Genomic DNA, 57671 nt, shown 5'->3' with positions numbered 1-57671 from the left:
TTATGAAGAATTAAATACAGCCTTAAAAAAAGAATTTCCCTTAGATTCGGATATGCGGGAAGTAATTAAGGTACTAGAAGAATCTGGTGCTAAGTGTGAAGATAGATCTCAGGAAAAGATTATGAAAGAGGAGTTAAAAAAATATGGTCTAATATACTACTGTAAGTATGGAAGCAGAATGCTTACGTTACATTTACTAGAATCTTATACGATATGGGTTAAGGGAAATAAAGATTACCAATTATTACGTATAAGTGGTTTTAGAACAAAAGGAATAGTTATATAATAAGGAATTAAATCATAGGCGTGTAATATAAAGCTGAGCACAGATAGTCTATAAGCCGGATTCTGTATGGTATATAAAATATACGTGGTAACCATTTATCTTGGATTAATGTTACCATTAACCTCTTTGCAACCTACCCGAATAACGAAAACCGTAAACTGTTTTAAATGTTATTCCTATTTGGTTTTGCTCCTAGTTGGGTTTTCCCTGCTATTTCAGTTACCTGAAACACGGTGCGCTCTTACCGCACCTTTTCACCCTTACCTAAATAAATTTAGGCGGTATATTTTCTGTGGCACTTTCCCTAAGGTTTCCCTTGCCGGGCGTTACCCGGAACTATGTTTACGTGGAGTCCGGACTTTCCTCTCATTCTATAAAAGACAGAGCGGTTACCCGATCATCTGGCTCAGCTATATTAAATTATGGCATAAATCATTAATGAAGTAAATCAATTATGCAGGAAAAAATAAATAATCTTAATAAATAAAAAATATATTATGTTTACATGAAGGAGAAGATTTTGTTGGATATTCTTTTTCACTTCTCCATTAAGGAGAGGTCGAGGAAAGCTTTGCTTTCCGAGGGTGAGGGTTTAATAGATCTAATTATTTAATATATCCCCATCCGCGGAGAATCTATAATTTTTCATGACTTCTTCAAATAGGGAGAAGTGAAATATATATTATATTCTTGACTATTACGATGCCCATATACCCATACTTACTTAAAGATGGGTTGCTTCAAAATTAAGTTGTCGGAACCAATTTAATAGCATTTATGCAAGAAGCAGCTCTATTTTGTTACCTTTATTTTTGCTTTCTCCGGAGAGGAGTAGCGAAAGCATTAATCTAGGTTCTGTGAAGGTTTCTCAACAACTGTTTTCTTAGCACTTTTTGGCTGCAAAAAAAGCTTTTATTGCTTGAAATATATTAATATTCCTTCGAATAAAAGCTATTTTTTCGCTCAAAAATTTGCTAAAAACCATATTTTTTAGAAAACTTCACAGAACCTAATATAAATCAAAATATTTTCCTTGATACATTCCTGTGATAGGAATTATATTGCCAGTATAACTGCGTAAATTTACCTTCGCTTCTTTAAGCATTTGATTAGAAAGCTCTATACTTTTAGCCCAATCACTTTCTTTACACGAATTTCCAGGCCAATTTTCATGGTATATAACTTCTATTATACCGGATTGAATAATAGATTTGGTGCATAATGAGCATGGAATCCAAGGTACGTATAGATGGCATCCCTTAGTTGATGTACCAATTCTACTACAATTTAATATAGCATTTTCTTCTGCATGGTTGATTAAGCTATATTTGAGAGGCTTACTATAACGCTCTTTTGTATCTAGTAACCCACGTGGTAGCCCATTATATCCAGTAGATATAACTTCATGGTCTGGTCCAACAATTACAGCTCCCACTTTGCTACTAGGATCCTTACTTTTAGTAGCTACTAAATATGCCATTGTCATAAAATATGAATCCCAGTTATGTTTAGTGTGCATAGCGATTACTTATTGTGGTTAGGGTTAGTAGTGTCATGTTGTTTTATATATTCTTCTAAAGTTTCTAATTGCTTTTTCAGTAAATTAACTTGAGCATAGTATTTAGCCATACTTGTTAAACCGATCAATTTTGCCATTATCATACCAATTAAAAGCGTACATAATATTAGCAAAAATGCAGGTGTTTTAAGTTGATATTCAGAAGGAAATAAATAGAGAGTTACTGAATGCTTATTAGCAAAAGCAAAGAATATTATATATAGTACAAACAGAGAAGTTGCAATATGTTTGATCCTAGGCATTATATGATCCTTCATTTAACAGTTATGGACGTTTATTATTTAAGTAATTTATATAATTTTTTAAATCAATTTTGCATACCAGATTATCTAATGTACCTTCGATCACTAATCCAGTTTCAATTCCAGCATACATGGTATTAATTAGCTTAGCTGGAATTAGTTTATAATCAATATTATTATAATAAAGATTATAAGAACCTCTGCCTGTAAGATAACATTTATCAGCATCTATAATTAAATCATTATTCACAATAGAGCCATTATTAATTTGTATTGTTCCGGTTATATTTTGAAAATTTACTGGATTGACATTAACATTCGCACCTACTACTGTGCTTAGCATATCAGTAATAGGAGCAAATTTATCACCATTAATATATCCTTTATTGATATTAATTCTTCCATTACCCGTTAAGCTAGCTTTGAATGCATTAATGCTATAAATGAAAGCAGATAAAGTCATTTCTGCCTGTAATGTACCACTTAAAGTGTCATTAAGAGTAGTATCATTTAATTTAGTAAGGTCAAGATTATCTATTTTAAAAGAACTTGAAACATAAGGTTGATTTTTATTATTATAATATATTATCTTTCCAGAAGTGTTAGTATCTAATAACGATGCAGTAAAATTTGATAATATATTACCATTTGCAATTTCAATAGTAGAATCAAGCTTATCTATGGTAAATTGGTTTATTTGAGTATCTATAGATGATAAGTTAATAGAAATACGTGGCATCAAAGAAATACTATTGCTTGTAGGTTGGAGATTATTATTTAACGAAGGAAGAGTATAAATATTTGCTAACAAGTTTAGATTCAGGTTATTAGTTAACGCTTTAGTATTAATATATACTGTGTCATTACTAAAATTAATCTGTCCTTGGGCAGTAATTTTACTAGTTCTAACACCAAGATTGCCACCTGAAAGCAATGTTACTAAATTGAATTTTGAATCTTGGTTTACCAATAAAGATGGTGTTAGCAAATTAGTAGTAATTGTAGTATTGCAATTCACATTTAATTTATTAAAAGAAATTAATGCAAGTAATAAAGAATTATTAAATGTAGCATTAATGTTAACAGAGTTTAATATACTATTTTCATCTCCTGTAGTAAGATAAACAGTAGCATTTTCAATAATAAATTGGTTTAAATTTCCTTTAAAGCTTTGGCTTGGTATGGTTTCTTTAATAAGATTAACAATATTACTATTATCTAAGTAAGAAGGTTTTGTAGCAAGTAATTTATCTAAAAATATTATAGGTTTCTTAATTAATATATTATGTATATTGAGATTATCTAAAAATAATGACTTAAAACTCATATTTAAAGTTAGTTCTTGAAATGAAGTAATAAGATTATTATTCTCATCTGTAATATAGGCCTGGGTAGCAGTAATTGATACATTAGGAGTCAAAGACAAGATAGTATTGCCGTTAATGACTAACCGTAATTTAGTATTTTTATAGAAGGCATCTGTAATACTTTGCTTTGAAATTGGTATAGGGACAAAAGATATAATAAACACTAAGAATATTACTATAGAAGAAATAATAATAATACTCTTAGTGTTTTTATAACTGATCATAGCTCATGACTCACTATGGTTAAGAAATTTTTCTGCTTCCAGTGCGGCCATGCATCCAGTGCCAGCAGCAGTTACAGCTTGACGATATATTTTATCTTGTACATCACCAGCAGCAAATACACCATCTATATTGGTTGCAGTACTGTTAGGTTTTGTAATAATATATTTATCTTGATCAACTTCTAAAATATTCTCAAAATAAGATGTATTAGGAGTATGTCCTATAGCAATAAATATACCATCAGCCTTTAGTTCTGTAATTATACCAGTTTTAACATCCTTAATTTTAGCACCTGTAACATTTGGAGGAGAATCACTACCTATCACTTCTTCGAGAATATGGTTCCAAACTACTTGGATTTTAGGATGGTTTAAGAGCCTAGTTTGTAAGATTTTTTCAGCTCTAAAACTATCTCTTCTATGTATAATGGTTACTTTGCTTGCATGATTTGTCAAATATAAAGCTTCTTCTACAGCAGTATTGCCACCACCTATAACTAATACTTCTTTATTTTTGTAAAAAAAGCCATCACAAGTAGCACATCCAGATACTCCAAATCCTTTAAATTTGTCTTCAGATGGAAGTCCAAGCCATTTAGCTTGGGCTCCGGTACAGATTATTAAACTATCTGCAGTATAAAGAGTGCCTGAATCACCAGAGCACTGAAAAGGCCTTGTATCTAATTTAACGGCATTGATATTATCCTGAATGATACGTGTACCTACATGTTCAGCTTGTTTAATCATTTGTTCCATTAACCAAGGACCTTGGATTACGTCTGCAAATCCGGGATAATTTTCAACGTCAGTAGTAATCATTAACTGTCCACCAGCTTGCACGCCATGAATAAGAATAGGGGAAAGGTTAGCACGTGCTGCATATATAGCAGCTGTACAGCCAGCAGGTCCTGATCCTAAGATAAGAACTTTACTATGTAAGATCTTATTCATAACTATTTTCCTTAGAGATCTGTAGCATGAGAGGCTAAATAATGTGATACCCCTTCATGTGTTGCTTGCATACCTTCTTTACCTTTATTCCAGCCTGCTGGGCATACTTCCCCATGCTCTTCAGAGAATATTAAGGCATCAACCATACGTAACGCTTCATCTATATTTCTGCCTAGTGGTAGATCATTTACAACTTGGTGACGTACTATACCTTTTTTATCAATTAGGAAAGTACCTCTTAAAGCTATTGCATCGCCAGTTAATACGTCATAATCACGTGCAATTGATTTAGTTATATCAGACACTAAAGGAAATTGTACCATTCCGATGCCCCCATTTTTTATAGGTGTATTTTTCCAAGCTATATGACTAAAGTGTGAATCAATACTAATGCCTATTACCTTAGTACCTATAGCAGAAAATTCTCCTAAACGATTATCAAAAGCAATAATTTCAGATGGGCACACAAAGGTAAAGTTTAAAGGATAGAAAAATACGATGCCCATATTTTTATCCAAATATTTTGTTAAATTAAACGATTCATTAATGTCATTGTCAGCCATTATAGCCTTTGCCGTAAAATCTGGTGCTTGTTTGCCAACTAATACGCTCATTTATATGCTCCTATATTCAAACAATTATTATACTAAAATTTATGATAAAATTTATACAAACTAACCAAAATTGGTTTAAAAAATCAATTTTAAAGTAAATGTATGAGAAATTTGTATCACTTAAAACTTCCCTTATATTTTAAAATAGATATCATTAAATATATGTTGGTTGCAATAATTATCTATATTTTCTTTTAATTTTTTTGTTTATAGAAGGATTTAAAATTATAGAGGACAAAAACAATTTTATATGCTAGATAGTGGCTAGATATAGCAAAGGCAATTTAAAATAATACGAGGCGTGAGGCAGAAAGCCTAGAAATGCTATTGTAGGCAACGAACAACAAAGTAATATTTAAATTGCTGAAGCTATAAGTAGGAATTGAGGTTTAGTAATTATGATATAAGTAGTGTATAATTATCATTTTTATTAAGTACTACTTATAGTATTGTCAATGATTGAGAAAAATAGCTGGAATTTTTATCAAATAGTATTAGTATTAAATTCAGCTGTAATATAAAAAATGTTAGTATGTTGCTTAATCGCCATAAAAATAGTGTTATAAGTAGTTGGTGGTGGACGGTAGACCATTTAACTTTATTAGTATTATTTATTATTATTGCATTTAGTGCAGTAATGGTTGCTACAGCTAGTCCTGCAGTAGCTGAGCGTATAGGTGTAGAATCGTTTTATTTTGTACGCAGGCAATTATGCTATTTAGCTTTATCATTAGTTATTATTTTTATAATTTCCTGTTTATCAACTAATGTTATAAAATTGTTCTGTGTGTGTGGATTTGCTTTTTGTATACTATCCTTAATAATAGTATTATTTAATGGAATTGAAATTAAAGGAGCAAAGAGATGGCTATATATAGCAGGATTATCAGTGCAGCCATCTGAATTTGTTAAACCATTTTTTGCTGTGCTTACTGGCTGGATTTTATCATTACGATACAAATATCATAAGTTTCCTTCATTTAGATTAGCTTTATTATTATACCTGCCATTAATATTACTAATAATATCACAACCTGATTTTGGTATGGTGGTGGTAATATCATTTGTGTGGATGGGACAATTATTTTTGGCTGGATTATCACTTGCTTTTGTTATATCGTGTATTATCTTATTAATAGCGGGCTTATTGTTAGCTTATATGTTTTTACCTCATGTTGCTCATAGAATTAATAGTTTTATGGATCCTTCATCGAATAATAGTTATCAAATTAAAAAATCAATAGAGGCTTTTATTAATGGTGGATTATATGGAAAAGGGCCAGGCGAAGGTACAGTTAAGCAGTTGTTGCCTGATTCACATACTGATTTTATTTTTGCGGTAATAGGGGAAGAATTAGGAATTATTACTTGTATAATTGTGGTATTATTGTTTGGATTTATAGTTATTAGAAGTTTTATAAGATTAAGTAATGAAAATAATGTATTTGTAATTTTTGCTACAGTAGGTTTATTGATGCAGTTTGGTATACAATCTATAATAAATATAGGAGTAACCTTGCATTTGTTTCCTACCAAAGGTATGACCTTACCATTTATAAGTTATGGAGGATCTTCTATGATTGCAGTTGCGATGACAGTTGGCATGATATTGGCTATGACAAGGAGAAGATATGGTATGATAAAAATAGGTAGTAAAGAATATATTTTATAGTTTAAACAATCAGAGAGATTTTTTTTTATGAATAAAACAATAGTACTTGCTTCTGGGGGAACGGGTGGTCATATATTTCCTGCATATGCACTAGCAGAAGAATTAATTAATCAAGATTACAGAGTAATACTGATTACGGATAAAAGAAGTAAAAAATATTTAAAAGAATCCGAAAGGCTTGAATTATATTTTGTATCGGCTGCTTCAATGCGCAGAGGATATATGTGCCGTATTATGTCTATATTAAAACTAACTATAGGTACTATTACTGCTTTATTTGAATTAGCTAAAATAAAACCCGCCCTTGTAGTAGGGTTTGGGGGATATCCTTCATTTCCTACTTTAATGGCAGCAAAATTACTTAGGCTTGATGTGATAATTCATGAGCAAAATTCTGTACTTGGTAAAGTGAACAGGTATTTTTCGAGTTATGCTAAAATAATTGCTACTTCTTTTCCGGATGTAATAGCAGTGAAAGATGCTGATAAGCAAAAAGTAGTGTTTTGCGGTAATCCTATCAGAAGAAAAATGAGAGATGTAAGTAAAATACCTTATAATGCTCCTATTCCTGGTGGAAAATTATCTATACTGGTTATAGGTGGAAGCCAAGGAGCTCATATATTTACTAAGGTATTGCCAGAAGCTTTAGCAAAATTATCTATTGAAGAACGTAGTCGTATTATAATATCTCAACAATGTCGTCAAGGAGAAATTAAAGAATTAGGAACTAAATACAAGGAATTAAGTGTTAACGCAGAATTAACACTTTTTTTTAATGATATACATAAAAAATTTGCTGAGGCTCACTTGATTATATCTAGGGCAGGAGCCTCTACTGTAGCAGAATTAACGGTTACTTCTAGGCCAGCTATTTTGGTGCCTTATCCTTATGCTACATCTAATCACCAAATGTATAATGCTACTACTATTGCCGATAAGAGGGCTGGTTTCCTTATACCACAAGATGTATTTAATGCTGATACGCTTTCAGCTAAGTTAGAAGAGTTTTTAAATGATCCTACTTTATTAATAAAAGCATCTAATAATGCAGAGAAATGTTACCCAGATGCAGCAGAAAAATTATCTGAGTTAATTCAGGGGGTATTGAATAAAACTTCACATTGATTTTATATGATTAAATATGGTACTGTATCTTGTAATGTAAAACTAAAAGGTTGGATGAAATGTTGAGAGCAGTATTATTGTTAGTGATATCTACATCGTTAATTTCGTGTTCAGGAGATTTTCAACAATTTAGACGATCTTTTGGTCAATTGATTGTGTTTACAAAATCTCACACTGCTCAAGCAGAAAGGAGAGTACCGGAAGGAAATAAGAAATATTTAGCGCAAATTCAGGCTTCTACTCTTCCTCCTGTTCGGAAGGTAAAAGAGCCTATTGTTGTTTCTCCAAAGAATAAGAATACTGTGGCAACTGTTAATAAAAATAAACAGGGTATAGGAGAAAAATTTAAAAATTTATTTAAACGGTCTAAGACAAATCAAAATGCCACTATTGAAGCCAAGAAAGATATTCAGAATTTAGGTAAAACATCTTCTAGTAGTCAAATGCAACAACCTAGACCAATTAAATGTTTACCTGCAGCGGCATATAAAGAAAAGGACACAAATAAGAAAATTCTAAATAAAAATACAAAACCTACCGCAATTGAAACTAAAGGCAAGGTTAATAATGAATTTCCAAAGGTACAATCAATACCCCCTAAGCCAGTGGTATTTAAAAATCCAAAGGACATGCAAACAAAGATTTCAAATGATATTAAGACAATAAAACAAGAAGTAAAAGAGAAATTTCCGGCCAAGAAAGGTGTCAAGAAAGATGCAGTGAATAATAAGAAGTCTAATAATAAAAGTAGTACTTCTAAAATATCTGCAGGTTCTACTGTTAAATCTCAGAATAAAAAAGAAAATTCAAAGCCAACAATATTGCCTATGCCGTCTCAATCTACAAAATCTACTACTCCTAATTCTTCAGGATCTATTAATACTAAAAAAAATGTAGCGTCTCCTGTAGTTCCACCATCTGGTAATAATGCTCCACCATCTAATAATAAGGATAAAGCATTTACACCAGTAGCGCCTGTTCCGACAACTTCTAATACTATAGATAAAGGAGATTCAAAATCGAAATCTCAAGATTCACCTGCGTTACCAGTATTACTACCACCTCCGTTACCTAGTAATGTAGTTGATGCTATTAAAAATGGTAATAAAAGCTCAGATGATCCGTTTTTACCAGCTTCAAGATATAATAAATAAAGTTCTTCTGGATCGGATAAATAAACTTTTAAGATATTGTATATATTCCAAATAAATTAAACATTTGTACTTGAGTGTTTTAGCTAGCTCTTCACTCTCATACAAATATAGCTTTTTAATTTGTCATAGGGACGTCGTCACTCGGTTAGCTTAGTAGCTATGAGTACATTTCGCGCCTCGTTTCTATCCCTATTACAAATTAATTCGCTATAGTCATGGTTAAAAAAGATTTCTTTATTCTTGCGAAAGCACTGACAAAGAAAGTAGCACAATAATAAGTACCAGATAGGTCATACCCACGTATGCGGGTATCTTTACCATTATTACTGGCTACCCATTTTCATGGGTATGACAATGGTAAAGAAAATAGTGGTCATTTTATCCTTTATAGTAAAAACATTTGAATTTGCATACGGCGTCATTCGTTGCTCACCTAGCAATTAGTAGGCTTTGCTCCTCATTCCTTGTATCAAACTTCAACTGTTTTTACTATACTTCTTACCTAATGGAGAAGCGAAAGATATATTATGTTATTCACAAGCTATTCTTATTTTTTATAAAAGCTGTTAAATTATTTTTAATAAATAATTAATCTTTAATAATATATACTATAAATTCTAAAGCGTTTTATATAATAATAGTAAAAAAAATATATATATTTAACAAAATAGTAAAATATTAACTTTTACGTTCTATATTTATAATAAAAAGGTTTTAAATATAAAATTATAATATTTTAGGTTGAGGGCACAATGTCAAGTAAGGATAAGAAGACAATTTACAATAGTAAACTCTCAAAAGAAAACTCTATCAATAATGATAAGATTATGAAGAAAATTAATGCAAGCCTAGAAATACAAGATAAAAATGAAGATATACAAGTAACAAATTCTACTAAGGCTGATAAGAATGCTTCAAAAGTAGTGGGAGCAATAGAAATGACGGCTAATGAAATGATTACAAAAGTATTATCTAAAGCTTCTTTGTTACTTAATGATACAGTGCTTTCAGAAGAAGACAAAGAGGCAAAACAATTAATTATAAAGATTACCAATGAAAAAGATGAGAGAATTAGAAGGGATGCGGAAAGTAAGATAAAAGAAATAAAAGATAATATTGATAAAGCACGTTTAGCAATGGTAAATGGTAATTATTCTCTAGCGGAAAGTTATTTATCTGCAGCTATGAGTTTAATTTTAGGTAACCCAATTCTTAAAGGTTCAGCTTTAGAAACGAGGATACAGGTTGTACGTAATGAAATTACAGAAGTACAAAATGGTTATATATCTGTACAACCAACCTCTCAAATTAATTTAGGGTTTGATTCTAATCTTGCTTTATCTTCTGAGATAGAAATTGAAAAACACTTAAATCATTTAGGTAATAAACTGGATGATTATCATAAAAGTTATTATAAAGACTCTGATTATAGAAAGAGAATATATACTATACATGAAAAAATCAGTAAAGGAGAAGGTATAGAGACCCGAGAAAGTCAAGAATATTTAGAACATATTTTTGAGCATGATAATCAATATAGAAAAGAGCAAATGGCGGTTTTGAGTGAGGGTATAAATGCTTATAACGAATTAAAAAAAACGCGTCCACTTCTTGATGCCGAGGAAAAAGAATTAAAGCATTTTTCAAATCGCCTTTCTAGAATTCAGACAGATTTTAAAGTTCATGCAAAGTTTTCAGAATGGCTAGCATCAACATTAGTTAATATGAAAGATTTTGATATGGTTAAAGAGCATGTATTACAAAATAGTAATAATACTGAATATATAGAAAAACTTGCTTCTACTATAGATAAAATACAAAAAAATAAAAAACCAGAAAAAAGTGATTCAATTTTAATTGGGCATAAGGAAGGCAAAGCTATATCCGATAGTATAGTCAATTAAGTTGAGAATGGCATAGAGAAGCCATAATCAATAGCATCGCTAAGGTTATTAAAATTAGTAATGATAGGTTTGATTTTAGCTTTTAAATGAGCCCAATATTTTTCAATTGGGTTGAGATCAGGAGAGTAAGGTGGTAAGAATAAAAGTTTACAGCCTATATCTTCTATTAAATTCCTAGTTCTAGCTGACTTATGGAACGTTGCATTATCAAGTATTACAACTTGACCAAATCTTAGTTCGGGCACCAAACACTGACTAACCCACTCGTTAAAAACTTCTGTATTACATGTGCCCTTGAAACACATTGGCGCAATAATTTTCTTCCCAACCTTACCTGCAATAAAGCTTTCTCGATCATGTTTTTTACCTGAGATATCACCATAAACTTTACTTCCTCTGAGACTGTATCCCCAAGAATAGTACAAATAGCTATCAATTCCACTCTCATCAATATAAACTATATCTTCCGCTTTATAGTTTGCGATAGCTGCCAAAAATAATTGCCGTTTTGCTTCATCCCGTTCACGATAGAGTGTGGTCTTTTTTTTCGTGTGATCCCCAAAGTCTTGAATGCCAAACAGATAGCAGCTGTAGACACATTAAAAACCTTTGCAAAATCAGATAATAGCCAATTGCTGTTTTTAGACACCTCGTTTAATAATTTGATTGGATCAAGCTTCTTCCATGGCTTAGCTGCTCGTGTGGCTGCTAAATTCCCGGATTTCGATCTCGATAACCATCTATAAATTGTTCTTTCACCTATGCCAAAAATTCTTGCAGCTTCTTCTCTGGTATAACCTTTATTAACATAGTGAATTACTTTTTTACGTAAATCTAAGGAATATGCCATTGCTTCTACTGTTTTGGGTTTATGAGCTTTTTAATATATCATATATCATGTCTTTATCAACTTAATTTACTATAATTGATCATTGTAGAGATATTAACACTAAGAAGCTTTTATTAAAAAATGGGGCCAAATTAACTCAAAAAAGCTCTACAACTATAACTATTTTCTGTGATGGAAAGAAAAAAGAAGAAAGGGAACTCACAGAAATTGAGAAAAAAGAACTGAAATTTGAAGCCTTAAAATTTAAAAATGATTTTGATCTTAATTTAGATAGAACTCATAAATATTTTGCAGTAGCAATAGAGCAAGGTAATACCAAAGTAGTTAAAGGTTTACTAAAAAATTATCCCTTTTTAATAGGTAGTTTCATAGAACCAGATACCAATAACCCAACTAGACCAGAGCATATTCCTCCTCTTCATTATGCAATTTGTAGTAATCAAAAAGAAGTAGTAAAATTATTGATTGAATCTGGAGCAGACACTTATAAAAAATTTAATAAAAAGGATATAATTAAATTTTTAGAAGAAAAGAATAAATTTTTAAATATAGCCACCAAAGACAGGCTTGAAATACTTAAAATATTTATTAGAACTGGTATATTTAATCCAGAACATGACCGTATTCCTAATATTCCAGGAGCAAATACTGAAGTATTAAGCCATGTAATGTTTGAAAAAGATAATAAATTTCAAAATAATGAGTTACATAGAGCAATTTATTATCTTAATAAAGATCCAGGTGGCGGATTGCTTGCACAAGAAATGGGTAAACCATTTGAAGAAATATTACAAAGAAATAGTGACAAGTTAAATATACAAAACATAGATGGTAAAACCCCTCTTTCCATATGTGACATCCAAAAAGTAAGAAAAGAATTAGTTAGATGGGGGGCTGATATTAATCGCCTTCCAGAGCATATCAAACAAAATGACAAGGCAGAGCTCCAGGAACTAAGTACACAATATAATACAATGATTAAAGATGCTGTAAGATACATAGATAGAGAATTTAAATCCAGTAACAATAAAGAAGACTTTATTAATAAGATTAGAGAATCTATAGAGCGTTTATATTTTAAAGAAAATCACACTCATTTATCCCAGATTAACGTCAATCAAATTATCTCTGAAACAGAAAAATTATACGAAAACCTTCAAGAAAAGCAATCTATGCTCGATAAAATGCCTTTTATAGAAAAATTTATTGATAAAATCAAAGCTATTTTTGGACAAAATAGTTTAAAAATGTTTATTACAGAACTATCCGAAGAGTTTCAGGAAAATATAAAAAATACTATTAAAGAAGAAACTAAAACAAGATCTATGGCAGAAAAAATAAAAGCTCGAGAACAAAAAATCACTCCTAATTATCGGAAATTATAAAGAAAAATTCTATTTCAACCTGCACATTGAACAAGAGGCTTAGGTTCTGTGAAGTTTTCTAAAAAATATGGTTTTTAGCAAATTTTTGAGCGAAAAAATAGCTTTTATTCGAAGGAATATTAATATATTTTAAGCAATAAAAGCTTTTTTTGCAGCCAAAAAGTGCTAAGAAAACAGTTGTTGAGAAACCTTCACAGAACCTAATATCTCAATTTATATTTTTATCAAGCTGCCTGATTTTTTTTAGAAAAGTTAGGGTTTTAGGAGACCTAAAGGCAATTTAAAATAATACGAGGCACGAAGCGTAGCAATGCTTACACTACCAGACCAAAAAGAGTATATAATAGACTATCTTAAACTATTAATTTTCTGATGAGTTTATAGTTAGCGACCTTTATCAGATTTTAAATTTTGTTCCAATTTTTTGTTTGGTATAGTTTGTACAAGCGTTATTTTTGGCTCATTTCCAGTTCCGGCTGTATTAATACTAACTTCAATAGAGCGATCTTTTAATCTGTGCTCAAGATTATTCACATGTTCGCTACCAACCATAAATATGACATTTTTACCTTGTTGTACCGCTTTTTCAATTTTTTCGGCCATGTAAGCTTCTCTATTTCGATCTTGCTCGTTAATTCCGCTAACTGCTTTACTCTTAGCCATATCTATGCCTTCCACTTTAATAGAGTGTTTTTTAGCAATATTTAGTAAAAGGGCATCTTGGTAAATGGGTGAGTCTAAAATAGCTTGGTTAATAGGAATTTTGTCTTGATGAATTTCATTATATTTGATGATATTGGCTAAAAGTCTTACATCTGCCATACCTAAATTATGGCCTTCTTCTTTGCGTTCTAAATAAATAATAGTTGAGAAATCAATTTTATTTTCATTGATAAGTTGCATAATTTTTTCAGTATTAGTTTGATGATCTTTAAGATGATTATCTTCTGTGATGAGTACTACTTTTCCTTGCCCTTGCCCAATAAATTTTACCTTACCTGTGTTAGAATTTTGATCATCAATATTAGCAAATAATGCTAATTCGTGTAATTTAGCTTGTTGTTTTATGGTAAGGTTTTGTTGTAAATGATCTTGAAGATTAAATTCCTTGTCAAATACTGTGCTTTTCTCAGCATATTTTAAATTGAGATTACTAAATTCTTTATTATATTTAACATCAGAAGTACCCTTTGTAGAGCTAGTTGTTTGACTCTTCTTAGAAGTACCTATAATAGGTTCAACTAGCTTTAGCGAAAGCTCGCCAGTATCTTTAAACATAAGGTCTTGAAATTTTGCCCATTTTTCTTCTCTATTTTGGATTTCTTGTTCTGATAATGATAATAATTTTTCAAAATGGTTTCGCCGAATATTGGTAATAGATTGCTTATATTCTTCAGGTTGTTGACCGAAAAGAGATTTTAAAGACTTAGGCAAAAGTAATGCCGGTATTTCAATTGACTTATAAGTACATCCTTCTTTAGTAACATTAGGGGCCTTATTTTGAGCATTTAAAATAATGTCAAGCTGGCCTGGATTCATATTGGAGATATTTTCCATTAATTCGGTACATATAGGACCACAAGATACCAAGCCTTTTGCATCTTGCTGAAGTTTAGTAGAGGTTACGTAAATTTCTACATCAATTTTTTGTTGGAGCTTAGCAAGGGTTTCATAAAAATCTTTATGTACAGTCTCACCAGTCGGATTAACTACTAAAAGTTTGGATGTTCCTCCTCCAGCTGGCTTAATCAATAAGCCATAAATAAAATGATTTTGGCCAGCACCTGGCTCTTTGGCGATAAAAGAGATAGCGCTTAAATCTTTTTTTTCTTCTGCAATCATATTATTTAAGATACGAATATGATCCAATTGCACTTCAAATCCCTTTACAGGATTTAAATCATCAAAAAATACGTATTTTATAATACCAGAATCAGTGATTGGGTTATTTAAATCTTTTATAGTGTTAGGTGAATACCAGCTATCATATTCTAACTGAGTTAATTTTTTTTCATCAGGAGTAATAAACCTTGTAGCTGCTGAATTAAGAGTACTATCTACTTCGTTTACCATTAATGGTTTTTCTTCACTGATATGTTGTTTTTCTTTGGAAATAGATTTTTTTTCTGTAGCTGTTAAACCTTCTTCAATCATGAGGTCAGGGCTATGAGTAGGCTTAAAATCCTTATTTTCGATAGGAGAAAATGGTATTTCAAACTTGTTACTTTCTAATAGTTCTTTTGTTAATAGTTCTTCCACAATAGCTAAAGTACGAGGATTTATTTTATTACCTTCTTCTTTTACGAACACATCAAACAAGCTCAAACCTTTAATTCCAGGCACGTCTGTAAGTTTAAACTCTTTTTCATGGTTGTAAATAAATTGTAGCATCATCCCTTCTTCGACTTTTTCTTCAAGAAAGAACTTAAATTTATTTAAAATAGGGTTTTCTATAATACCTTCCCAAGCTGCCTTAACAATATGTAAATCTTTGGAGTTAGCGCCACATGTAGCCTCCATAAATATTTCAGCATTTTTCTCGCGTATCCCTTGTATAAATTGATTATATTGTTCAGCATCTTTTGTTATCCTAAAAGGTTTGTCAGGGTTATCATTCAGAGCATGTAAATTAACCAAAGCTAATACACCGTTATCTGCTTCTTTGACTAAAGAACTGTAATAGCTAGAATTGTGGCAATTAGTATCAAAAATTTCTTGAACAGTAATACCAAAATCTTTCAAAGGAGCTTCCCCAGATGGATCGGTATAATAAGCCTTAAAAGCATCTTTATCACGTTGAATACAAAAACTTATCCATTTATCAGGAGTGGCTTGATAAATGCCCATTATTTTATCTTTTTTTGAGAGGTCAAATTTAAGTAATTCTTCTCTAATATTATTTTTGTCAACTACACCTATAAAATTTTGTGGACCTACCAACATAGAACCTATGGCATTCAAATCTGATTTTTGATACCTATATTGCGGATTATTAGCCTGGTTAAAAGCATTTTTTCTGCCAGCCATCATAGCTGAAAACTCAGTATCTATATCTCTCATTGGGGAGCGTCCTAACTCCTCTTGACTATTGTCTTCACTCCAACCTGGTGAATGATAATACTGATCAACATGTTTATCGTTTGTGCCACCTTTATTACTATTTAAATTTTTAACTAACGTTTGTACACCTTTTTGTTTCTGTAACTTATGCCAGAATTTAAAATCAGTGTATACAAATACCTCATTTCCTTTTTCTACTAAACTTGGTGCCTCTTTAATATCTTGAAATCCAGCATCTTTTAGCGTTTTATTTTCATAATATAAGTAATATCCAACGTTACCGCTCTGTAAACTATCAAATGCAATAGGAGGAAAACTATCTTCATCATATAGAAAAATTGGAGCTTTGCAGGCAAATTTTAGATTATGTGCTCCTTGGGTTTGGACTGTATCTTGATATTGTTTATCAGTAATTGCAGTTTCATTTTCAATAGTTTTAATTATAGGGCCTTTATAAGTATTACATTCTTTAATGATATTGGCACAATCAGAACAACAGAGTTTTGAAATGCCTATGTAAATTGGTTTGTTAGTATTTTGTAATATTCTGGTAAATACTAGATAATCAATCATTTTTACTTCAGCATGCACTGCTTTATCTTTATCGATTTTACGGCCAGGAGAAATAATAGCATAACCTGGATTGCTTTTGTCGTGCATTAGAGAAAAGCTCTGATAAGTAATTTCTTCAAATTCTCCTGTATCAACTTTTCCTTTAAAGTCATTTTTAAAAGCTACAGTTATTGGATGGTCTTTATTTTCTTCAATAAAATTCTCTACTCTTACAAAACTACGTGCTAAATTATCTAATATTTCATAGCTTAAGGCTACAGAAGGACGGCTGGATCTTGGGTGTTGTCGAATTGTTTGGTCATAATCTTTACCTCTCCAAACTCCTCTATTATTTAATACATCTTCAGCAATATCATCAATTACTTCATTATCTAAATTACCTAGATATCCAGCATTTTCACCTCTTATTCTTGCTAAAGCCACTCTTTTGAAAAGCTTCATTCTTTCTTCTTTTAAACTTTCTTTATCCTCGGTATTAGCTGCTTTCTTATAATAATCCATTACATCTTTAATAATGCGTAATTTCTCTGTATCTCCAGTGTTGGAGTTAATGTCGTTATCTCTAATTAAAATTTTATCATTCTGAAAACATACAGCCGTACATCCTAAGGTAGTTATTTCAAGAAGCTTGGCTAAATTATTTAATACAGAATGCTCTGATGCTGTAATATAAGATTGTGATTTGATTTTTTTGAGCGATGGTTGCTTTGATTGAGAATGTGGGCGTGATCTTTTCATATTTATAATATGTTAAGTTCTTTACATATCTTATATATTATATTATTATCAAATATTTGAATAGAAGATTTTAAACTTTTAAAGTAACAAATTTGTAATAATTGTATGGATATTAATGAGCAAGGTAAGAAAGCCAATAATAACCCCTTAAAGCATGTTAGGTGGGATGAATCAACTACTGGTTTTGGTGAATCTAGTAATTCTTTTAATGTTAATACAAAGCGTCAGAAAGAATCTTTTTATCCAGGTGAAATTGTAACTAAACTAAATAATTTGTTTACTAAGAAAGATTATAAAATTGCTAACTATTATATATTAAAACATGGTAATGATAATAAAGAACAAATTCTTTCCGCAGAGAATTATGCTTTATTTAAAAGGGCAGCCCTACGTTCAGATTTTAGCACTTTACAATTCATTTATTCTAAAGTTGGAGATGAACTTACTAGAAAAATGATAAAAGATGATGAATATGCAGCACTTGAAAATTTTTTAACCAAAGAGTGCTCATCGAAAAGTGAGAAAGAAGATCAAAATAATAGAATTAATATATTTAAGTTTTTTATTCAGATAGGTGGTGAAGAAATAAAAGATAACATTGAAAAAAAATTAAATAACTTTAAAATTTCTGAAGATACTAAAAATTATTTACAAAAAGATTTTAAAGAAGCGTGCGCTGGTTTAGAAAAAGAAGCTGCAATCTCCTCATCTTCTTCAGGTAATTTTGTTGATAAATATAAGAAAAACCGTTCATCATCTCCATCTTTAGTGGAATCATCTCGACAATCTAGTAATAACTCTATAATAAGATAAAATTGTTAAAATAGATGATATCTCTTAACAATAACAATTTTCTAAAATTATAATAAAAAACTTAAATTAAGCCCTTCTATCCAAAACTTCTGCAATTTCGTACATTATATTCTGTCTTTGGTAGGGTTTTTTGATGTAGGTGACAATGCCCCTATTGTGAACTATGAAAATACTCTGCCTGAATATACAAGTCTAGTTTTTAATCTAGATAAAAAATGTATAAAATATGAATCACAGAGTTTAAACATTTGATAATACTATTTTACCAAAATGCTTATTTAACTGCATAAAATTATGTGCTTAACTAACAACTTCAATTTTGCCCCACTTTTTGATACAGACCCTTAACTGGATTTGAAATAACGATCTTTAAGTTATAATCTTTACTCAATTTCAAAAATATTTTATTAAAAATTCAACAATTTAATGGGTTTTTAATAAAATACTCATCTTAAAAGTATACCCTAAGTATACCCAGCTTAAATTAATCTTATATAACTGGTCGGAACGGCGGGATTTGAACCCACGACCCCCAGTCTGATGCGCTACCAGGCTGCGCTACGCTCCGATATAAAACCTAAGTTCCATATACCTAAGTATTAATTATTTTTATATAATATTTCAACTATTTTATCTACAATATATTGTAAATGTTCCTTTTTTATAATAAAAGGAGGCATTATATATATAATATTCTCCAAGGGACGTATTAATACACCCGCCTTAATAAAAGATGCCCGTAACATAGCAACATCAATAAAATTTGGTACAAATTCTATTACACCGATTGCCCCCTTTACCCTAACATCTACAACATTTGGCAGAGTTTTAAATGATCCTAATATCTCTTTAAGCCAATTTTCTATATTGAGAATAGCATTATCTGGGTATTTCTCCTGTTCAAAAAGATCAAGAGAAGCATTAGCAGCACTACAAGCTAAGGGATTAGCCATATATGTTGGCCCATGGTAAAATAATTTTTTTGGATCATTATCATAAAAAGCTTCAAATACCTCATTCGTACTAACTGTCGCAGCAAGCGGCATAAATCCCCCTGTGATAGCTTTACCTATACAAATAATGTCTGGAGTAATACCAGCTTCCTGACATGCAAACATTTGTCCAGTACGCCCAAAACCGGTAGCTACTTCATCGGCTATAAATATAATGTTATACTTCTTGATTATATTATATATATTACGTAAAACTTGAGGAGAATGAAATTTCATACCTCCTGCACATTGAACAAGAGGCTCAATTATTACTGCCGCTATATCTTTCTTAGATGCTATAAATTCTTCTAATAAAATCAAATCATGCTCAGTAGTAGGGATAGATCTTATATATTGTTTTGGAGTGTAATTGGTTAACATATTGGAAGATGATATAGACATTGTGCCCATAGTATCACCATGATATCCATTATCAAAACTTAAAATTTTATTTTTATTTATACCTTGATTATAATAAAATTGTACCGCCATTTTCATAGCTACTTCCACAGCTACAGAACCAGAATCAGAATAAAATACCTTTTTGAGGCCTTCTGGCAATATACTAGTCAGGCGTTTTGCAAGCTTAAAAGCTGGTTCATGCGCAAGCCCAGCAAATATAACATGAGAAAAATGCTCCATTTGCTCTATAATAGCTTGCTTAATATAAGGGTGATTATGTCCATGACACATAACCCACCACGAAGAAATGGCATCTATTAGCTTTTTACCATTTTCCAAGTGAATATACACTCCTTCTGCATGAGAAACTATAGAAGGCATAGAAGCTGTTTTCATCTGGCAATAAGGATACCAAACATGCTGCAGCCCATCATCAAACCACTGAGATTTTTGCATAACACATTTCTTAATATATCTATTTTTATAAAATCTTAAGTAAGTTTTCTACATTTAAAATTAATAACTATATAAAATCATCGAAAAACACCATATAGAAATTTTGACATATTACAAGCCTTTAGTAATACAATTTTTATCTATTCTTTTTAAAAAATTTACAACTACATCTTATCCTGCTTTAATTGTCTATTAATATAATTTTGCATTATAAGTAAATCTTCTTCTTTTAAACTAGATTCATCTAGGGGCATGATATTTTCACTATCTCTTTTCTGGATAGCAGAAAGTTTTATTGCTACAGAGGACAATTTTTCTATTGATATTATAAAGCTTTTATCTATTTGAACTGGTTTAGAATTATTATGCTCTTCATTTATTTGATCAATAATTTTTGTCACTATCTGATGTAATTTATTTATATTATTATCTATTGTTACTTCCATAAATCCCCTCATTATATAAAGAAAATAATACTAATTTAAAAATATTGTAACATATTATTTAGTCCTTATGGAAGTACCTAAGTAATATAGTCAGCGAAGTTGGAATGGTCACGTTATCGTTCGTACCCTACCTAGCATTTAGTCAGCTTCTGGTCCTCACTCCTAGTGTGATTCTCAACTTCCCTAACTATACTTAATGATAAAACTAAAATTTCAATTCTTGACAACGCTTTATGTCTTGTACATTCACTTTGCATATGTTATATCACATATAAAGCTACTAAATGATAGAATTTTAAGTAAAGGGTTCGCTTTGACTAATAATAAAATAAGTTTTTGGCATCCAGCCTCATTAGTTTCAACGTTTTTTGGTATAGGTAATATACCCATTATGCCTGGTACTTTTGGATCCTTAGCTGCTTATTTTGTACTATTATGCAAAATATTTATAATATATTCCTTAGGGACTAGAGTTTCTTCTATTGGTATTCTTTTTTCTATTTTAGCAATAGGATGGTTTATATTATTAATAATTGGCACTTATTCTGCTCATTTCTATGCTAAATACACTAATAAATCAGATCCTAAAGAAGTAGTAATTGATGAAGTTATAGGACAACTTTTAACATTGTATATAACATTGCCAATTAGTATACATGCTTTGCCTAATAATAATTATACTTCATCTGAAACGATCCAGTATATTGTAGCATTCATTTTAATTGGTCCATTTATACTATTCAGATTGTTTGATATAATAAAACCTTGGCCTATAAGATGGTTTGACCAAAACGTAAAAGGTGGTATTGGAATTATATTGGATGATATTATAGCGGCTGTAATGGCTGGTATGACATTTAATGGTTTACTGCTAATATTAATAGATAAAAAAATTATATAATAGAATTATAAATAAAATATATTACATTTTTAATATAAAATTAATTAATTTTATATTAAAGTGTATTGTATAAGACTGTTAACAGTCTTATCGTGTTACACAAAAAATAGGTTAGTAATAATTATGAAATTGATAGCGGAAAAAATTACTGGTAAATTGGGCACTATACATTTTGTAGGTATAGGCGGTATTGGAATGAGCGGTATAGCCGAAATTTTACAAAATCTTGGCTATACAGTTCAAGGCTCAGACTTAGTTGATAATTCTAATACTAAGCGCTTATTTTTAAAAGGCATTAAAATTTTTATTGGTCATACTGAAGAGAATATAAACGAAGTAGATGTGGTAGTAAAATCTTCTGCTGTTACTGACTCTAACCCTGAAATTATAGCTGCCAGAAATAAATCAATTCCGGTAATAAAAAGATCTGAAATGTTAGCTGAGTTAATGAGATTAAAAATTTCTATTGCTATTGCGGGAGCACATGGTAAAACTACAACTACTTCTTTAGTAGCAGCGATTTTTGAAGCAGCCGATCTTAGTCCAACTGTGATTAATGGTGGAATTATAAATGCTTATGGTACGAATGCTTATCTCGGGAAAGGTGATTTTTTAATCGCAGAGGCTGATGAATCAGATGCAACTTTTATAAAAATTCCTTCAACAATAGGTGTTATTACCAATATCGATAAAGAGCATTTAGATTTTTATGGCACTTTTGCGGCTGTTAAGCAAGCCTTTTTAAGTTTTATTGAAAATATTCCCTTCTATGGCTTTATGGTCTTGTGTAAGGATAATACCGAAACTGCTGAGTTAGCTGATAAAATCTTAGACCGTAAAATTTTAACATATGGTATGGAATCTAATAATTTGGATGTGCGCGCAGTTAATGTCAGAAATGAGATTAATGGTTCTGAATATGATGTAATTTTATCACCTAAATTTTATGGCACTGAAACTATTATCAAGGATATATTTTTACCTGTCGCAGGTATACATAATGTTATAAATTCATTAGCTGCAATTGCTATAGCAGCAAAACTTAAATTTAATATAGACACTATTAAAAATGGCTTTAGGAATTTTGGTGGAGTTAAAAGACGTTTTACTAAAGTTGGGGAAGTAAATAATATTACCATTGTTGATGACTATGCGCATCACCCTAAAGAGATTATTGCTACCTTAAAAACCGCTAAACATATAGCTAATAAAATTCAAGGTAAAGTTATAGCTGTTTTTCAACCACATCGTTATAGTAGATTAAGAGATTTATTTTCAGAGTTTGTAAATTGTTTTACTTATGCAGAAACATTAATTATTACTGATATATATTCTGCTGGAGAGAATCCAATTATTGGCATTAGTAAAGAAGCTTTGGCTGCTTCAATTAAGGAATCTGATTATCCTGGAGAAGTTCTCATATTAGATTCAGAAAAAAATTTAGCACAATTAATTTATTCCAAGGCTAATCCACATGATTTAGTTATTTGCCTTGGAGCTGGCAGTATAACAAATTGGGCTGCAGAACTACCAAAAGAACTTGAATTATTATATAAAAATAACGTTGCTTTAAATGCTGTCAGTTGATGCTAACAATGAAAAAACGTATTATAGTTGGTATTACTGGAGCTTCTGGCATAATTTATGGAATTTCTTTATTAAATATTCTTAAAGAAGTTTCAGATATTGAAACGCACTTAATTATTTCAAATGCCGCTAAATTAACTATGCAGTATGAAACTGACCTTAATTTAAATGAAATAAAGGATTTAGCTGATAAATGCTATAATTATAATGATATTGCTGCACCTATTGCTAGCGGATCATATAAAACTTTAGGAATGATTATTGTCCCTTGTTCTGTTAAAACTTTTTCAGAAATTGCAACTGGCGTAACTAATAGTTTACTAACACGCGCAGCTGATGTGATATTAAAAGAAAGGCGTAAATTAATATTAATGGTACGAGAAACGCCTTTACATTCTGGTCACCTGGAAACTTTACTTAAATTAAGTCAATTAGGAGCCATAATTGTACCACCTGTGCCTGCTTTTTATAATAATCCTAAAACTTTAGAAGAGTTAGTAGATTATTCTATAATACGTGCTTTGGACCTATTTGACTTAAATATACCTTCCCCAAGACGTTGGAAATCAGAAGAATAAATTAATAAACTAAGCATTTAACACGTTATTGTTTGATATTCAATTTTTCAATTTCCTGATATAATTTTACTGCAATATCTTGTTTTTTATACGTTTTAAGATGTATAAGATTAAATTTATCATTTGCTGGCATTCTTCCTTTTGTGTTTGCTCCAACTAATTTTTCATGTAATGGTCTCACCCATTTTATATTTGGATTAGAAGGTTTATATATACGCCATTGATAGCAGGGATAATCGCTTCTACCAAATTCATCTAAAGAAGGATCATTTTTGTTAAATTCAGAAAAAACATTGATTCTAAAAACTTTTAATAAATCGTATTTTGGATTTTTTGCTAAAAACCATTTTAAATTAAGCATTAAATCATAACTAATATATTCATCTGCATCTAGCTGAAAAATATACCCATCTTTTTTAGCATAACGAGTCAAATTATTTTTAAAATTAGCAAAATTTTTATCTAAGCTAAAATATATCTTTTCAAACTGAGAGTTAGAAAGTTTCATGCTATGTTTACGAATTACATCCTCTACTTTTTGATTAGTGTTACTAGAATCAATTTGTATTAAAATCTTATCTTCATCATCAATATTTGGAACTAATTGTTTAAGCCAATCTATCAAGATACTCAGACTCATAACTTACAGTAATTGCATAAGTAATAGGCATGGAAAAGGCAGTATAGGGCTGTATAACAAAAAATAAAATAAAAGCCCTAAAAAAAAGTTTCATATACTACCAAATTAAGTTAAAAAATTCCTGTTTTTATAGTAATTAAATCAAAATGCGCATTAGTTGGCATTTCAATAATAGTTGAAGAACCTATCATTCCTTTATCACTATATTTTATTTCTAAATTTTCTAAGTTTATTATTTTACTTTGATAGTTAGGATATTTTTCTTTTCCCAACGGATCTAAAATAATCTGATACTTATCATCAATGTTTTTCATAGAATAGGTTCTTATAGGAACCTTAATCAAATCAGCTTTGGGATTTTCTGAAATAAACCACTTCAAATTTAGCATTAAATCATAACTTAAATACTCATTATCATTCAATAAAAATAAAAAACCTTGTTTATCAGCATTATTAATTAAATTATTTTTTATACTAGGTAAATCCTTTACATTTTTCAAAGAAATCATTTTAAAATTATTATTAGGTATTCTATTTCTATACTTTTCAATCACTTTTTCAATAGATTCAATGCCGCTCTTTTCATTGACTTGAACTAAAATTTTATCTTCTAATTCTAGATTGGAAGATAATTGTTTTAATATTCTTTCTAAATCCTCTGCTTCATTGCTAACAATAATTCCATAAGTAATTGGTACAGCAGCATATAATGTTGTATAAGCTTGAGTAATATATACAGCAAAAATTACTAATATAAATAATGCTCTTTTAATTATATTCTACATAAAATCAGTCCTAAAATAATATGATTCTTTTGTTACTAATATATCTTATTTTTTTTTAATGCAAGTTTAAAATAATTTAGGTAATACTCTTTTATTATATATTTTTCATTTTATATAATATTTCCAATGCTTCTTTAGGGGTCAAATCATTGATATCAATAGTAGATAAGAAACTTTCTAGTTCGCTGTTTGGAGATTTATGTTGCATAAATAATGGCATTTTATCATGTAATTCAACTATGTTAGTATTATCATTTGCACTTTCAAGTAATTTTAGTATCTGTTCTGCTCGCATAATAACTAGGTTTGGTACTCCAGCTAGTTTTGCTACATATATTCCATAAGATCTACTCGCATTACCTTCTATAACTTCGTGCAAAAAAATAATCTTTTCTTGCCATTCTTTTACTTTCATTGAATAACATTTTAACGAGGATAAACTATCTACCAATTTTGTTAATTCATGATAATGGGTAGCAAATAAAGTACGGCATTTAAATTTATTATGTATGTATTCAAGACAGCTCCAAGCTATCGCTAATCCGTCATAGGTAGAGGTACCTCTACCTATTTCATCTAGTATAACTAAGGATCTAGGCGTAGCCTGGTTTAGAATAGTAGCAGTTTCAACCATTTCAACCATAAAAGTTGATTTACCAGTTGCTAAATCATCAGAAGCCCCTACTCTACTAAATATCCTATCTATCACACCAATATGCGCAAATTCAGCTGGTACAAATGAACCTATATGAGCCAAAATAGCAATTATTGCGTTTTGTCTTAAAAAAGTACTTTTACCAGCCATATTGGGGCCTGTTAACAACCATACACGTTGTTTTTCGTTTAAGTCGCAATTATTGGGCACAAAATTATTTACTGCTATATTATTCTTCAAATTTGCTTCAACAACTGGATGCCTACCGGCAATAACTTTAAATTCATAACTTTCATCAATAATAGGCCTTACATAATTAAGACTTTTAGCCAGATAAGCAAATGAAGTCATAATGTCAAGTACTGCCAGTGCATGCGATAAGCTTGCTAATTTATAAGAATGTTTACCTATTAATTCAACTAATGCATTAAAAATCTCTAATTCAAGCCGAAGCACTTGATCTTGCGCTGTAAATAATTTTGTTTCTAATTCTTTTAATTCTTCCGTAATATAGCGTACCCCAGTTGTTAAAGTTTGTTTATGAATAAACTTTTCTGCTGTTATTTTGCTTGATTGCTGTGGGCTTACTTCAATATAGTATCCTATAATATTATTATGTTCTATTTTTAAATTTCCTATACCAGTTTCACTCCTGTAGGTTTCTTTTAGCTCATTAAGATAATATTCACGCGTAGATTGCATTTCCTGTAATTCATCAATGGTTGCATTATACCCCATTTTGACAAAACCACCTTCCCTCACTAAATAAGGTACTTCATCATTAAGTGCTTCTCGTAATTCATTGATTAAAACTTCAAAACCACATAAATCATTAGATAAGCTATGCAAAGAAACTGGTAACGTTTCCTTATAATGAATTAATAAATCTGCAATAGCAAAAGATTGAATTAATCCTTCTCTAATAGTAACTAAATCCCTAGGACCACCTCTATTTAATAATAATCTTGATGATGCTCTTTCTATATCACCTACTTTTCCAAGAATATCCCGAATGTTATTACATAATAGATCATTAAATACAAAAAATTCTACTATTTCCAGACGAGAAGTTATGGTCTTTGCATTACGGAGCGGAAAAGATAAATATTGATAAAGCAAACGACTACCTATAGTTGTCTTAGTTTTATCTATTACATCAATTACGCTACCATTTTTTTGTCCTGATAAAGTGATCGTCAGTTCTAAATTACGCCTGGTAGCTGCATCAATTACCATAAATTGCTCAGATGATAATTTCTTCGGAATTGATAATTTAGGAACGTTAGATTTTTGCGTAATAGTAATATATTCAACTATAGCTCCACAAGCAGATATTTCTGCAGATGATAGATAATTAAAGCTATCTAAAGTCAGTATATTATAAAAATTCTTTAATTTTAATTCACATTTAGAATATTCAAAAAAACTTTGAACATATGAGGTTATAACTACCTTCCATTCCTGTAAAATAAGTTTAATTTCAGGAATAGACATAAATTTTTCAGAAATTAATAATTCCTTTGGATTAATTCTAGCAAGATCAGAATGCAAGCTCTCTAAATTAGTTACACAGCTACTAAATTCGCCAGTAGAGATATCGATCCAAGCAAGCGCTAATTGATTATCAATTTTTGTTAAAGATGCTAAATAATTAGATATTGTGCTATCTAAAAGATTTTCTTCGAGTATAGTTCCTGGTGTTATAATACGTATAACTTCCCGTTTAACTATTGCTTTATAACCCCTTTTTTTAGCTTGTTCTGGTGTTTCCAGCTGTTCACATATAGCAACTTTAAATCCTGCTTTAATTAGTTTATGTAAATAGAAATCACAAGCATGAAAAGGTACACCGCACATAGGAATATCATAATCCTCATGTTTACCTCTTTTAGTAAGAGCTATATCAAGCACAGAGGCAGCAGTGATTGCGTCATCAAAAAACAATTCATAAAAATCACCCATACGATAAAATAATAAACAATCTTGATGAGCTTCTTTAATACTCATATATTGTTGCATCATAGGAGTAACAGCAGATGTTTTCATATAGTCTTACATTTTTAACATTAAAAATAGATATCAGTTAATTTGTCCAGAATATTACTATAGTGTTGGTATAAAAATAGACTATACACCCTATCATCGTCCCAAATTTATGTAAAGAAAAAAGTCTAATAGTACTTGCAACTATCCAGAGAAAATACGCTCAATATTATTACATTAATATTTTTTTTATTTACTATTATAAAAAAATAGTAAATAAATATATATACTTGTTATATTAATAAAATATAAAAATCCCAGGACATATATGGTAAATCAAAATTTTTCTATGATAAATCCTCAGCATACTCAGAGATTGCTTGATGCAGCAAGTAATGGTCAATTATGGTCACTAAAACTATTGATAGAAGAAATACCAGATGCAGCAGTAAGAAAACAGATGATTCATGCTGCTCATGATGAGGCTTTTAGACTTGCAGCAAGGAATGGTCATAGAGAAGTACTACAACTATTGCTGGAACTCACACCCAATGCCGCAGACAGAGAGAGAATGATTCATGAGTATAATGATGATGCTTTTAGACTTGCAGCAAAAAATGGTCATATAAAAATCTTAGAATTATTACTTAAATCAACCCCAAATCAAGTAAAACAGAAAGAAATGATTGGTGCAAAAAATGAGGAAATATTTAAAAATGTAATTAATAAACCTATTATACAATTTCTACTTAGTTTAGTACCTGAGAAATGGGCAATGATAAAAGAGCATAAGAATTTATACTATTACTCAGGTAAGATTCTAGAAAATAGTATAGAGCTTATTCAAAAGTTTATGAATGTGAGTATTGAATTTCCTACTATGGCGATTAACACTCTATGCAGTATGCAAGTATTTGCTCAAAAGATTCATAATTTGATACTTAGTAGTAAAACAATTATAATGCTATTCCCTGAGCCAGCAATGAATAGTATTTTACACCTACTTGATGATACTAAAGATGGGTTATTAGACTATGATAGAAGATGTGTATTAAAAGCTATGACCATAATATCAAACAATAACGAATCCAAACTTGAAGTAGGTTTTGTAGATAAAATCTTGAGAGAAAAATTCCCTGAAAAGAAAAAGCCCTCCTATCCCTCAATTGAGTAATATAGTATAGTTTTGTCAGTTGGAGGATGGTAGATAGGAATGATGCACAAAGCGTAGAAATGCTATTATAGGCAACGAACAACAAAGTAATATTTAAATTGCCACAGCTATAACCGCCTCCGCAAATTCAAATCAATTTACTATAGTATATAAGTTCTCCCGTAACGACGCTCTACTTGCATATTAAAAAATTATTTTGTAATTTGCGTTAATATCTTATTAAGCGAATTTTTATCTATACTATAGTAAATTAAGTTGATAAAGACATGATATATGATATATTAAAAAGCTCATAAACCCAAAACAGTAGAAGCAATGGCATATTCCTTAGATTTACGTAAAAAAGTAATTCACTATGTTAATAAAGGTTATACCAGAGAAGAAGCTGCAAGAATTTTTGGCATAGGTGAAAGAACAATTTATAGATGGTTATCGAGATCGAAATCCGGGAATTTAGCAGCCACACGAGCAGCTAAGCCATGGAAGAAGCTTGATCCAATCAAATTATTAAACGAGGTGTCTAAAAACAGCAATTGGCTATTATCTGATTTTGCAAAGGTTTTTAATGTGTCTACAGCTGCTATCTGTTTGGCATTCAAGACTTTGGGGATCACACGAAAAAAAAGACCACACTCTATCGTGAACGGGATGAAGCAAAACGGCAATTATTTTTGGCAGCTATCGCAAACTATAAAGCGGAAGATATAGTTTATATTGATGAGAGTGGAATTGATAGCTATTTGTACTATTCTTGGGGATACAGTCTCAGAGGAAGTAAAGTTTATGGTGATATCTCAGGTAAAAAACATGATTGAGAAAGCTTTATTGCAGGTAAGGTTGGGAAGAAAATTATTGCGCCAATGTGTTTCAAGGGCACATGTAATACAGAAGTTTTTAACGAGTGGGTTAGTCAGTGTTTGGTGCCCGAACTAAGATTTGGTCAAGTTGTAATACTTGATAATGCAACGTTCCATAAGTCAGCTAGAACTAGGAATTTAATAGAAGATATAGGCTGTAAACTTTTATTCTTACCACCTTACTCTCCTGATCTCAACCCAATTGAAAAATATTGGGCTCATTTAAAAGCTAAAATCAAACCTATCATTACTAATTTTAATAACCTTAGCGATGCTATTGATTATGGCTTCTCTATGCCATTCTCAACTTAATTGACTATAATAAATAACATAGAGTTTCTAAAGTGTTAACAAACATTATAACCTTTTAATTTTATGTGATACAAATATATGTTATATATTATATTTTTATTTATTTTACAAAGAATAAAATATAATTTTCTTATTAAAAATCTTTAATATTTAGCAGTAAAAGTTATCTATAGTTTTTATAAATTTAAATTTACGAATTATAGTAAATTGATTTGAATTTGCGGAGGCGGTTATAGCTGTGGCAATTTAAATATTACTTTGTTGTCCGTTGTCTACAATAGTATTTCTACGCTTCGTGCCTCGTATTGTTTTAAATTGCTTTTGCTATAGCTCAAAGCTCTCCTACTATTAGTGGTCAACGGTGTTAAAGTATAATTTTAAAAAAAGTTTAATCACATAATAGCGGCAATTAGAAAATGCGACACTAAATAAAAAGTAAAAATTTGTAATTTCTCAGAGACTAAGGATTTTCTTGGTTGCGGGGGCCAGATTCGAACTGACGACCTTCAGGTTATGAGCCTGACGAGCTACCGGGCTGCTCCACCCCGCGGTAATAGCGAGTTACTATGTTTACTATACTAGATTATAAAAGGCAACTAGTTTTTTAAGAAAAATTACCTTTTTTCAATAGGAACAAAATCACGTTGTTTAGGGCCTATATATAATTGGCGTGGTCTACCGATTCTATATTCAGGATCTTCAATCATTTCTTTCCATTGAGCTACCCAGCCGACAGTTCGTGCTATAGCAAATAATACCGTAAACATTTGTGGTGGAATTTTCATAGCACGATAAATAATACCAGAGTAAAAATCTACATTAGGATAAAGCTTGCGTTCAATAAAATATTCATCGTTTAAAGCAATATGCTCTAACTCCATAGCTATTTCTAACATAGGATCATCAGACATACCAAGAGCACTTAAGACTTCTTGACATGTGGTTCTAAGTACTGTTGCTCGTGGATCATAATTTTTGTAAACCCGATGTCCAAAGCCCATAAGCCTAAATGGATCATTTTTATCTTTAGCTTTTTCAATATATTGATTAATTCGATCCGGAGATTGTATTTCTGCAAGCATATTAATTACTGCTTCATTAGCGCCACCATGGGCTGGGCCCCAGAGTGATGCTATACCAGCTCCTATGCAGGCAAAAGGATTAGCTCCAGAAGATCCAGCTAATCTTACTGTAGAAGTGGAGGCATTTTGTTCATGATCGGCATGTAATATAAAAATTTTATCTATTGCCTTAGATAATACAGGATTAATTTTATATTCTTCACTTGGGACAGAAAACATCATATGTAAAAAATTTGAAGCATAATCAAGCTCATTTTTGGGATAAACAAATGGTTGACCTATCGAATATTTATAAGCCATAGCGGCGAGTGTAGGCATTTTTGCAATCATTCTATAAGCTGCAAGCTCTCTTTGTGCATTATCGCTAATATCTAAACTATCATGGTAGAATGCAGATAAAGAGGCAACAGCGCCCACCATGATAGCCATAGGATGTGAGTTTCTTTGAAATCCTCTAAGTAAAAATTGTAATTGTTCATGTACAAGAGTATGATGTTTTATTTTATTACAAAAATTAACTTTCTCTTGGTTGTTAGGCAGTTCTCCATTAAGTAATAAATAAGCTACTTCCATAAAATCGCTTTTTTCAGCTAATTGTGGAGTAGGGTATCCTCTATACATCAAAATACCTTTTTCACCATCTATATAAGTCATATGTGAAGAGCAAGAGGCTGTGGACATAAATCCAGGATCATAAGTAAACATCCCTGATTGACTATATAATTTTGTAACATCTATTACATCAGGATGTTCGCTACCTTGTATAATTGGTAATTCAATTTCCTTACTATCGATAACTAATTTTACTTTTACTGGTTTATCAGAGACCATATTTTGCTCCTATAAAATTCCTACATAACTTCAATGATCTATAAATATATTTAATTTTTCATTAAATCATAAATATTATATAATATTGTATTAAACTTCACGTGTATATGATATAAATAATATATAACTAAAGATTGAGGAGTTTTCTATGGAAAAATATAGTTATCACCTAAGAATTTTGCATTGGATTATGGCGATTTTAGTAATTATTATGTTTTTTTTAGGTATAGCTATGACCAAGATGAGTGATCAAAACACTTTGAAGCCATTTTTTTATCTACTCCATGAATCTATAGGTGTTACATTTTTGATTCTGATATTGCTTCGATTAAGCATAAGAACTTTTACTAATGTACCTGTATTGCCCAATGAAGTTTCTACTATATTAAAAAAATTATCTTTGTGTACACACTATATATTATACTTATTTATGATCATTATACCGGTAGCAGGGTTTTTAGGATCAATGTTCTATGGATACCCAGTAGCGTTTTTTAATACAGAAATACCGCTATTTGTAGTACGTAATGAAAATTATGGTACATTTCTCATGAAAATACATCATACATTTCCTTATATATTTGCTCTCTTTATTTTTTTACATATAGCTGCTTTTATTAAACACCAATTTTACGACAAAATAGAAATTCTTGCCCGCATTTCTTGGAAAAAATAATAATTTATTAATAATTATTGCCATCATTTATAAATATTAATTCAAATTAATTAATCTTGATTAATTTTAGTTAATATGATAATATACGATTATAAAAAAGTGTTAATAAATGGTAGAGGTCATGAAAAATTCTCAAAAAAACTTAGTACAAAACACGCTATCACCAGTAATTTTTCAGGCATTTTTTGATGAATACAATCAAAATGCACAAGAGCGTAAAGCGTATTTACCTGTATATAATGCTTTAACATCAAATAATGTTACTGAGGCTATTAAAGTATTTATAGATAAGGTAGAATCGAAGGAAATTGAAAAAGATAAGTTGTTTTATATTTTAAGTATATTAATTGAACATTATTTGCTAGGGGAACTAGAATCTTATTTTCAAAAACATGATCCATCCAATTTTACATATAATAGTTTAAGTAAACTTAAACTTTCCCAGCATAATCTAGTAAGAGATTTTACTGCTATAATAAAAGAAGACCTAAATCATAATCACAAAGAATTAATAGATTTATGTGATAGGTATATTGAAATAGTAGACCAAGATAGAATGAAAAAGCAAGAAACAACAAAATTTTTAAATTCATCACGGGAAATAGCCGATTTACACCAAGAAATAAATCGTCTTTTAGAAATGTATGATAAAAAAAATGAAGAATATGCAGCTAATCTACAAAAATTAGAGAATATAATATCAGAACTTACAGAACAGTTAACAGAAAAAAGTCAGAAATATAAAAAACAAGCTGATCAATTGAGAAGAAAGGAGAAAGAAGTTTCTGATTTAACTACTCAAGTAGAAGAAGTTGAAAAAGCTCGTAAAAAGTTGTTTGAAGCAGATATACCTGATTTGCAGCAAAAGCTAGCACAAGAAAGGGCTATAAATGATAAATTAAAAAGAGAAGACAGAAAATTTGAACTTAAGTTTATAGATGCTGAACAAAAACTGAAATTTCTTGAAGCAAAAGCACAAAAACTCAAAGAACTTGAACAAAAGTTAATAGCTGCCAATAAAACAGCTCAAGCTTATAAGGCAGAAATAGAACCGCTTAAACTAAAGCTTGAGGAAGCTCAAAGGAAACTTACTCAAGAGCAGGAAAAAGCTAGATTAGAGCTAGAAGATAAAGAAGGCTTAATACAAGAACTTACTGATAAGCTGAAAGAAAAAGAGAAGGTCAGTATAAAATTTGAGGAACAATTACGTGCTGCAGAGTTAGAAATTAGTAGCCGTGATAGGAATATTCATGATCTCACCTCAGAGAAAGAGGACTTATTAAGAGAACTGCAGGAATTAGAAACTGCTAAGAAAACATCACAGGCAGAAATAGAGCCGCTTAAACTAAAGCTTGAAGAAACTCAAAGGAAACTTACTCAAGAGCAGGAAAAAGCTAGATTAGAGCTAGAAGATAAAGAAGGCTTAATACAAACTTACTGATAGACATACTAAAGAAAGAGAGCAATTAATTAGGGTATTAAACACTCGAAGCGAAGAATTAAATGTTCTTAAAGAGAACGTTATAACTTATCAATCTGAAATAGAAAAGTTAATGAATAAAACACAAAAAGCCGAAGAGACAGCAAATGCACTTAGGGAAGAAAATGCAGCATTAAAGAACCGAAAATATTTGATGCAACAATTTAAAACTAGTGAATATGAGAGCGGTCATGAAGCTGATAGCGAGATAGTGATAATGAATTAACTTCTGGGTTTATAAATAGAAATAAACCAAAAACTGCTAGAAAATTATCTGAAACTACTTCCTGTTATGGCGGTACTGAAACAGATTATGAGACTGAAGAGGAATCAAGTTTCCGAGGAGTACATGTTGCTAATCATGATTCTATAAAGGAGTTATTTGGAAAGGCTCAAATGGAAATTCTAAATAATAAAGATAAAACCATTGTTTCTCAATGGTTAGCAACTGAATTAGAGAAGTTAGAACCATGTAAAATGACTACCTATAATAATACTTGTTCGGAAATTCTAGAATTTAGAGATAATAATGGAAGTTGTTTACAATTAGAAGTTCAGGCTAATTCTAGTGGACAAATTCAATTTAGTATCTTACCTATGGCAAAAGGTAGTAAACCATTTTCAGGATCAATTACCGTGCAAAGAATTGATCCTAAAACAGGAGAATTGATTGACTTATATGATAATATAAGAATAGAAAATAACAAAATTGTGGAAGCGGTATATACTAATCCTAAGCCAACCGAAGAAAATAGTAGGGTGGCTAATATGATGAGTGAAGTAATTAATAAGTTTTCTCAAAAAGCTGTTAATGATAATGAGAGTGCACATAACTTTGCCTTTCACTCTATTTTATAGAATATAGTAAATTGATTTGGATTCGGGACGCAGTATAGCTCAAAGCTATCCTACTATTAGTCCTACTCTCAGACAAAAAAGTAGCAAGAAATAAAAAAGGCTAGTAAACATAATATTTTCTGCCATGATGAGGAAATATATTATGCAACTAGCCTAATCGTTATCTAAGCATTTTAACATGATAAATTCAAGATTCAATACGTTTACTGGTATAATCAAAGGAAAGCTTTACATAGAAAATAAAATCAGTAAGTAGGTTCTAACAAGTGGTATATAGAAGATAACAGTTTTCATCCGCTACTAAAAAGTATATTCCTTGTAGAGAGTTACTATTATCCCTAGATCGCACGACCTTGTAACTAGGAAAATCAATTAGAAACATTAGAAACAATTGATATTAGGTGGTTCATATAAAAAAATCTTAATCCCTATATTATATGAAATTATTTCATATAAAGATCGTTGTATAGCAACAGATTAGATTGAGATTATATAGTCAATTAAGTTGAGAATGGCATAGAGAAGCCATAATCAATAGCATCGCTAAGGTTATTAAAATTAGTAATGATAGGTTTGATTTTAGCTTTTAAATGAGCCCAATATTTTTCAATTGGGTTGAGATCAGGAGAGTAAGGTGGTAAGAATAAAAGTTTACAGCCTATATCTTCTATTAAATTCCTAGTTCTAGCTGACTTATGGAACGTTGCATTATCAAGTATTACAACTTGACCAAATCTTAGTTCGGGCACCAAACACTGACTAACCCACTCGTTAAAAACTTCTGTATTACATGTGCCCTTGAAACACATTGGCGCAATAATTTTCTTCCCAACCTTACCTGCAATAAAGCTTTCTCAATCATGTTTTTTACCTGAGATATCACCATAAACTTTACTTCCTCTGAGACTGTATCCCCAAGAATAGTACAAATAGCTATCAATTCCACTCTCATCAATATAAACTATATCTTCCGCTTTATAGTTTGCGATAGCTGCCAAAAATAATTGCCGTTTTGCTTCATCCCGTTCACGATAGAGTGTGGTCTTTTTTTTCGTGTGATCCCCAAAGTCTTGAATGCCAAACAGATAGCAGCTGTAGACACATTAAAAACCTTTGCAAAATCAGATAATAGCCAATTGCTGTTTTTAGACACCTCGTTTAATAATTTGATTGGATCAAGCTTCTTCCATGGCTTAGCTGCTCGTGTGGCTGCTAAATTCCCGGATTTCGATCTCGATAACCATCTATAAATTGTTCTTTCACCTATGCCAAAAATTCTTGCAGCTTCTTCTCTGGTATAACCTTTATTAACATAGTGAATTACTTTTTTACGTAAATCTAAGGAATATGCCATTGCTTCTACTGTTTTGGGTTTATGAGCTTTTTAATATATCATATATCATGTCTTTATCAACTTAATTTACTATAATTACTGGGTGAGCATTGATCGATGTCGTACGCAAATTCAAATGTTTTTACTATATATATTATTTTCAATTAGGGAGGTTAATATGGCTACATTTGTAGGAACACAAGTGAATTTTTATGATGCTCTAAAAGAAATGTTAGAATTAGAATACGATGCTATAGAAGCTTATAAAGCTGCTATAGAAAGATTAAAAGACAAAGAGTGTAAAGATACTTTCAAGAAATTCTTAGGCGATCATGAGCGCCATAAAGATTTTTTAACTAAAGCTTTAGAAAAAGTAGACGGACTCAAGGTTCCTAAAGGAGGCGATATGAAAGAAATTCTTACTAAAGGTAAAGTATTAATTTCTTCATTACTCGGTGACAAGTCTATTTTATCAGCTATGAAAACTAATGAAGATGATACTAATAGTGCATATGAAAGACTAAATAATTATAAGAATATTCCCATAACTTTAAAATCAGAATTAGCTAATTTCTTCAAAGATGAACAAAAACATCGTGCATGGATAGAAGAAAAAGTGGATAAGTTAGAAAAAAACAGCTAGTTTTATTCCATAATATAGAATAGCAGAAAAATATATGTTTTTTGCTATTTTATCTATGGGATAAATCTAACTATTATAGTAAATTAGGTAATTGACTGCATCAATAGGAACTTGAATAGTATGTACAGATTTATAGTAAATAAATTTATTTTTTTTATGATGCTATTTTTAAGTAATATGGCTATTGCCTCTGAAGTTTGTCATGACTTATCTTCATGCCAAAAATTGTTCCTTGTAGGTAATAAGGAGGCTGCATATAAACTAGCTATAATGTATGATTTAGGAAAAAATGTGCCAGCTGATTCTCAAGAAGCATTTAAATATTATGAAAAAGCTGCTTCGTATGGACATAAAGTAGCGCAATATCGAATGGGAGAATATTATCGTTTAGGGAATTTAGTATCTAGAGATTTTAATCAAGCTGCAAAATGGTATAAATTATCAGCTGATCAAGAACATTCTATGGCGAAAGCAATGCTATGGAAAATGACTAAATTAAAACAAATTTCTGAACAAAATCTTGCTAAAAGTGTCATGGGCAGTGGCTTTATTATTAATTCCAATTATATAATTACCAATAACCATGTAGCTAGCGAATGCACTAGTTTAACTATTGATACTAAGCAAGATAGTTTTAGAGCAACACTTGTTACGAGTGATCCATTTCAAGATTTAGCCCTTTTGAAATCAGAAAAAACACTATTATCTTACTTGCCACTTTCTGAATCTAGAAAATTAAAACAATGGGATGAATTAAAAGTTTGGGGATTTGATGGTAAAACTGGAGTATTGTCTTCACGTGCTGCAAAATTAGTTCATCCTAATAAAGAATTATCCGAAAAAATAGGGCGTATCCGTAAAATAGTTTCAAAATTAATTTTAACAAAAGCTGTTTCACCTGGTTTCAGTGGAGGACCAGTGATAAATAATTTTGGAAAAGTGGTAGGAGTAAATAGTGCTGGTATTTCATATGTTATTGAAAATACAGGTTATGACTTAGCCATTCCTCTCAAATCATTAAAATATTTTTTAGAAGAAAATAAAGTTAATTATTATACTAATCAAACTAATATCTCCGATATTAATAATGCTATAGTTAAAATAAGTTGTTTACGTTAAATATAGTTTCTTGATTTGAATTAGCATAGGCGTTATTCTTCGTGCACCTAACAAAAAGTAGGTTTCTCTTTATTCTTAGCCTAGTCCCAAATACAACTTAATTTACTATAGTATAAAATATATTCTTTTTTATCTAACTTTCTTTAACTTATTCTCTTTTTTTTATACTACAGCTTAACCATACAACATCTTTTAAACCCTGTCTTCTGTGAGATTCTGTTTTCATTACTTACAATCCTATTATTATTTCTTTATTAGGATTTTTTTAAATAAATTTCAATACTTATCTCATGACGACACTACCTAGAATCCACAAAATATATTCCTGTTTTTTTACCACTTAAGTAGTGGAGCATCATCACAAGAGGTACAAAAAGTGAGGGAATAATTTGGATAAATCGATCATAACAGATGGGATTTTTGAATAAATTGCTTCCTATTACATAGGTAAGATAATAAATTTTAAAATTTTTAAACTGGCTAAAGTGATAGAAAATCATGAGGGAAAGGCATTCACTTAGACTCAAGTTGCCTTGCCTATCTCTTTGTTTGATGGATGGGATTAATTTACGTTTTTGCCATTCTTCAAAAATTTTACAAAAATCTCAGCCAATAGTAAAAATTGTTGTATACTTACACATGTTATTATTCCTTGGTTACAGTTAGATAATCTATAACTTATATCTTTGGAATAATAACTTCCACTCTTTTTATTCCTTTACTTTTTTTATTTTTTATCCATAATTCGGGTTAATTACTGCTTGGCATTGCTGAGTGGATGTATAATAATTATTGTTTAAATTGACCAATCCTTAAAAAATTGATGATTTGATTCCTAGCTTCCTTATTCCATAAAATACTCAAATGATTACATGGTAAAAGAAGAGTAGGGGTATCAAATAGTTCTACACTTTCTACTGATACTATACCATCATTAGGCAAAGGTAATTTTTGTGAAAAGAAAGGGTCTATTACTTTATTACCTGCTATAATACCTATTTTATTTCTCAACTGCTCTGGAAGTTCTACTTCAACTTTACGTTTTTTCAATTCAAGCCACGCTGGGCCTAAGTACCATCTAAAAAATTTATTATATTCAAAAAAATCTACTAACTCACTTCCTTTATGAGGAGGACATAGCATAACTACTCTACCTAAATTAGCTATTGTAGTATTATCTAACAAATACTTTATTATTACTCCTCCCATAGAGTGCGTCACAAAATTTATATTAGTAAAATGGCTATATTTGTCTATTACAGGTTTAATATATTCTAAAGCTAATTCCTTGATTGAATATTTTCGTGAAGGATAGTCAACATTCATTATTATATAGTGCTTTTTTTCTAAAGATTTTTCGATGAATTTCATTGAGTGAGAGGTAAGAGAAAGTCCGTGAAGTAAGATAACTATATTTTTTGTCATGATTGTAATCCCTCTCTACAATATCACCCATTATATCATAATGTAATTATTGTAAGCTAATATTTTTTGGTAATTTTATTGTTAAAATTTGTCTGTTTTCCTCGGATAGGTGTAAATATTATATGGTATCCAATTTCATTTATCCTCAAAATTTCTCAAAACATTTTGAGCTTCCAGCTTTTTCCTACATAAAGTGTTTACAATTTTTATCTTTGGGCCTTGATTTTATAAAACATAATATATTAATAATTATGCCTCTTTTTTAATAAAAAATTAATATTTGCCATGATATAATTACATTAAATATTATTAATAATATGTGGGAGGTTTTCATGTACCATATATTAATACCATCTAATGAAAATAGTCCAGTAAATTCTCAGCTTCACTCATTGAATTATAGTGGAGTAATAAACAATAATGATGAATCAAATACCTAACTAAGAAGCTCAGGTTCTATACCGAAATCTTTTTTAATAACTATTATACGTGCATTTTAAAATTACATTAGTTTAATTTTGTAAAATTATTGCTCAAAAGAAAGGAGGGTAATATGTATATTAATTCTAGAAGAATAGAGTGCCATGAACCTACAAAAACTTCATATTGTGGAGATATTAATTATATCATTTCAGGTAGATTACCTGAAGAATACAATAATAAAACGGTATTAGAACTTGCTGGTTTATATGATCATTTAAACCCTCCAATTTTCTTTAATCATGGGTTTAAATTCACTAATAAAGATTATACCATAAGTTTTTTAGTACACGCATATAAGGAAAAAGATCAATTTGTTGATGTATTATCTATAGATAAATTAACACCTTTAGTACGTAATTTTGATGATGGAAAAGAATGGCTAGACAATTTACCTGATTGGGTTGAGTGTATGTATGTTTACTTTATAGGTGATAAATCATCTATATCTGAGGGAACAAATTTATTGAACTAATGATAGTAAATAAGATAGTGTTATACCATTATACCCTTATACCCTTACATTTACTTGCTTTGAATTGAATTGTGCAATAACGCCAGCAAAGGAGAAAGAATATTAAATAATTAAATCTATTAAAATTTTATATCTTATGAAGAATAATATTAATCATTTAAAGAATATTCATTGATACTCAGATTGGGGGATTAAAAAACCCCCAATCTTTTATCTTATAAGGCAATGTTTTTTTCTAATATTTTAGATCAAAACTCAAAGCTTATAAATCATGTGCAGAATCATGATTACTATGTAAACCTTGTAATCCTGATAAACTTACTTTTACATGTACATCTACACTAGGTTGTGAATGACATTGATCCTGATCACAACAGTCAATCTTACACTTATTAGTACAATCATCAGGGGTTGGTTTGGGTTTTGGCTTACAACAATTATCATCTGGCGTTGGCTTAGGCTGTGGTTTTGGATCTGGCTTAGGTTCTGGTTTTGGATCTGGCTTAGGTTCTGGTTTTGGGTCTGGCTTAACAATAGGACAATCTTCCTCTGTTTTAGATTTTCCTGTTTGGCCATCTTTGTGTTCTTCTTCTTTCTTTTCAGCAATTTTCATTGTGTTTTCATCTTTGAATTCTTCTTTATTATTATCTTCCATTGTCTATTCCTCCTTACGTTCTTCTTGATTAATAAAATTGATATTGAACTCGGTAGTACTTGAGATTGGGGGCTTTTAACTCCCCAATCTATTATCTTATAATGCAATACCTCTATCTAATATTTTAGATAAAATTTTAAAGCCTTATAAGTTATGTGAATAATCATAGTCAGCATGTAGACCTTGTAATCCTGATAAACTTACTTTTACATGTACATCTACACTAGGTTGTGAATAACACGAATCCTGCTCACAACAGTCAATCTTACACTTATTAGTACAATCATCATCTGGCGTTGGCTTAGGCTGTGGTTTTGGGTCTGGCTTAGGTTCAGGTTTTGGCTTAGGTTCAGGTTTAGGATCTGGTTTTGGTTCAGGCTTAGGATCTGGTTTTGGCTTCACTTCTTCTTTCTCAGACTGCTCCCCTTCCTTTTTGAACTCAACATCTATACAATGAAAGTGACCTTCTGTCTTTCCTGGAGCATCATGTTGCCATCTCATCACTATGACAGGATTAGTGTGAGTGGTTACAGGAAACTTTTCATTATCGATTTGTAAATCATAATTATATGTACAATCTGGAAAGTTCTTAGTAAATTCTTGATCACTTTTAAGTATAGGAGCACGTATTTCTTTAATTAAATCTAACATCCCCAACCCAAACAGCTGATCTTCCTTTGCAGAAATATAGTAAATTAAGTTGATAAAGACATGATATATGATATATTAAAAAGCTCATAAACCCAAAACAGTAGAAGCAATGGCATATTCCTTAGATTTACGTAAAAAAGTAATTCACTATGTTAATAAAGGTTATACCAGAGAAGAAGCTGCAAGAATTTTTGGCATAGGTGAAAGAACAATTTATAGATGGTTATCGAGATCGAAATCCGGGAATTTAGCAGCCACACGAGCAGCTAAGCCATGGAAGAAGCTTGATCCAATCAAATTATTAAACGAGGTGTCTAAAAACAGCAATTGGCTATTATCTGATTTTGCAAAGGTTTTTAATGTGTCTACAGCTGCTATCTGTTTGGCATTCAAGACTTTGGGGATCACACGAAAAAAAAGACCACACTCTATCGTGAACGGGATGAAGCAAAACGGCAATTATTTTTGGCAGCTATCGCAAACTATAAAGCGGAAGATATAGTTTATATTGATGAGAGTGGAATTGATAGCTATTTGTACTATTCTTGGGGATACAGTCTCAGAGGAAGTAAAGTTTATGGTGATATCTCAGGTAAAAAACATGATTGAGAAAGCTTTATTGCAGGTAAGGTTGGGAAGAAAATTATTGCGCCAATGTGTTTCAAGGGCACATGTAATACAGAAGTTTTTAACGAGTGGGTTAGTCAGTGTTTGGTGCCCGAACTAAGATTTGGTCAAGTTGTAATACTTGATAATGCAACGTTCCATAAGTCAGCTAGAACTAGGAATTTAATAGAAGATATAGGCTGTAAACTTTTATTCTTACCACCTTACTCTCCTGATCTCAACCCAATTGAAAAATATTGGGCTCATTTAAAAGCTAAAATCAAACCTATCATTACTAATTTTAATAACCTTAGCGATGCTATTGATTATGGCTTCTCTATGCCATTCTCAACTTAATTGACTATATAATCTTCTTTAGATAAAAAAGCTTGAAAATAGTTAGGCTTCATATCAGCATGAACACACATATTTACTGTGGTATTAAATATACCCTTTTCATTAATAGTGATAGGATTTTTATACCAATCTGGTGATTTAATATTCATCCCTTTTTTATCTACATGGGCTGCGCTACATATATTACCATCTGCAAAAACTGCTTTAACGCCTCCTAAATCTGTAGGATCCGAAGGTGTAGTGGCTCTGTAGTGGCCCATCCAAAAAAATGGGATATTTCCATTTGACTTAAAAGCTTCTTCACACGCTGAATTTGGAGTTTTGTTCGCGCTACCAGCTTTTTCCCTAGCTCTCCAATCTAGTTCGCATTTGGTGGCACGTCCTACAGGACTAAAAAAATATCCTATAGCAGCGCTTGCCGAAGATATAAAATAAGGACTGAGCGCTATTGTACTCAGTATTGGAAGATTCAACATATATACCTCCTGAAAGTTGTATTAAATTATTAATGCTCTAATCATAGTTGAATTTTTTAAAGATTTAAATATTAATATGTTTTAAAGTTAATAAACTAAATATTTATATACAGAGAAAATAAAAATTTAATTTTATTGTAAATGATTATAAAAAGAGAATTTTTATGAATTAAAGGAGGAATTTAAAAAAATCAAAAAATGATAATAACTATCATTTTTCCAAGAAAATCTTTGATTATCATAATAATATAAGCGTTATTTCTTTTTAAAAGATAGTATAGCGTATTAATTAGCGAATGAATAGTAAATTTTTTAAAATTAAAATTTTTACTAAGAAATATCTGTATAAGTTGGATGAGTACATGTAAAGATGGATATAAGATATATTTAAGCTAAATATTTCCAGGCTAAATTTTTTGCAATTTCTACATCATCAAATTCAATTTGCTGATTGGCAATAATTTGCACTTTTTCATGACCTTTACCTGCGAGAAGTAATATGTCTTTGGCTTTCATATTCTTGATAGCATATTCAATAGCTTGCTCACGTCCTGCTATCTCTACTGCTTTTGGACATCCAGACATTATATCTTGCCTAATCTTACTATCTGATTCAAAACGTGGATTATCATCTGTAATAATTATGGAATCTGCATAATTTGCTGCAATTTTACCCATTTCTGCTCTTTTCCCTTGATCACGATTTCCTCCACAACCAAATAGTGCTATTAACTTCCCTTGACATAAAGGTCTTAAAGAACTTAAAGCATTTAGTAATGCATCAGGTGTATGAGCATAATCCACTATGATAGCTTGGTTATTACCTGCTGGTATATTTACTTTTTCCATACGGCCTGGAACGGGCTTAAGTTTATCAATAACTTTAACTACATTATCAATATTTTCTCCTAAACTAATGACTAGGCCGAGTGCGCATAGTATATTATATACTTGAAAATCACCTATCATTGATGTTGTTACATCATATATTTGGTTATTAAATTTAAAAGAAAAATACTGGTTGTTAACATCAGTTTTTAAAGAGAGTAATTTTATAACATTTGCTGATTTTCCGTAATCAATTATACAATGTCCAGCTTTAGAGGCTATTGTCCTTAATACTGAAAATTCAGTGATGTCACTATTTAGTACCGCATGATTGCCGCTTTCCATAACCTCACTAAATAATCTACTTTTAGCTTCAAAATAATTTTCTATAGTACCATGATAATCTAGATGATCCCTAGAAAAACTAGTAAAGCCTGCAGCTTTTAATTTAATATTATCTATTCTATATTGCTGCAGTCCATGACTTGAAGCTTCTAATGCTACATAATTTACTTTTTCTTTTACGAGTGCTGCAAGTAATTTATGTATAAAAATAATATCTGGAGTGGTTAATGAAGAAGATATAGGAAACTGATCCAAATTTATATCTCCAATTACACCGAGTGTACCAATAGATACTGCTTTATGATGTAACTTTTTCCATATCTCACGACAAAAATGTACTACAGAGCTTTTACCGTTTGTACCAGTAACTGCAATGATATTGTCTGGTTGGTCTTGATAAAAATTTGCAGCAGCTATACTTAAAAATTTTCTAATATTATCTAGTTTTATATGATATATATTGCTAGGTATCTCACTAGTAAAATTATCTTTTATATCTGTTACAACAACCTTTGCACCACGGCTAATTGCATCTGTTATAAATTTAGTTCCATTTACATTACTACCTGGTAATGCAAAAAATATATCACCTGGTTTAACATTTCTAGAATCAGCACTAATACCAGATATTATAATATTAGCTAAACCACCATTATTAAGCTGCTTAGAAAATAAATCAGAAAGAATCAAGCTCGCCATCATATAAATCAAGTTTTAAATTTTGTAAATCTGGGCTATCATTTTCCATAACTTCTACGCCAAGCAATGGACCAGCACGTTCTATAATTCTTGCAACTACCGGGGCAGCAACCATACCTGCAGTTGCAAAACCTCCTGTAGATTGATTACCTTTAGGCTCATCTAGCATGAGTAAAATTGAAAATTCAGGATGATGCATAGGAAAGGCTCCAATAAAAGACGATAAACGAGAATTTTTATTATATATACCATGTTTATTTTTTTCAGCCGTACCAGTTTTACCACCTACTGCATATCCGCTTACTCTAGCTTTTTTCCCTGTACCTTCTTCTACTACTAATCTTAATAATTGCCTAATTTGTTTAGAGGTAGAATCTTTCATTATTTTTTTACGCGGCATATTTTCTATATTACGTTTTAATACGGTTAAAGGAGCTATATATCCGCCATTCACCATAGTATTCATAGCCTTTACTAAGTGAAGTGGAGTCACAGCAATACCATGTCCGTAGGAAATAGTCATCATACTTAGTTCTCCCCATCTAGAATCATTAGGGTATAAAGGCATAGATTTTTCAGGGATTTCAAGTTCAGTTAAAGAATCTAATAGTCCCAAATTTTTTAAAAAGATTTGTTGCTTTTTTTTACCCACATCTGCACTAATTTTTGCAGCTCCGATATTGGAGGAATACATGAATATCTCAGGCACACTTAACCATCCTTGACGAGGATGATAATCTTTTATATTAAACTTAGCGATATGTATTGGACTACTCACATTATATAAATCTTTCAAAGTAATAATGCCGCTATCTAGAGCCATAGCTATGGTGTAGGTTTTAAAGGTTGAACCAGGCTCATAAAGCCCTAAAGAAAAACGATTAAACCTTTGATTTTCAGAGGTATTACCTGGGTTATGAGGATCAAAATTAGGTAAACTCACAGCAGCTATAATTTCACCTGTATGTACATTAGATATAATACCTACAGCGCCAATTGCTTTAAAATCTTCCATTGCAGCAGACAGCTCTTCCGTGACAATATTTTGTACACGTATATCTACTGAGAGTTCTAACATATTATCAGCTAATTTTGGATTGTTTATTTTTTGTTGATTATCTAAATATCTTTCTAAGCCAGTTAAACCATTGCCATCTATATCTACAAAACCTATAAGATGTGATAATAAAGGACCATGAGTATATACACGACGTGCCTCTTGCTCAAAATATAATCCAGGTATGCCTAAACTATTAATAGCATATTGAGTTTTAGGCACTAAATTGCGTTTAATCCATATAAAAGATTTTTTACTCTTCAGCTCTTCTAATAAATGCTTATGATTTAATTCAGGTAATATTTTGTGCAAACGTGTGGCAGCTTCTTTAGGATCTAAAATGTCTTTAGGGTTAGCATATAAAGAAGCAGTACTCAAGTTCGTTGCAAGTAATACCCCATTACAATCTATTATATCTGGTCGAACTATACGCTCAGCAAAGCTACTATTATTTAATTTATCTACACTATGTTTGGTAAAGGTTATAATTAATAATCTGAAACCTAATACTATGAAAGCTAATAAAAAAAAAGAAATTATGAGATAAAAACGTACTTTACATATTTTAGGCTTTACCTGGCTAGGTGTTAGCTTAAAATAATTATGCTGATCTTTTAATAAAGACACCATGTTAGTACCTTAATTTAGCCACACTAGCTTTTTGATTTGTTGCAAATTTATTGTGTTTTACAGTTTTTACAATACTATTTCTATAATTATTGACATACTTTGTATTATTATAGTTTTTATTATTTTGCGCCATATCAAAAGAGGCGTCTTTACTGAATCTACGTACTTGCGCTAATTTCATTTTATCTAAATTTAAATATTTTTTTGATAGCTCTTTTAAGCGCTCTGGCTGATTTAAATAAGACCATTCGGCTTTAAGTACTCGTACAGATTCTTGTTCTTGTGTGTATTGTTTATTAAGTTCATTCAAATCTTTATTTAAATTTTGTACTTGATACTTAATATAAAAAAGACCAAGAACACTGCCTGATAAAATAAAAATAGTAAAAGCTAAAGTAAGCCTAATCATAATACATTTACCCTTTTTGCGGCTCTTAGCTTTGCAGATCTTGCTCGAGAATTTTCTGAGGTTTCTCTAAGCGTCGGCTTAATAGCCTGTTTAGTTAGTATACTAAACGTAGTAATAGTGCTATTACTATCAATTTGCGCAGGTATATAACGGGAAATATTATTTTTTGGTTGGTTACTGCGTTCACGCAAAAACGCCTTTACTATACTATCTTCAAGCGAATGAAAAGATACAACTACCAAACGTCCTCCCTCTACCAATAGCTTTTCAGCAGATTCTAAAACCTTATGTAATTCATTTAATTCATCATTAATATAAATACGTATTGCTTGGAAAGTACGGGTGGCTGAATCAATCTTTCCTTGTTTTGCTCCCAAAGTAGAACGTATTATCTCAGCTAATTCTAAGGTAGTAGCAATAGGTTTATGCTGACGTGCTTGTATTATTTTACGAGCTATTTTGCGGCTATGCCTCTCTTCTCCATAATTATATATTATATCAGCAAGTTGCTGTTCTTCCATATGATTTATTACCTCATATGCGTCAATACCTTCTTGATCCATACGCATATCAAGATGTGCATCTCTCATAAATGAAAAACCTCTTTCACCTTGATCAAGCTGCATAGAAGATACACCCAAATCTAATACTATGCCATTAACATTCATTATATTTTTTGATAATAATAACTTTTCTATTTCGCTAAATTTACCACTAATAAATATTAATCTATTATTTGTTTTTTGAGCTAATTCATCAGCAAACTTTACAACAGTAGGATCACGGTCTATAGCATATACTTTACAATTTTTTGCATTTAATAATGCGCTACTATATCCTCCGGCACCAAATGTACAATCTACATAGATTTCACCATCTTTAGGATCCATAAATTGTAATACTTCATTAAGCATTACTGATGTATGGGGCATAATTTACTCCTTACTCGCTTCATCCATATTATTTTGGTTATTAATTAAATTTACTTTTGGTAAACTATCGCAACGTATCTCTAAAAATTTTTTATTCTTCAGGGTAATATATAAAATACTATAATCCATATTAACCTCCTCACTTATCTAATGAATTAGGTAGTTGTAATCGCAAAGCACCTCTCTTATTCTTAGCAAGCTCTCTGGCTTCTTTAGCATAAACTCCAAATTTGCTAGGTTGCCATATTTCAAAAGTTAATCCTTTACCTACAAAACAGGCTTGATCTTCTAATTCTGCATATTCTATTAATTCAGGAGGCAGACAAATACGCCCTTCTGGATCAAATGATAATTGTACGCTTCCGCCTAAAATAGCTGTTGCAAAAGCATCTCTTTCATCAGAATAAGGATCTAAATAATCTATACTTTGATTAATATGCTCTATACGTTCCATACCACATGCTTCTACACATTGATTGATAAATGAACTATAGGCAATTACTCCGGAAAAGGATGAATGGTTATTTAAGACATTACGAAACTGTGCAGGTACAGAGACTCTCCCCTTTTTATCAATCTTATTTGTATAGCTAGATAAAAATAAAGCCAATTTTATATACCTACATATTTTTTATACACGGTTCATTTTGTTTAAGAAGCAGTTTTTAGGCTAATTTCCTACACAAAACTTTCCCCCATCTTATATTATACATAATATTATTACCCATTAATGGTAAAATTTGGGTTAACATGGTATTATTTGGTTTTAAATGGGAAAACATAATTGGTCAAGTACAAAATATAATTATTCTTACATTTAGCTCAATTAATTTTTATAAGTGAAAAATCTTGCATCTTAGGATTTTTAGCACCTAATTGTTATAAATCTGTTTTTGATTCTGTTGTCTGAAAATGATAGCTTGATTTTTACAATATAAACATATTGTTGCTGTATATTTTTTATCACCTTTGGCTTGTTTGTCTTTAATTATAGGGACCTAGCATAGTTAAAAATTTTATACATCCACGTAACAATGCTTCGCGGATATGACATCATTCTTGCTCATTAATTACATTTTTTCCGAGAGTAGGAGTATTTGTAGGCTTCGTTTTATTCTTAGCCTAATTCCAAATACAGCTTAATTTATTATAAATATCTTTATAAATAAAGATATATTAAGAAAATATTAATTTTTAACAAAAATTTTATTTATTTTTAATATATAATTTGTTATTATGAGTAAATATTTTAGTTAATAAATATTAATGAGAAAAAAATATGTTTGAACAACTTAAATTCTGGATACTAAACTTTTTTGTGTTAGATATACAACATAAGGAAATCGTGTATAATTTAATTGAAAATAATAAAGGAGTAATTAATGTACAAGATGAAGAAGGTAATACTCTCTTACATTATAGTGTATTTGATGAAAAGTTAATAAAAAAGCTTTTAGAATGTAAAGCTGATCCTTATATAATAAATAAAAACGGAGTAACTGTACTTCATAATTTGATAGCGTTTAGTGACGTGTTTAGTACAGAATTTAATGAAATTTTCAATAATATAATTGAAAATAATAAAGGAATACTTAATCTGCAAGATGAAGAAGGTAATACTCTTTTACACTATGCTATATCGAATGAAATTGTAGTTAAAAGGCTTTTAGAATGTGGAGCAAATCCTAATATAATAAATAAAAAAGGAAGGACTCCATTTATATTGTCTGTAAGGGGGTTATATACTACAGTGGCAAAAATACTATTTGAACATGGTGCAGATACGTATATATCAGATAATAATGGTGAAAATGGATTACTCCTAGCCCTTAGGGAAGGGTGTATTATTGACAGTAATTTTCATATTATTGAAGAAATGATGGAAATAGGTGTAGATCTGTTTGCAGAGAATAAAAATGGGGTTACAGCTATACCTCTATTTTTAAATAATCACATGATAGAAGAAAAAACATTGTGCTTTATAAAATATCTAATGACATTAGGTTGTGATATTAATTCGACTGATAAAGTAGGTAATACTTTATGGCATTATTATGCTAACGTAGATGTAGGAATTGATGAGAGTGAATTTCATGTTCAAGAATCTTTTAGCCAGTTTTTACTAACACATATAGATATTAATAAGCAAAATAACTATAATTATTCGCCTTTAGTAAGCTCTATAATGAATGGAAATTTAGAGCGTACTTTCTTTATAATTGCGTGTGGGGCTAAGATTGCTTATGGTGAACTAATGGGTTATGTTGAGAATTTTACCGAAGAAGAATATCGAGGTTTTCTCATAAAAGTAATAAAAATTGGAAAAATTGCAGATAGAATTTATAATCAACAAATAATAGAAATTAATGATGAGTCACTATTTAGGAATAGCACAGATGCAAATACAGATATTGCATTGAAAGATCATAAATTATTACAATTAAGGTTAAAAAGTTTGTGTTGGAAAAATGGTATGCCTATTAATTTAGATCAGCATATTAATAAATATGTAACTTTCGGTTCAAATATGCAACCTTATTGTACAGAAATGAAAAAAGAATTAGTAGATTTTGTCAAATCTTTAGTTAAAACTAAAGAAGAGATGGGTATGATAATTGAATCGGTATTAGCAGCTTTATTACATAGCTATAATCCTAAAAAATTTCCTCTTGCTCCATATTCAGTGCTGAAAAATATGACAGGTCAAATGCAAAACGTTGGATCGTATAGAATTTATGATCAAGAATATCCAGAATTTAAGTATGAAAACTCTATAGATTATTTGTTTGACTCAAGAAATCGAAATGAAATTTATCCCATATTGCTTGCCAATGATGATCATAGACAGGAATTACTTACTGCGTTAAAAAGGTTTATTTTCTTTAAAAATGATCATAAATTATTTCAAAAGCTTATGGCAGATTGTAAGATGTTCGATGAAAATGTAGTTAAATTGCTATATAATAAGGTAGTCACGCTAGAAAATCAATTACATACAGAAAAAAATGCCAATAACAAAAGATCCAGAGAAAAAGAAATTTTAAGTTATGCTGATCAGGTTTTGGAAAAGAAAAGTAAAACAACAAATACTCAGGAAGGAGCAATGTGTTAGTTTTTATAAGATTTAGAATTTTAAAATAATGATAAGTGCTAAATATTACCTATTAATAATATTTAGCCTTACTCAAATAAAACAATTGAAATTCTTTATTTTTGAATTATAATAAATAAAAAATTATAATTAAAGTTTGTAAAGTATGCGCTATATTTTTTTATATTTCTTTCCTAAATCTGTATGTAGCAAGTCTTATTGCTGCTAGCCTGGCTAGCACTTTATCTTTTTTTCGTTCTAAATTTATGTTCATTTAAATAACTATTATTCGAAGGGTAGGTGTTATGTGCACTGAGAATGTTACACAGTCTAAATATAAATTAAATATTACGGTTCTTTATTTTATTTTTATAATTTTAGGTATTATTACAGGGTTATCAGATATTGTAATATTACATGATGTTGCAGCAGTAATTTCTGAAATATTTATTAAAATTTTTAAATTTATTAGTTTACCAATAATTTCATTATCACTTATTGTCACTTTATCTCAAGTTAATGCTGATAAAGAAATGAATAAGGCCTGGCAAAAGACGTTATTTTATACAATTACCACGACTATTATAGCAGCGAGTGTAGCGTTTATTTTGTATTTAATCATTGCTCCAGCAAATATTATTACTCAACCAAAATCTATAGATATGCCTATAGCTTCTAGTACTAATTACTTGGTGTATTTAATGAAATTAGTCCCGGAAAATATTTTAGCTCCATTTTTAGAACATCAGGTTATAGGGGTATTACTTGTTAGTATTATTGTTGGGATTGCAATTCGCTATATTCCTGATGGTGACGCTCAAAAAACTATTGGTGGATTTTTTAAGGGTATTCATGGGGTATTTTTGGTTATTACAGGTTGGGTAGTAAAAATTATTCCAATAGCTCTTTATGGTTTCATAGCTACCACTATTATGCAGTTTAAGGGAGGGATGGATTTTGCAGGTCTTAGCGGTTATTTAATGGTGGTGGTACTTGCCAATATAGTTCAAGGTTTTATTGTATTACCCATATTTTTATCTATATATAAAATTCAGCCATTTATGACATTGCGTTCTATGATGCCTGCATTATCAGTTGCATTTTTTTCAAAATCTTCTGCTGGAACACTGCCTGTTACTATGCAGACAGCTGAAAATAATCTTAATGTTTCACCAAAAATTAGTAGATTTGTATTGCCTTTATGTACATCAATAAATATGAACGGATGTGCAGCATTTATATTTACAACTGTTATTTATATTATGCAAAATAATGGTATAGAAGTTAGCTTAATGACTATGTTATTATGGATTATAATTGCGACCATTGCAGCAATTGGTAATGCTGGTGTACCAATGGGATGCTTTTTTTTAAGTATAAGTTTACTTACTAGTATGAATGTACCAGTGGCTTTACTTAGTGTGATTTTGCCATTTTATAGCATTATAGATATGATTGAGACAGCTTTGAATGTATGGTCAGATTCTTGTGTTGCTGTGGTAGTGGATAAACAAACTAAGCAAGCTATATAAGAGTATTATATATACCTTTTTACCCCTATATAATGGTGTCAAAGGTAAAATAAATACTACCATAGCGGATGGTGCTTACGATACAGAGGGATTTCATAAGATTATATATGAATTAGGAGCAAAAGCTTTGATTCCTGTATCAACTACTTTAAGGAGCCAAGATGAATTAAAGTATAAACCGAAAGAGAAGAAAAAATATTTATTACAACGAGATGAAATTATAGCACATATTAGGTTCTGTGAAGGTTTCTCAACAACTGTTTTCTTAGCACTTTTTGGCTGCAAAAAAAGCTTTTATTGCTTGAAATATATTAATATTCCTTCGAATAAAAGCTATTTTTTCGCTCAAAAATTTGCTAAAAACCATATTTTTTAGAAAACTTCACAGAACCTAGAAGACATAAAGAGTTTAGGATGGGGTTAAAGGATTGGAAGATAACAAATGGCTATTATAGAAGGTCATTAATCGAAGCCTACAAATTGACGAACGGCAATGTATGTGAATCCAACTGTTTTTACTAAATAGGATTGGATAAAAAAATTGGAAGCCAGTAAACCATTAATATGCTGTCTCGAGTCTGTCGTAAGTTGTATGATTGATAGAGATTGTTTCAATTATTAAACTATGCTAAAAAGAGTTTATGGATATAGTAAAAACAGTTATAAGTTTGATAGAAGGAATGAGGAGTAAAGCCTACTAATTGCTAGGTGAACATTGATCGACGCCGTACGCAAATTCAAATTTTTTTACTATATACAAAAGAATATGTGCATCAAGATAATCAGGGAGATTATAATAAAGGAAGGGAATAAGGCCTGGTTATTGTCCACTTAATTTACTATAATATAGGTATATTTAATACTTAATTTATACAATATGACAACATGACAAAATTATCTATAGAAATACAGTGCATCATTGATTCACATATTGAATCTATTACTAAAGAGCTATTACTTTACGAATATCATAAAATAGTAGAAGTATTTGGTGACATAGTTCATAAACTAAAGATCAAAGATTTTCCTATTACAAGGGGGAAAAAAGAGTTAATAGAAGAAATTAACTATATAGTAAATATTCCAAATCAATTAGAATATAATAATTTACTTCCAGAAAACACAACAAAAGAAGATGCCATTGAATGTTTAATTGAGCATATAGATAATATTAAGTCTAGCTATATAATCCTTAATAACCAAATAACAACTCTTATAGGTGCTAAAACTGAAGAAGAAAAAGATAGATTAATTAATCAATTTATTGATCAATCAACGTTACCTAAAGAATTTTTACTAGATAAGCAAGACTATAAAAATGCATTACTTATTTATTCCTCACCAGTAGAAGCTAAAAAAATTAAAGAAAATATTTTAAAGCAGCACAATCAAAACAATATGGAGTTGAAAAATAAGTTATCAGAACAACAATATATGCATAGACTTGATAAAGAATGTGAAAATACTGAAGATCATTTTTTGGTCACCCAGGATGTGTTAACTAGAGAAGAAAGACAGATTTTTTATTCTCACATACTTGATCTTTTTGAACAATTTTATCTACAAACTCCAGAGGATGCAGACGTAATCAAAAAACTATTTACCAAGGCAAGATTATACTATACTCCGTCACGTCAACAACCTACGCAAGAGCAAATAATAAAAAGTTTAAAAAGAATGTCAGAGATTCCTGAGGCAAAAATTACATCATTAATACGTTATAGCGACCATTTACATAGCTGTAAAATAATATATGAGGAATAGAACAATATGATATACACCAGCTAGATATATTGGTATCTCACCTTGCCTTAATCAATATTTTTCAAGATGTAAATGATATATTTTTAATAGATCAATTATTGCATTCAAGAGATATACAAAAAATTCAAGAAAAAATAATACAAGCTGTAAACGAATCTAAAAGAGATATAAGTAATAATATAACCTTATGGGCTGCACAACATAATCTTACTGATATAATAAAGAATTATCTTGGAAAAGTTACCATTAAAAAGACTACACTTATACAAGAGGCAATAAAATATAATAATCTTGAAGCTCTTAATTATTTATTGGATTACACCAAAGAACAATTATAGTAAATTAAGTTGATAAAGACATGATATATGATATATTAAAAAGCTCATAAACCCAAAACAGTAGAAGCAATGGCATATTCCTTAGATTTACGTAAAAAAGTAATTCACTATGTTAATAAAGGTTATACCAGAGAAGAAGCTGCAAGAATTTTTGGCATAGGTGAAAGAACAATTTATAGATGGTTATCGAGATCGAAATCCGGGAATTTAGCAGCCACACGAGCAGCTAAGCCATGGAAGAAGCTTGATCCAATCAAATTATTAAACGAGGTGTCTAAAAACAGCAATTGGCTATTATCTGATTTTGCAAAGGTTTTTAATGTGTCTACAGCTGCTATCTGTTTGGCATTCAAGACTTTGGGGATCACACGAAAAAAAAGACCACACTCTATCGTGAACGGGATGAAGCAAAACGGCAATTATTTTTGGCAGCTATCGCAAACTATAAAGCGGAAGATATAGTTTATATTGATGAGAGTGGAATTGATAGCTATTTGTACTATTCTTGGGGATACAGTCTCAGAGGAAGTAAAGTTTATGGTGATATCTCAGGTAAAAAACATGATTGAGAAAGCTTTATTGCAGGTAAGGTTGGGAAGAAAATTATTGCGCCAATGTGTTTCAAGGGCACATGTAATACAGAAGTTTTTAACGAGTGGGTTAGTCAGTGTTTGGTGCCCGAACTAAGATTTGGTCAAGTTGTAATACTTGATAATGCAACGTTCCATAAGTCAGCTAGAACTAGGAATTTAATAGAAGATATAGGCTGTAAACTTTTATTCTTACCACCTTACTCTCCTGATCTCAACCCAATTGAAAAATATTGGGCTCATTTAAAAGCTAAAATCAAACCTATCATTACTAATTTTAATAACCTTAGCGATGCTATTGATTATGGCTTCTCTATGCTATTCTCAACTTAATTGACTATACCATAAGGCCTATAAAGCCTTGTTGTAGGTTATAAAATATAAAAAACTACTTCAAGCTATGATTAATCGTCTTTAATCTCGTAGTTAAGCAACCTCTCACTTGAGTGAGAGGTGACTTATAAGACTAGGCAACTTGTTCATAATCAGGAAGAGAAAAATGAAATATTAAAGATAATTTTAATGTATTCTCTTGGTAACCCTTTCATGGTTATAATAGATGATTTATTCTTTATGGAAAAATGGATCAAACAGTTTTCCTACGACAGGAATCTGGCCTATTGAGAATGCAAAGGTAGTGTGTGTGGCTTGTGGTGTAGAATTAGAATTTTCTGGTAATTGATTATTTTCTTGAGGTAAAAGAGAATCATAAGGGGGAGGATTTTCTAATGGAGGATATATAGAAGCTGAAGCATATGGTGCAGATGGTTCTTCGGGTGAAGATGTATAAGAGGTTGAAGTAGACGGTGCACCTGAATCAATTTGTTCTGAGTGACCAGTTATAGTATCAAGATTAGTGTTCTGTTGCAGAGTGTTACAAATATCCTTTAGACATTCATTTGCTTGATTAACTTCATAGTCAAAATAGCTTGAAGCTTCTTCACATTGTTTTTTATATTTTAAAACATCTAATTTTAGCTTATCAAGCTTTTTTTCTTGGGTACTGATATCTTTAGCTAGCTCTACTAATTTTTGATCTATCATACCAATTTTTTTTATTTCTTCAGTTTTAGTATTTGCAGAATTGGTGGTTTGTAGAGTGTTTTTATGTACTTGAAGTTCATGTTTTTGATATTCCTGCTGAACTTTGAGGTTCTTTATTTTTTCACATATATCATGAATTTCACATTCTGTTTTAGTAAATTTGCTTTTATCTGGCTTGGTGAAGGTAGCGTCTTTGGGCATATAATACTCCATATAAATATTATAAAAAAATTATACATTTGAGTATAATATATATAAAATATTAAGATTATATTATTAAAATGGTATAAAATTTAAATATTATCAAGAATAGAATATACTAAATGTAAATGTTCTTCTATGTTATCTTGAAAGAACATTTACTAAATATAATTTACTATAGATATTGTCATAACTATTTTTATATGTTTATTGTTTTATATTAATAGTACCATATACATTTTTATCTTTGGAGTGGTGTAATCTACCTTCAAACTCGACTTTAAAAGGATATATGCCTGAGGTAAGAGGAGGTAATTTAACTGTTAATTCACTATTTACAGGCATAGCTTCTATTTTAAGATTAAGTGCTTGACTGCTAAATTCATCAAAGTTTTCATCTAAGTTCATTATTTTAAATTCGATGCTAGTATTTGCTGGTATAGATATTTCATTTTTTGAAATATCTCCATCCTTGATCACTATGGTATCTATTTCTGCATAAGCCATAGACATGAATAAGAAACCAGCTAGTAGAGTGATTAGATATTTCATAGTTAACCTCATATATAATATATAATTTTTAATATGGGGAATATATAATATTTTGAGAATAATTACAAATATAGTTTCTTGATTTTAACTTGTTGTTTGGGACGTCGTCACTCGGTTAGCTTGTAGCTATGAGTACACTTCGCGCCTCGTTTCTATCCCTATTACAAATTAATTCGCTATAGTAAAAATTCTTAAAGTAAAAATAGC

Annotated in this window: 56 protein-coding genes, 1 tRNA gene and 1 other RNA gene (1 of these 58 running past the window's edge); 29 read left to right on the top strand and 29 right to left on the bottom strand. The window is 30.4% G+C overall.

What is annotated here, in order from left to right:
• A protein-coding gene (locus NOVO_00300) for a hypothetical protein (GenBank protein ID AIL64471.1) crosses the window boundary here: on the top strand, positions 1–286 show its 3' portion. It extends 122 nt beyond the left edge of the window; the window shows 286 of its 408 coding nt (coding positions 123–408); the start codon falls outside the window, past its left edge; the stop codon is at positions 284–286.
• A 35-nt stretch (positions 287–321) separates the two neighbouring features.
• On the opposite strand, the gene NOVO_00295 is transcribed toward NOVO_00300, so the two are convergent.
• The 6 genes from NOVO_00295 to tsaA all read right to left on the bottom strand — a co-directional run bounded on the left by NOVO_00295 (position 322) and on the right by tsaA (position 5263).
• An RNA gene (locus tag NOVO_00295) (bacterial RNase P) lies at positions 322–691 on the bottom strand.
• A gap of 604 nt (positions 692–1295) precedes the next feature.
• Positions 1296–1772, bottom strand: a complete 477-nt coding sequence (locus tag NOVO_00290; GenBank protein AIL64470.1) for a deoxycytidylate deaminase — start codon at positions 1770–1772, stop codon at positions 1296–1298.
• A 38-nt stretch (positions 1773–1810) separates the two neighbouring features.
• Positions 1811–2107: a hypothetical protein gene (locus NOVO_00285; GenBank protein AIL64469.1), complete on the bottom strand. Its 297-nt coding sequence runs from the start codon at positions 2105–2107 to the stop codon at positions 1811–1813.
• 22 nt (positions 2108–2129) lie between these two features.
• On the bottom strand, positions 2130–3698 hold the full coding sequence (locus tag NOVO_00280) for a putative protein involved in outer membrane biogenesis (protein AIL64468.1): 1569 nt from the start codon (positions 3696–3698) through the stop codon (positions 2130–2132).
• Between the two features lie 3 nt (positions 3699–3701).
• On the bottom strand, positions 3702–4649 hold the full coding sequence (trxB, locus tag NOVO_00275; GenBank protein AIL64467.1) for a Thioredoxin reductase: 948 nt from the start codon (positions 4647–4649) through the stop codon (positions 3702–3704).
• Positions 4650–4660: 11 nt separating this feature from the next.
• On the bottom strand, positions 4661–5263 hold the full coding sequence (gene tsaA, locus NOVO_00270; GenBank protein AIL64466.1) for a putative peroxiredoxin: 603 nt from the start codon (positions 5261–5263) through the stop codon (positions 4661–4663).
• A 532-nt stretch (positions 5264–5795) separates the two neighbouring features.
• Between tsaA and ftsW the strand changes: the two genes are divergently transcribed.
• The 4 genes from ftsW to NOVO_00250 all read left to right on the top strand — a co-directional run bounded on the left by ftsW (position 5796) and on the right by NOVO_00250 (position 11118).
• Positions 5796–6935 (top strand): Cell division protein FtsW, encoded by a 1140-nt coding sequence (ftsW, locus tag NOVO_00265; protein ID AIL64465.1) that lies wholly within the window; start codon positions 5796–5798, stop codon positions 6933–6935.
• A gap of 27 nt (positions 6936–6962) precedes the next feature.
• Positions 6963–8060 (top strand): UDP-N-acetylglucosamine--N-acetylmuramyl- (pentapeptide) pyrophosphoryl-undecaprenol N-acetylglucosamine transferase, encoded by a 1098-nt coding sequence (gene murG, locus NOVO_00260; GenBank protein ID AIL64464.1) that lies wholly within the window; start codon positions 6963–6965, stop codon positions 8058–8060.
• Positions 8061–8119: 59 nt separating this feature from the next.
• Positions 8120–9214: a hypothetical protein gene (locus tag NOVO_00255; GenBank protein AIL64463.1), complete on the top strand. Its 1095-nt coding sequence runs from the start codon at positions 8120–8122 to the stop codon at positions 9212–9214.
• 752 nt (positions 9215–9966) lie between these two features.
• Positions 9967–11118, top strand: coding sequence for a hypothetical protein (locus NOVO_00250; protein ID AIL64462.1), 1152 nt, complete (start codon positions 9967–9969; stop codon positions 11116–11118).
• On the opposite strand, the gene NOVO_00245 is transcribed toward NOVO_00250, so the two are convergent.
• A complete protein-coding gene (locus tag NOVO_00245; protein AIL64461.1) occupies positions 11115–11423 on the bottom strand; it encodes a hypothetical protein in 309 nt (102 codons plus the stop codon). The two genes, NOVO_00250 and NOVO_00245, sit on opposite strands and share 4 nt — an antisense overlap.
• A gap of 152 nt (positions 11424–11575) precedes the next feature.
• Complete coding sequence (locus tag NOVO_00240; GenBank protein ID AIL64460.1) at positions 11576–11968, bottom strand: Transposase; 393 nt, start codon at positions 11966–11968, stop codon at positions 11576–11578.
• Between the two features lie 461 nt (positions 11969–12429).
• On the opposite strand from NOVO_00240, the gene NOVO_00235 reads away from it, so the two are divergent.
• Positions 12430–13353 carry a hypothetical protein gene (locus NOVO_00235; protein AIL64459.1) on the top strand — a complete coding sequence of 308 codons (924 nt, stop codon included), beginning with the start codon at positions 12430–12432 and terminating at the stop codon, positions 13351–13353.
• Between the two features lie 384 nt (positions 13354–13737).
• On the opposite strand, the gene NOVO_00230 is transcribed toward NOVO_00235, so the two are convergent.
• Complete coding sequence (locus NOVO_00230; protein AIL64458.1) at positions 13738–17724, bottom strand: hypothetical protein; 3987 nt, start codon at positions 17722–17724, stop codon at positions 13738–13740.
• A gap of 105 nt (positions 17725–17829) precedes the next feature.
• On the opposite strand from NOVO_00230, the gene NOVO_00225 reads away from it, so the two are divergent.
• The gene (locus NOVO_00225; protein ID AIL64457.1) at positions 17830–18537 is read left to right on the top strand and encodes a hypothetical protein; all 708 of its coding nucleotides are present in this window, start codon (positions 17830–17832) and stop codon (positions 18535–18537) included.
• A 599-nt stretch (positions 18538–19136) separates the two neighbouring features.
• On the opposite strand, the gene bioA is transcribed toward NOVO_00225, so the two are convergent.
• The gene (gene bioA, locus NOVO_00220) at positions 19137–20387 is read right to left on the bottom strand and encodes an Adenosylmethionine-8-amino-7-oxononanoate aminotransferase (GenBank protein ID AIL64456.1); all 1251 of its coding nucleotides are present in this window, start codon (positions 20385–20387) and stop codon (positions 19137–19139) included.
• A gap of 164 nt (positions 20388–20551) precedes the next feature.
• Complete coding sequence (locus tag NOVO_00215; protein AIL64455.1) at positions 20552–20833, bottom strand: hypothetical protein; 282 nt, start codon at positions 20831–20833, stop codon at positions 20552–20554.
• Positions 20834–21146: 313 nt separating this feature from the next.
• Here NOVO_00215 and pgpA point away from each other — a divergent pair, with 313 nt between their 5' ends.
• The 3 genes from pgpA (at position 21147) to bsdB (ending at position 23899) form a co-directional block, all read left to right on the top strand.
• Positions 21147–21734 (top strand): Phosphatidylglycerophosphatase A, encoded by a 588-nt coding sequence (pgpA, locus tag NOVO_00210; GenBank protein AIL64454.1) that lies wholly within the window; start codon positions 21147–21149, stop codon positions 21732–21734.
• Positions 21735–21857: 123 nt separating this feature from the next.
• Positions 21858–23321 (top strand): UDP-N-acetylmuramate--L-alanine ligase, encoded by a 1464-nt coding sequence (murC, locus tag NOVO_00205; protein AIL64453.1) that lies wholly within the window; start codon positions 21858–21860, stop codon positions 23319–23321.
• Complete coding sequence (gene bsdB, locus NOVO_00200) at positions 23321–23899, top strand: Phenolic acid decarboxylase subunit B (GenBank protein AIL64452.1); 579 nt, start codon at positions 23321–23323, stop codon at positions 23897–23899. The genes murC and bsdB overlap by 1 nt, the downstream gene beginning before the upstream one ends.
• Before the next feature lie 25 nt (positions 23900–23924).
• On the opposite strand, the gene NOVO_00195 is transcribed toward bsdB, so the two are convergent.
• The 3 genes from NOVO_00195 to mutS form a co-directional block, all read right to left on the bottom strand.
• Positions 23925–24539 carry a hypothetical protein gene (locus tag NOVO_00195; protein AIL64451.1) on the bottom strand — a complete coding sequence of 205 codons (615 nt, stop codon included), beginning with the start codon at positions 24537–24539 and terminating at the stop codon, positions 23925–23927.
• A 110-nt stretch (positions 24540–24649) separates the two neighbouring features.
• On the bottom strand, positions 24650–25093 hold the full coding sequence (locus NOVO_00190) for a hypothetical protein (GenBank protein AIL64450.1): 444 nt from the start codon (positions 25091–25093) through the stop codon (positions 24650–24652).
• A gap of 325 nt (positions 25094–25418) precedes the next feature.
• Positions 25419–28025: a DNA mismatch repair protein mutS gene (mutS, locus tag NOVO_00185; protein ID AIL64449.1), complete on the bottom strand. Its 2607-nt coding sequence runs from the start codon at positions 28023–28025 to the stop codon at positions 25419–25421.
• 265 nt (positions 28026–28290) lie between these two features.
• Between mutS and NOVO_00180 the strand changes: the two genes are divergently transcribed.
• The 3 genes from NOVO_00180 to NOVO_00170 all read left to right on the top strand — a co-directional run bounded on the left by NOVO_00180 (position 28291) and on the right by NOVO_00170 (position 30305).
• Entirely contained in the window at positions 28291–29136 is an 846-nt protein-coding gene (locus tag NOVO_00180) for an Ankyrin repeat protein (protein AIL64448.1), read from the top strand.
• A 315-nt stretch (positions 29137–29451) separates the two neighbouring features.
• On the top strand, positions 29452–29844 hold the full coding sequence (locus NOVO_00175; protein ID AIL64447.1) for a Transposase: 393 nt from the start codon (positions 29452–29454) through the stop codon (positions 29842–29844).
• 152 nt (positions 29845–29996) lie between these two features.
• Positions 29997–30305 (top strand): hypothetical protein, encoded by a 309-nt coding sequence (locus tag NOVO_00170; protein AIL64446.1) that lies wholly within the window; start codon positions 29997–29999, stop codon positions 30303–30305.
• A 473-nt stretch (positions 30306–30778) separates the two neighbouring features.
• Here the strand turns inward: NOVO_00170 and NOVO_00165 are convergent.
• Both NOVO_00165 and aarA read right to left on the bottom strand, forming a co-directional pair.
• Positions 30779–30855 (bottom strand) — tRNA-Met (locus NOVO_00165).
• A gap of 64 nt (positions 30856–30919) precedes the next feature.
• A complete protein-coding gene (gene aarA / locus NOVO_00160) occupies positions 30920–32218 on the bottom strand; it encodes a Citrate synthase (protein ID AIL64445.1) in 1299 nt (432 codons plus the stop codon).
• A gap of 148 nt (positions 32219–32366) precedes the next feature.
• On the opposite strand from aarA, the gene yceJ reads away from it, so the two are divergent.
• The 4 genes from yceJ to NOVO_00140 all read left to right on the top strand — a co-directional run bounded on the left by yceJ (position 32367) and on the right by NOVO_00140 (position 35232).
• Positions 32367–32894 (top strand): Cytochrome b561, encoded by a 528-nt coding sequence (gene yceJ / locus NOVO_00155; protein ID AIL64444.1) that lies wholly within the window; start codon positions 32367–32369, stop codon positions 32892–32894.
• A gap of 109 nt (positions 32895–33003) precedes the next feature.
• Positions 33004–34335 (top strand): hypothetical protein, encoded by a 1332-nt coding sequence (locus tag NOVO_00150; protein AIL64443.1) that lies wholly within the window; start codon positions 33004–33006, stop codon positions 34333–34335.
• A gap of 112 nt (positions 34336–34447) precedes the next feature.
• Complete coding sequence (locus NOVO_00145; protein AIL64442.1) at positions 34448–34600, top strand: hypothetical protein; 153 nt, start codon at positions 34448–34450, stop codon at positions 34598–34600.
• 170 nt (positions 34601–34770) lie between these two features.
• Complete coding sequence (locus tag NOVO_00140; GenBank protein AIL64441.1) at positions 34771–35232, top strand: hypothetical protein; 462 nt, start codon at positions 34771–34773, stop codon at positions 35230–35232.
• A gap of 961 nt (positions 35233–36193) precedes the next feature.
• On the opposite strand, the gene NOVO_00130 is transcribed toward NOVO_00140, so the two are convergent.
• Positions 36194–36586 carry a Transposase gene (locus NOVO_00130; protein AIL64440.1) on the bottom strand — a complete coding sequence of 131 codons (393 nt, stop codon included), beginning with the start codon at positions 36584–36586 and terminating at the stop codon, positions 36194–36196.
• Positions 36587–36743: 157 nt separating this feature from the next.
• Between NOVO_00130 and NOVO_00125 the strand changes: the two genes are divergently transcribed.
• Both NOVO_00125 and htrA read left to right on the top strand, forming a co-directional pair.
• Positions 36744–37208, top strand: a complete 465-nt coding sequence (locus NOVO_00125) for a hypothetical protein (protein AIL64439.1) — start codon at positions 36744–36746, stop codon at positions 37206–37208.
• Between the two features lie 120 nt (positions 37209–37328).
• Positions 37329–38327 (top strand): Putative serine protease HtrA, encoded by a 999-nt coding sequence (gene htrA / locus NOVO_00120; GenBank protein ID AIL64438.1) that lies wholly within the window; start codon positions 37329–37331, stop codon positions 38325–38327.
• A 789-nt stretch (positions 38328–39116) separates the two neighbouring features.
• Here htrA and NOVO_00115 read toward each other — a convergent pair.
• Positions 39117–39752 (bottom strand): hypothetical protein, encoded by a 636-nt coding sequence (locus NOVO_00115; protein AIL64437.1) that lies wholly within the window; start codon positions 39750–39752, stop codon positions 39117–39119.
• 553 nt (positions 39753–40305) lie between these two features.
• Here NOVO_00115 and NOVO_00105 point away from each other — a divergent pair.
• Positions 40306–40707 carry a hypothetical protein gene (locus NOVO_00105; GenBank protein ID AIL64436.1) on the top strand — a complete coding sequence of 134 codons (402 nt, stop codon included), beginning with the start codon at positions 40306–40308 and terminating at the stop codon, positions 40705–40707.
• A gap of 262 nt (positions 40708–40969) precedes the next feature.
• On the opposite strand, the gene NOVO_00100 is transcribed toward NOVO_00105, so the two are convergent.
• Both NOVO_00100 and NOVO_00095 read right to left on the bottom strand, forming a co-directional pair.
• Entirely contained in the window at positions 40970–41362 is a 393-nt protein-coding gene (locus NOVO_00100) for a hypothetical protein (protein AIL64435.1), read from the bottom strand.
• A gap of 144 nt (positions 41363–41506) precedes the next feature.
• A complete protein-coding gene (locus NOVO_00095; protein AIL64434.1) occupies positions 41507–42013 on the bottom strand; it encodes a hypothetical protein in 507 nt (168 codons plus the stop codon).
• Positions 42014–42122: 109 nt separating this feature from the next.
• Between NOVO_00095 and NOVO_00090 the strand changes: the two genes are divergently transcribed.
• Both NOVO_00090 and NOVO_00085 read left to right on the top strand, forming a co-directional pair.
• Positions 42123–42515: a Transposase gene (locus tag NOVO_00090; protein ID AIL64433.1), complete on the top strand. Its 393-nt coding sequence runs from the start codon at positions 42123–42125 to the stop codon at positions 42513–42515.
• 152 nt (positions 42516–42667) lie between these two features.
• Complete coding sequence (locus tag NOVO_00085) at positions 42668–42976, top strand: hypothetical protein (GenBank protein ID AIL64432.1); 309 nt, start codon at positions 42668–42670, stop codon at positions 42974–42976.
• Here the strand turns inward: NOVO_00085 and NOVO_00080 are convergent.
• From NOVO_00080 to mraZ, 7 genes are all read right to left on the bottom strand, one after another.
• The gene (locus NOVO_00080; protein ID AIL64431.1) at positions 42973–43452 is read right to left on the bottom strand and encodes a hypothetical protein; all 480 of its coding nucleotides are present in this window, start codon (positions 43450–43452) and stop codon (positions 42973–42975) included. The genes NOVO_00085 and NOVO_00080 overlap by 4 nt on opposite strands.
• A 387-nt stretch (positions 43453–43839) precedes the next feature.
• A complete protein-coding gene (gene murE / locus NOVO_00075; protein ID AIL64430.1) occupies positions 43840–45327 on the bottom strand; it encodes a UDP-N-acetylmuramoyl-L-alanyl-D-glutamate--2, 6-diaminopimelate ligase in 1488 nt (495 codons plus the stop codon).
• Entirely contained in the window at positions 45302–47011 is a 1710-nt protein-coding gene (gene penA, locus NOVO_00070) for a Penicillin-binding protein 2 (GenBank protein ID AIL64429.1), read from the bottom strand. Before penA ends, murE begins: the two co-directional genes overlap by 26 nt.
• 1 nt (position 47012) lies before the next feature.
• Positions 47013–47420 (bottom strand): hypothetical protein, encoded by a 408-nt coding sequence (locus tag NOVO_00065; GenBank protein ID AIL64428.1) that lies wholly within the window; start codon positions 47418–47420, stop codon positions 47013–47015.
• Positions 47417–48352, bottom strand: a complete 936-nt coding sequence (rsmH, locus tag NOVO_00060; GenBank protein AIL64427.1) for a Ribosomal RNA small subunit methyltransferase H — start codon at positions 48350–48352, stop codon at positions 47417–47419. Before rsmH ends, NOVO_00065 begins: the two co-directional genes overlap by 4 nt.
• A gap of 3 nt (positions 48353–48355) precedes the next feature.
• Positions 48356–48481, bottom strand: coding sequence for a hypothetical protein (locus NOVO_00055; protein ID AIL64426.1), 126 nt, complete (start codon positions 48479–48481; stop codon positions 48356–48358).
• A 10-nt stretch (positions 48482–48491) separates the two neighbouring features.
• The gene (gene mraZ / locus NOVO_00050; protein ID AIL64425.1) at positions 48492–48962 is read right to left on the bottom strand and encodes a cell division protein MraZ; all 471 of its coding nucleotides are present in this window, start codon (positions 48960–48962) and stop codon (positions 48492–48494) included.
• A gap of 669 nt (positions 48963–49631) precedes the next feature.
• Here mraZ and NOVO_00045 point away from each other — a divergent pair.
• The 7 genes from NOVO_00045 to NOVO_00015 all read left to right on the top strand — a co-directional run bounded on the left by NOVO_00045 (position 49632) and on the right by NOVO_00015 (position 56000).
• Positions 49632–51464: an Ankyrin repeat protein gene (locus tag NOVO_00045; protein AIL64424.1), complete on the top strand. Its 1833-nt coding sequence runs from the start codon at positions 49632–49634 to the stop codon at positions 51462–51464.
• Between the two features lie 284 nt (positions 51465–51748).
• Entirely contained in the window at positions 51749–52975 is a 1227-nt protein-coding gene (gltT_1, locus tag NOVO_00040) for a Glutamate-aspartate carrier protein (GenBank protein AIL64423.1), read from the top strand.
• A 127-nt stretch (positions 52976–53102) separates the two neighbouring features.
• Entirely contained in the window at positions 53103–53351 is a 249-nt protein-coding gene (locus NOVO_00035; protein ID AIL64422.1) for a hypothetical protein, read from the top strand.
• 509 nt (positions 53352–53860) lie between these two features.
• Positions 53861–54739 carry a hypothetical protein gene (locus NOVO_00030; GenBank protein ID AIL64421.1) on the top strand — a complete coding sequence of 293 codons (879 nt, stop codon included), beginning with the start codon at positions 53861–53863 and terminating at the stop codon, positions 54737–54739.
• Positions 54740–54768: 29 nt separating this feature from the next.
• Positions 54769–55077 (top strand): hypothetical protein, encoded by a 309-nt coding sequence (locus NOVO_00025; GenBank protein AIL64420.1) that lies wholly within the window; start codon positions 54769–54771, stop codon positions 55075–55077.
• A 69-nt stretch (positions 55078–55146) separates the two neighbouring features.
• Entirely contained in the window at positions 55147–55539 is a 393-nt protein-coding gene (locus NOVO_00020) for a Transposase (GenBank protein ID AIL64419.1), read from the top strand.
• Between the two features lie 152 nt (positions 55540–55691).
• Positions 55692–56000, top strand: a complete 309-nt coding sequence (locus tag NOVO_00015) for a hypothetical protein (GenBank protein ID AIL64418.1) — start codon at positions 55692–55694, stop codon at positions 55998–56000.
• A 231-nt stretch (positions 56001–56231) separates the two neighbouring features.
• Here the strand turns inward: NOVO_00015 and NOVO_00010 are convergent, their stop codons facing one another.
• Together NOVO_00010 and NOVO_00005 are read right to left on the bottom strand one after the other, a co-directional pair.
• The gene (locus NOVO_00010; GenBank protein ID AIL64417.1) at positions 56232–56912 is read right to left on the bottom strand and encodes a hypothetical protein; all 681 of its coding nucleotides are present in this window, start codon (positions 56910–56912) and stop codon (positions 56232–56234) included.
• Positions 56913–57119: 207 nt separating this feature from the next.
• Positions 57120–57464, bottom strand: a complete 345-nt coding sequence (locus NOVO_00005) for a hypothetical protein (protein ID AIL64416.1) — start codon at positions 57462–57464, stop codon at positions 57120–57122.
• Positions 57465–57671: the final 207 nt, after the last annotated feature.

Source organism: Rickettsiales bacterium Ac37b (assembly GCA_000746585.2).
Taxonomy (GTDB): Bacteria; Pseudomonadota; Alphaproteobacteria; order Rickettsiales; family Arcanibacteraceae; genus Ac37b.
The sequence above is the reverse complement of the archived record's forward strand: the minus strand, read 5'-3'. Positions and strand labels throughout refer to the sequence as shown.

Excerpts from the sequence above, each read along its gene's own strand:
- NOVO_00290 (AIL64470.1), bottom strand. The coding sequence starts at position 1,772 with ATGACAATGGCATATTTAGTAGCTACTAAAAGTAAGGATCCTAGTAGC.
- NOVO_00285 (AIL64469.1), bottom strand. The coding sequence starts at position 2,107 with ATGCCTAGGATCAAACATATTGCAACTTCTCTGTTTGTACTATATATA.
- NOVO_00280 (AIL64468.1), bottom strand. The coding sequence starts at position 3,698 with ATGATCAGTTATAAAAACACTAAGAGTATTATTATTATTTCTTCTATA.
- trxB (AIL64467.1), bottom strand. The coding sequence starts at position 4,649 with ATGAATAAGATCTTACATAGTAAAGTTCTTATCTTAGGATCAGGACCT.
- tsaA (AIL64466.1), bottom strand. The coding sequence starts at position 5,263 with ATGAGCGTATTAGTTGGCAAACAAGCACCAGATTTTACGGCAAAGGCT.
- ftsW (AIL64465.1), top strand. The coding sequence starts at position 5,796 with ATGTTGCTTAATCGCCATAAAAATAGTGTTATAAGTAGTTGGTGGTGG.
- murG (AIL64464.1), top strand. The coding sequence starts at position 6,963 with ATGAATAAAACAATAGTACTTGCTTCTGGGGGAACGGGTGGTCATATA.
- NOVO_00255 (AIL64463.1), top strand. The coding sequence starts at position 8,120 with ATGTTGAGAGCAGTATTATTGTTAGTGATATCTACATCGTTAATTTCG.
- NOVO_00250 (AIL64462.1), top strand. The coding sequence starts at position 9,967 with ATGTCAAGTAAGGATAAGAAGACAATTTACAATAGTAAACTCTCAAAA.
- NOVO_00245 (AIL64461.1), bottom strand. The coding sequence starts at position 11,423 with ATGTGTTTCAAGGGCACATGTAATACAGAAGTTTTTAACGAGTGGGTT.
- NOVO_00240 (AIL64460.1), bottom strand. The coding sequence starts at position 11,968 with ATGGCATATTCCTTAGATTTACGTAAAAAAGTAATTCACTATGTTAAT.
- NOVO_00230 (AIL64458.1), bottom strand. The coding sequence starts at position 17,724 with ATGAAAAGATCACGCCCACATTCTCAATCAAAGCAACCATCGCTCAAA.
- NOVO_00225 (AIL64457.1), top strand. The coding sequence starts at position 17,830 with ATGGATATTAATGAGCAAGGTAAGAAAGCCAATAATAACCCCTTAAAG.
- bioA (AIL64456.1), bottom strand. The coding sequence starts at position 20,387 with ATGCAAAAATCTCAGTGGTTTGATGATGGGCTGCAGCATGTTTGGTAT.
- NOVO_00215 (AIL64455.1), bottom strand. The coding sequence starts at position 20,833 with ATGGAAGTAACAATAGATAATAATATAAATAAATTACATCAGATAGTG.
- murC (AIL64453.1), top strand. The coding sequence starts at position 21,858 with ATGAAATTGATAGCGGAAAAAATTACTGGTAAATTGGGCACTATACAT.
- bsdB (AIL64452.1), top strand. The coding sequence starts at position 23,321 with ATGCTAACAATGAAAAAACGTATTATAGTTGGTATTACTGGAGCTTCT.
- NOVO_00195 (AIL64451.1), bottom strand. The coding sequence starts at position 24,539 with ATGAGTCTGAGTATCTTGATAGATTGGCTTAAACAATTAGTTCCAAAT.
- mutS (AIL64449.1), bottom strand. The coding sequence starts at position 28,025 with ATGAAAACATCTGCTGTTACTCCTATGATGCAACAATATATGAGTATT.
- NOVO_00180 (AIL64448.1), top strand. The coding sequence starts at position 28,291 with ATGGTAAATCAAAATTTTTCTATGATAAATCCTCAGCATACTCAGAGA.
- NOVO_00175 (AIL64447.1), top strand. The coding sequence starts at position 29,452 with ATGGCATATTCCTTAGATTTACGTAAAAAAGTAATTCACTATGTTAAT.
- NOVO_00170 (AIL64446.1), top strand. The coding sequence starts at position 29,997 with ATGTGTTTCAAGGGCACATGTAATACAGAAGTTTTTAACGAGTGGGTT.
- aarA (AIL64445.1), bottom strand. The coding sequence starts at position 32,218 with ATGGTCTCTGATAAACCAGTAAAAGTAAAATTAGTTATCGATAGTAAG.
- yceJ (AIL64444.1), top strand. The coding sequence starts at position 32,367 with ATGGAAAAATATAGTTATCACCTAAGAATTTTGCATTGGATTATGGCG.
- NOVO_00150 (AIL64443.1), top strand. The coding sequence starts at position 33,004 with ATGGTAGAGGTCATGAAAAATTCTCAAAAAAACTTAGTACAAAACACG.
- NOVO_00145 (AIL64442.1), top strand. The coding sequence starts at position 34,448 with ATGAATAAAACACAAAAAGCCGAAGAGACAGCAAATGCACTTAGGGAA.
- NOVO_00140 (AIL64441.1), top strand. The coding sequence starts at position 34,771 with ATGGAAATTCTAAATAATAAAGATAAAACCATTGTTTCTCAATGGTTA.
- NOVO_00130 (AIL64440.1), bottom strand. The coding sequence starts at position 36,586 with ATGGCATATTCCTTAGATTTACGTAAAAAAGTAATTCACTATGTTAAT.
- NOVO_00125 (AIL64439.1), top strand. The coding sequence starts at position 36,744 with ATGGCTACATTTGTAGGAACACAAGTGAATTTTTATGATGCTCTAAAA.
- htrA (AIL64438.1), top strand. The coding sequence starts at position 37,329 with ATGTACAGATTTATAGTAAATAAATTTATTTTTTTTATGATGCTATTT.
- NOVO_00115 (AIL64437.1), bottom strand. The coding sequence starts at position 39,752 with ATGACAAAAAATATAGTTATCTTACTTCACGGACTTTCTCTTACCTCT.
- NOVO_00105 (AIL64436.1), top strand. The coding sequence starts at position 40,306 with ATGTATATTAATTCTAGAAGAATAGAGTGCCATGAACCTACAAAAACT.
- NOVO_00100 (AIL64435.1), bottom strand. The coding sequence starts at position 41,362 with ATGGAAGATAATAATAAAGAAGAATTCAAAGATGAAAACACAATGAAA.
- NOVO_00095 (AIL64434.1), bottom strand. The coding sequence starts at position 42,013 with ATGTTAGATTTAATTAAAGAAATACGTGCTCCTATACTTAAAAGTGAT.
- NOVO_00090 (AIL64433.1), top strand. The coding sequence starts at position 42,123 with ATGGCATATTCCTTAGATTTACGTAAAAAAGTAATTCACTATGTTAAT.
- NOVO_00085 (AIL64432.1), top strand. The coding sequence starts at position 42,668 with ATGTGTTTCAAGGGCACATGTAATACAGAAGTTTTTAACGAGTGGGTT.
- NOVO_00080 (AIL64431.1), bottom strand. The coding sequence starts at position 43,452 with ATGTTGAATCTTCCAATACTGAGTACAATAGCGCTCAGTCCTTATTTT.
- murE (AIL64430.1), bottom strand. The coding sequence starts at position 45,327 with ATGATGGCGAGCTTGATTCTTTCTGATTTATTTTCTAAGCAGCTTAAT.
- penA (AIL64429.1), bottom strand. The coding sequence starts at position 47,011 with ATGGTGTCTTTATTAAAAGATCAGCATAATTATTTTAAGCTAACACCT.
- NOVO_00065 (AIL64428.1), bottom strand. The coding sequence starts at position 47,420 with ATGATTAGGCTTACTTTAGCTTTTACTATTTTTATTTTATCAGGCAGT.
- rsmH (AIL64427.1), bottom strand. The coding sequence starts at position 48,352 with ATGCCCCATACATCAGTAATGCTTAATGAAGTATTACAATTTATGGAT.
- NOVO_00055 (AIL64426.1), bottom strand. The coding sequence starts at position 48,481 with ATGGATTATAGTATTTTATATATTACCCTGAAGAATAAAAAATTTTTA.
- NOVO_00045 (AIL64424.1), top strand. The coding sequence starts at position 49,632 with ATGTTTGAACAACTTAAATTCTGGATACTAAACTTTTTTGTGTTAGAT.
- gltT_1 (AIL64423.1), top strand. The coding sequence starts at position 51,749 with ATGTGCACTGAGAATGTTACACAGTCTAAATATAAATTAAATATTACG.
- NOVO_00030 (AIL64421.1), top strand. The coding sequence starts at position 53,861 with ATGACAAAATTATCTATAGAAATACAGTGCATCATTGATTCACATATT.
- NOVO_00020 (AIL64419.1), top strand. The coding sequence starts at position 55,147 with ATGGCATATTCCTTAGATTTACGTAAAAAAGTAATTCACTATGTTAAT.
- NOVO_00015 (AIL64418.1), top strand. The coding sequence starts at position 55,692 with ATGTGTTTCAAGGGCACATGTAATACAGAAGTTTTTAACGAGTGGGTT.
- NOVO_00010 (AIL64417.1), bottom strand. The coding sequence starts at position 56,912 with ATGCCCAAAGACGCTACCTTCACCAAGCCAGATAAAAGCAAATTTACT.
- NOVO_00005 (AIL64416.1), bottom strand. The coding sequence starts at position 57,464 with ATGAAATATCTAATCACTCTACTAGCTGGTTTCTTATTCATGTCTATG.